Origin of the sequence: Kribbella sp. VKM Ac-2566 (assembly GCF_004366005.1) — a bacterium.
Classification (GTDB): domain Bacteria; phylum Actinomycetota; class Actinomycetes; order Propionibacteriales; family Kribbellaceae; genus Kribbella; species Kribbella pratensis.
This window is the reverse complement of sequence record NZ_SODT01000016.1, coordinates 305,330-361,799: the sequence shown is the minus strand read 5'-3', so window position 1 is coordinate 361,799 and position 56,470 is coordinate 305,330. Positions and strand designations below refer to the sequence as shown.

Genomic DNA, 56,470 nt, shown 5'->3' with positions numbered 1-56,470 from the left:
GCAGCCGCGTGCTGGTGAAGGGACGGTGGTGGCGAACCGCCGTACCACTGGCGATCGTCGTCGGACTCGCGCTGGCGGCCGGGCCCGTCGCGGGGATCGCGATGCTGCTCGGCACGGACTGGCCGGCCACCTTGATCAATGTCGTGTCGTCGATCCTGTTCGCACTGGCGATGCCGGTCGCGTCCGCGGCCGTCGCGTACCTGTACTTCGACCGGGCGGTCGCCGCGCATTCACCCGGATCGGGTGAGCTGCCGCCCGTACCCCGAACCTACGCTCGATAGGATGAAGGGAGTGTCGAGCACGACATGCCACCGGAATCTCAAGCCCCACCCGGTCACAGCCGCCTGCTGTGGATGGTGATCGCGGAGGGCGTGATCGTGGCCGCGCTGGTCATCGCGCTCGTGGTCGTGACCGTCCGGCGCCGCGACAGTGCCGCGGTCGCGTCGTCATCCGTCGACGCGGCGGACCCCGGTACGGCGATGTGCGCCGCGATCCCGGTCGCGAACCAGGTCCTGCCGTCGGTCGTCACCATCTCGGCTCGCCGAGGCGCCCAAGCCGGGACAGGTTCCGGGCAGATCTTCAAAGCAGGCGGGTACATCCTGACCAACGACCACGTCATCTCGGTCGCCGCGGGCGGTGGCACCGTCTCCGTCCAGTACAGCGACGGTCAGAGCTCGGACGCCGCGATCGTGGGTCGTGATCCGAGCACCGACCTGGCCGTGCTCAAGGCCGCCGACGGCGCGAAGGACTACCCGCTGATCTCCATGGGGTCGTCAGGACCGCTGCAGGTCGGCCAGCCGGTGGTGGCGCTCGGCGCTCCGCTCGGGCTGTCCAGCACCGTCACCTCCGGCATCGTCAGCGCGCTGGACCGCTACGTGCCGGTGCCGGGCGACGGGGTGACTCACCATCTCATCGGCGCGATCCAGACGGATGCGGCCATCAACCCCGGCAACAGCGGAGGCGCCCTGGTGGACTGCGCCGGGCGTCTGGTCGGCGTCAACGCCGCCATCGCCACGGTCCCGGATGCGGCCGGTACCAGTGGCGGCGGAAGTGTCGGCCTCGGCTTCGCGATCCCGGTCGACCTGGCGAAACCGATCGCCGACCAGCTGATCCGAACCGGGCAACCCGGCCACCCCACGACCGGCCTCCAGGTCCAGGAGATACCACCCGCGGTGGCCAAGGCCGCGGGATCCCCGACCGGGCTCTTCGTGCTCGCGGTCGACACCGGCGGCCCAGCCGCGAAGGCCGGGCTGAAGGCCGGGGACATCATCACCAGGATCGACGGCGACCCAGCCGTCAGCGCTGAGCAGATCGTCGTCGCGACGTTGACCCGTCAGGCCGGAGACGCCCTCGAGCTCACCTACGAGCGGGCCGGCAAGTCCGCCACCACCACCCTCACGCTCGCCGCTCCGTAGCGCTCAGCCCGCGGGTGGGACCGGCTGCGAGGCGAGCAGGTCCAGGCCGAGTCGACGGGCCAGGAACTGCGCCGCGAGTTGCCCTGTGACACTGTTGCCCGCCTGGTCCAGCCGCGGCCCGAAGGTTCCCATGGCGCCCTTACCGGGTGAGACCGTCACGATGCCGCCGCCGATGCCGCTCTTACCGGGAACCCCGACGTCGAGCAGCCAGTCCCCCGATGTCTCGTACAGTCCGGCGATCGTCATCACCGCCAGCGACACCCGAGCGACATCGGAGTCGACCACGCGTTGCCGGGTCGTCGGGCACACGCCGCCGTCCGCCAGCGTCGCGCCCATCGCTGCGAGGTCCGCCGCGGTGACCGACAGGCAGCTCTGTCTGGTGTACAGCTCGGTCGCCTCGGCGGGATCCCCGGCCAGACCGTCGACACTGCGCAACAGCGCGGCGAGCGCCCGGTTCCGGTGGTTCGTCGCCAGAGCCGACGCCAGTACGTCCTCGTCCATCACGAGCTCGCGCCCTGCGAACCGCGACAGACCGTCGACGAGGAACTGCCAGCGGTCCTCCACGGAGCCACCCGGCGTCAGGCTGGTTGTCGCGATCGCACCGGCGTTCACCATGGGATTCGTGCGGCCGGCCGCGGACTGCTCGACCGCCTTCACCGAGTTGAACGGCAGTCCGGTCGCGTTCACACCGACGAGCTTGCGTACGGCGTCGACACCGACCGCGTCGCAGACCAGCGCGAACACGAACGGCTTGGCGACACTCATGACGGTGAACGGCCGGCGCGACTCACCCGCCTCGAACAGCCGGCCGTCGGTGGCCGCGACACAGACTCCGAACGCGGTCGGATCAACCCGGGCCAAGGCGGGATAGACATCACTCACCGTGCCGTCGCCGACGGTACGGAATCGCTCGTACGCCGATTGGACCAGCTCGGCGATCGTCACAGGCGCGGGCAGGCCGCCCGTCGATATGTACCGACCCGGAGCCGCCATGTCAGAACGACCAGACCAACGGGATCAAGATGATTGCCGTGAGCAACCACCAGGCCATGATCGGCAGTCCCAGCTTCCAGTAGTCGGAGAAGCGATAGCCCGCCGGGCTCATGATCATCATGTTCGCCGGCGTCGAGATCGGCGTCAGCAGCGAGGCCGCACCCGCGACCGCGATCAGCATCAGCACCGGCTTGACCGACGTACCGGTGCCATGGGCCGCCGCCACCGCGATCGGCGCGACGATCAGCACTGTCGCCGTGTTGCTGACCACCTGGCCGAGCACGGCGGTCAGGACGAAGAGCGCGAGCAGCAAGAGATACGGACGACCGGGACCGACCACGTCAATGACCAGGTCGGCGATCCGGTCGGCGCCGCCGCTGGACTGGATCGCCGCCGACAACGGGATCAGGGCCCCGATCAGTACGACGATCTGCCACGAGATCGCGCGATAGGCCTGGGCCGGACGGACGACCCTGGCCAGCACCATCGCCGTAGCGGCAAGCAGACCAGCCATCGCCGGCGGCACGAGGCCCGTCGCGAGCAGCACCACCATCGCGGCCAGGATCGCGACAGCCACCGACGCCTTCGCACCCCACGGCACGGCCTGGCGCCGGACGAGTTCGGGCGAGTCCACCAGCAGCACGTCCCGGTCGCGGGTGAGCTCGTCCAGCGCAGACCACGCCCCGTGCACGAGCAGCGCGTCTCCCGGAGCCAGCTGGGTCGGCTTGTTGCCGCGGTCCTTGCCCATCCGCTGCACTGCGACGATGACCAGGTCCGGTCCGCGGTGCATCCCGGGAAAGACCGTCTCACCGACCAATGACGACCTCGGTGGGATCACCGCCTCGACCACCCCTGCCTCGCGATTCATCAGCTCGTCGAGCGGTGCCGGCGCCATGCTGACTGCGAGCCGGGAGTCGACGGTCAGGTGGCTGACCTGGTCCTTCGGGCCGGCCACGACCAGCACGTCGTCGACCGCGAGCGCGGCGTCGACGCGGTACTGCCCCTCTCCGTTCTGGACGCCGACAATCGCGACCCCGGGGTACGGCGTCAGGTCGAGATCGCGCACGCCGTGGCCGAGGAACGGCGACAGTTCGCGGACACGGAGCCGGTAGAAGCCGTCAGCCCGGGCGTAGTGAAGATCGAGTGTCTCCGCGTGCAGGGCGAGGTCCACCGTCGGATGGGCGGGTCGTGCCGCCGGCAGCAGACGGGGACCGAGCAGGACCGAGATGGCTATCGTCCCGACCACCAGCGGCACTCCGACCACCGCGAACGAGAAGAACGGGAACGCGCCCTCGCCGGCATCGGCGGCCGCCTCCGACACGATGATGTTGACGGGCGTGCCGGTCAGCATCAGGAGTGCGCCCGCGCTCCCTGCGAACGTCAGCGGCATCAGCATCCGCGACGGCGCCTGGCCGATCCGGATCGCGAGCATGACCACGAGTGGCAGCAGCGCGGCGACCGCACCGTTGAGGGTGATCAGGGCCGACAGCACCGCGCACAGAGCGGTCACGGCGATCAACAACCGGGTCCGCGTGGTCCCGGCGTACCTCACGATCGTCTGCCCGGCCCAGGCGGTGACGCCGGTCGAGTCGATGCCTTCGCTCACCACGAACAGCGTCGCGATGAAGATCACCACCGGGTCGCCGAATCCCGCGAGTACCTCGGTGAACCCGAGCACACCGGTCGCCCACAACGCCAGCGCCGTGAGTACTGCGACCACCTCGACGGGCAGCCGGTTCCACACGAACACGGCGACGGTGAGCCCGAGGATGATCAGGCTCAGCGTTCCGTCGTCCATGACCGCTGCCTAACGGTGCACCGGGGCGTCCGGACCCCAGGGAATCCCGATGGCGTACCACGCGACGTAGAACAGCGTCCACGTCACCAGAACGATGCCGGTATAGGGCAGCATCATCGACACCACAGTGCCGATCCCCGCCTTCTTCCGGTACCGCTGGCACACGAGCACGATGAACGGCAGGTAGACCATCAGCGGGGTGATCACGTTGGCCGGCCCGTCGCCGACGCGGTACGCCGCGATCACGGTCTGCGGCGCGATGCCGAGACGGTAGAACAGCGGCACGAAGATCGGCGCCAGGATTGCCCACTTCGGGATCACGCCCGGCATGATCAGGTCGATGACGAAGACGAGCAGGATGAAACCGATCAGCAACGGCAGGGCGCCGATGTCGGCCCGCTCCAGCAGGTCGGCCAGCCCGGTCGCCGCCAGTGTCGAGATGTTCGTGTAGTTGAAGTAGGCAATGAACTGGGCGATCAGCAGCATCAGGAAGATCAGTCCGCCGAGGCCGTTGAAGGTCTTCACGATCGCGTTGATGACGTTCGTGCTGCCGGTCAGTGACTTCGCGCCGCGGCCGTACCCGAGACCGGCCGCGAGGAACAGCATCGAGATGATGAAGAGCAGGCTGCTCATGAACGGCGACGACCCGAAGATCTCACCGGTGTCGGGGTTGCGCAGCGGCGCGCCGGGAATGAACGTCAGCGCCGACACGACGGCGACGGCTCCGAGCAGGTAGTACACCGACCACCGCAGCCCGCGCGACTCCAGCGCCATCTCCTCCTCGCTCGGCTGGTGATCGACCGGTGCGTCGGACGGCGCCTCGGCCGGGTCGTACTTGCCGAGCCTGGGCTCCAGCAACCGCTCGGTGATCACCGTCATCACCAGTGCGCAGAACAGCGTGGCGGCGATGCTGAAGAAGAAGTTGTGGGTGACGTTGAGATGGACGTCGGGCGCGACCAGCGCCACCGTCTCGTTGGTCACCTCGGTGATGATGCCGTCCGCCGGCGTGATCAGGATGTTGACGAAGAACGCCGCGCTCACCCCGGCGTACGCCGCTGCGATGCCGGCCAGCGGATGCCGGCCGAGGGAGGCGAACGCGGCCGCGCCCAACGGGATCAGGACCAGGTAGCCGGCATCGGAGGCGACGCTGGAGATACCGCCCAGCAGAACGATGATGAAGGTGATCAGGCCCTTGGGAGCAACCTTCACCATCTTGCGGATCAGGGCGGCGATCAAGCCGGCCTCCTCCGCGACCCCGACGCCGATCATCGCGACCAGGATGACGGCGACCACACCGAAGTCGTTGAAGTTCTGGACGGCGGTGGTGAAGATGAACCGGATCCCGTCACCGGTCAGCAGACTCTCTGCCGTGATGGTCTCGTGGTGGATCTTGAAGTCCGGTACGGCGGGCGCCGGAGGGGCATCGTTGCCCGGGACACTGCTCCCCTGCGGGTACTCGGGGGCGACCTGGACCGTCGCCGGTTCGGCGACCTCCGTGGTCACGCTGGTCCCGGCCCAGGACAGGATCTGGGACAGCACGATGACGATGAAGATCAGCGCGAGGAAGATCAACGCCGGGTGCGGAACCTTGTTCCCGGCGCGCTCGATTCCGTCGAGGACCCGCTGCATCGCGCTCGGTTTCGCGTGCTTCTCCGCGGCCGCCTTCGCGTTCATGGCAACGACGCCGGACGGTTGAAGGCGAGGGCGAACTCGATCAGCAGCTTCGTGCCGGACCCGGTCGCGCCCTGGTTCCGCCACGTCCGGGGCTGTGGGAGTTGCGCCGTACCGGCGATGTCGACGTGCGCCCACGGACGGCCGTCCACGAACTCCTCGAGGAACAGCGCCGCGGTGATGGAGCCGGCATTGACGCCGCCCATGTTCGTCAGGTCGGCGATCGGTGAGTCGAGCTGGGAGCGGTACGAACGGTGCAGGGGAAGCTCCCAGACCGGTTCGTCGACGGCGTCACCGGCACGCCGCAACTGCTCCACCACGCCTCGGTCGTTGCCCATCACACCGGCGATCTCGACGCCGAACGTCCGCAGGCACGCACCGGTCAGCGTGGCGATGTCGACGATGGCGTCGACCGGTTCCTCGGTCGCCAGCGCCAGGGCGTCGGCCATCACGAGGCGCCCTTCCGCGTCGGTGTTCAGTACCTCGACCGTCGTACCGTTGCGCATCCTGAGCACGTCGCCGAGCTTCAGCGCCGACCCGGACGGCATGTTGTCGGTGCACATCAGGTAGCCGGTGACCGCCGCCGTACAGCCCAGAGCACGCAGCGCTGTCATCGACGCGAGGACCGTCGCGGCGCCGGTCATGTCGTTCTTCATCTGGGCGTGCGACTCGTCGCTCGGCTTCAGGCTGATACCGCCGGAGTCGTACATGATGCCCTTGCCGATCAGGGCGATCCGCCCGGTGGGCTGCTCCGGCTGGTAGCGGAGCCTGACCATCCGCGGCGGTTCGACGCTGCCGCGGTTGACTCCGAGCAGTCCGCCGCAGCCCAGCTCGATCAACTGGTCCTTGTCGAAGACCTCCACCTCCAGCCCGGCCGGCGGACCTACCTCGAGGGCGACCTCGGCCATCCGGACGGCCGACAGCGTGCTGGCCGGGCAGTTCGACAGATCGCGGCCGAGGCAGTACGCCTCCGCGATGACGCGGCCGCGCTGGACCCCCACGGCGACCTCGTCGGCCTGCTCGTCGGAGGCCACCACCAGCAACGACTCGAGCAGCGGGCGATCGGCGTCCCGGCCGACGAAGTACCGCCAGCGTGCCAGCAGCACTCCCTCGGTCGCGGCCTGCGCATAGTCCGAGACGGAGATCCCGACGTCCCGGGAGGGAACCTCGATCGCGAGCCGGCGGTGCCATGGGACGGCCCGGGCGAATTCGGCGGCCAGGTCACGGACGAGCGTGGTGTCGAGCTGATCCGGCGTACCGGTGCCCACGGCGACGCGGACCGGGCCGTCCGTCGTGGGCCGGACGAGCGTCTGGCCGCGTTGCGCGGTGAAGCCTGCCGACGCCAGACCGGCCGCGTCGGTTCCGAGCTCCTCGGCAGGCTCCGCCCCTGCCGACACCGGGACCGCGAGCGCATCCGCCTCTTCCATTGCCTGCTTCAGCGTTCCGACGCCGACCGAGGGGCGGTGCCGTGTCGAGGGAATCGGGTCGAAGTCGCCTGGGATTGTGTTCACGAGATCTCCTCGGGCCGGAGCCTCCGCTGTACCGCGGTCGCGCTGGAACGGTCGCCTTCGACCGCTGGGTCAGCTCTGCAGGGCTTGGACGAGCTCGTCCTCGCGCTCCTTCGTCAGATTCGTCTGGATGACCGTCGGTCCGAACGGTTTGAGCGCGTCGACGACCCGGTCCACGGTCGCCGAGCGGGCCAGCAGGAACACGGCGGCGTGGTCCTCCTGCAATTGCCGGCCGACATCCTTGATCAGCTGGTCGTTGATGCCGACATCCGTGAGCTTGCCGGCCAGCGCACCGCTGGCGGCGCCGACGGCGAACCCCGCGAGGGGATTGAGGAAGATGAGTCCGATCAGGGTGCCCCAGAGCGCACCACTGGTCGCTCCGGCTCCGGTCAGGTTCATCGTCTGCTGGATGCGCACCTTGCCCTTGGCATCCTTGTAGGCGATCGCTGCGTCTTCTCGCTGCAACAGCTCCTGCTTGGCCAGCTCCTCGGTCAGCTGGATGACACGCTCGGCGTCCTCGCGACTGTCGAGGCCGAGTACCACCAGATGGGTCATGCCGGACTCCTCCCTGAGGGCGCCACGACTTTCCGCGCCGGACGCCTATCCCATCAACCGGCGGTACGGTCGTCCTCCTCCGATTAGGGTGAGTCCGCGGGGCGAGCGGCGCGGGCCAGGAAGCCGGACAACGGCGCAGGGAGCTGTGCGGGGCGGTCGCCCCAGTCGTAGACGACCGCGGTGCCCGCGATCAGGTCGTGCAGGGCGCGATGTTCGCGGTGGAACAGGATCGGCAGGAAACCCAGCCCCGCCGGCAGCACGCTGACCGGGAACGCCAGCACCCGGAGCAAGGCCTGGCCGGGTCGGAGCGTGGCGCCGTCGGATCGCACGACGCGCAGTCCGACGAGGCTCTGCCCCGGGGTCCGGGCCACGATCGCGAGAAAGCCGAACGCGTAACAGAACGCGAGGACTCCGAGCCCGATCGTCGACGGCGGCCGCCGTACGGACAGGCCCCAGAAGGCGGTGGTGAGCAGGTCGAGTCCGGCCAGGCCGATCGTGAACGACGAGACGACGACGAGAACGTCGAGCACGGTCGCCACGGCTCTGCTCACGGCGCCTGCGTAGTGACCGGTGACCGTCAGGCGTCGTTCCATGCCTGCTCCGGGTCTGCGAGCAGCCGTGGCGCGATCGGCTGCGGGCCACGTCGGAGCAGCCGCACGACGAGCATGTCCATTACGGCGTCGAGCCCGGCCAACTGCCGGCGGACAACGTCGAGCACCGATCCGGCCAGCCGCGCCTGACTCTCGACCACGATCCCGGGCAGGCCGGAGCGCCGTACCAGCCGCTCGACATCGATGCGCTCCGCCAACGCGTCCAGGTCGACGCGCTCCAGCAACCGCTCGAGATCCACACGGTCGACCAGCCGGTCGATCTCGATGCGGTCGAGCAGCCGATCGAGGTCCACCCGGTCGAGGACGCGGTTGACGTCGATGCGGTCCACCAAGGCGTCGACGTCGATGTGGGACAGGATCAGGTCCGGTTGGACGGTCTCGACGACCCGGCCCGTGACCTTGCCGGCGAGCCGCCCCAGCACAGCGGTCGGGCGGTTCATCGGGCCGTTCCGGTCCCAGAGCTACCGTGATGCATCCTGTCCCCCACCGTCCGGCGCGCCTGCCGACCACCTTCGTTCGCGCCTCACCCGCGGTGGATCACCCGCCCCGGGTGAGCCCCTCACCTGATCCGGGGGATTAGACCAGGCCGACGTCGCGGGCGACTCGGAGGGCTGCGGATCGCTTCTCCACGCCGAGTTTGCGGTAGAGCGCCATCAGGTGGGTCTTGACGGTGTTCTCGGTGATGTACAAGGCCTGGGCAATCTCGCTGTACGAGTTGCCGAGCGCGAGCTGATCGAGCACGTCCGCCTCGCGCGCCGTCAACCGGATCCGCGCACCGTTGACCGTCGCGTCGAGACGACGCGGCGGCGACATGTGCGCATCCGGCCTGGTCCGAGCCAGCAATGTCCGCTGAGCGATGTCACTCCCGGCCGCCAGGTACGCCGAGAGTTGCTCGAGCGCTGCGGCGGCGAAAGGTTGTGGGTTCGGTCCGGCGAGATGACTGCGCAACAGATCGAGGAACACCGGTTCGGCCCCGGCCGGGACGAGCGCATGCAGATTTCGCTGCGGAGTCACCCGGTTCAAGGTGTCGACCAGGGAGGCCTCCGCGGCCGGCCGATCGCCCAGGCGACCCAGCAGGACCGTTCGGAACGACGCCGCCGCGGCCGCGACCGGAGGATGCGGGTTCAGCCCCTCGAGGACCCGATCGATCAGCCTCACGGTGGCTCGCGGATCGCCCTGGCCCAGCGACAGCAAGGCCCGGATCAGCTCGGCCTCGGTGGCGTTCCCGCTCCGGTCGAGCTCCCGGACCTGCAGGTCGACGCCGGCCTGGTCGCCGATCAGAATCGCCAGCCGAAAACGCAACAGCGCGAGATCGCGCGACAGGAACGACGGCAGCGGTCCAGCTGCCGCAGGATCCCTGGTGAGCTCGGTGGACGCGTCGTCGAGACGGCCGGCCTCGATCAGGAGCACCGACCGCAGCATCGAACGCAACGCCGTGACCACGGTGTCGGAGTCGGCCAGGTCGGTCTCGACCACACGCTCGTACCAGGACCACGCACGGGCGAGGTCGAGCTGGTTGAGAGCTGCGAACCCGAGTACGAGCTGGGCTCGCACGGCATAGACCTGCGGTAGCCGGTCGTCGACGACGTCGAGAGCAGCCTGCGCCGATTGAGCCGCGTTCTGCATCTGGCCCCGCACGTGCTGCACGATCGCCCGATGCGCCAGCCCGCCCGCGACCAGGCCCGGATGGCCGGCCATGCGGGCCGTGACGAGCGCCTCGTCCAGATGGGCGAGCGCGGCGTCGAGATCATCCGCCCAGGTCTCCGCGGCAGCGAGCTCGATGAGCAACCACGCCAGCCGCTCCGGCGCCAGCACGGTGTGCCGGCTGTCGCCGTCGGCCGAATCCGGTGCCAGCAGGTTCCGGGCCCGGTCGATCGCGGCATGCACGTCGTACCAGCCGTACCGCGATTCCCACAGTCGCAGCAGTACGGCGTCCGCAGCGAGCGCATCGTCGTCCGGTGTCACCGGATTCATCGCACCGGCAAGATCGTCGGCCGACGCGGTGTCCATGACCGCACCGGCGACATCCCCGGAGACGCGCCGGAGCAGACCGCGGACACCGATCAGGTGTGGGTGGTCGGCCAGATATCCGTCCGGGAGAGCGTCGAAGCCGGCCGTGACGAGATCGAGCTCGCCCGCGGCGAGGATCTCCGGCCCGTGTCCGAGCACGATCCGGGCGACGAACTCCGGATCCGCGGCGCCCAGTGCGCTCCGCAGCGCGGTGGCGCCGTCACCGCGATTCTCGTAGTACAGCGCCGACCGCCGCTGTGCGGCGACAACGAGCCGCGCGTCGTCCGCGCTGGCCGCGGCCCGCCGCCGGAGCAACTCGACGAGCAGCGGGTGGTACCGGTACAGCGGCTCGCCGCCGGGATCGGCGACGTACGCCGTCACCAGCAGCCCGTTGCCGGCGAGCTCCGCGAGCATCGCGCCGGCATCCGGGTCACCGCTGAGCATCACGGCCTGCGGCCCGGTCACAGAGCCGGGCCCGAAGGTGCTCAGCAGCATCGCCTGCACCCGGTCGCCGAGGGTACTGAGGCTCTCGCCGAGGAGGAGATCGAGAACCGGTCGCTGATTCGCGGGCGGCCACACGGCGACCCCGGAGGCGGCGAACGCCCGCGCCGCGAGAACCAGCGCAGCCGCCCAGCCCGCGGTGTGGGTCTGGAACAACTCGATGTCTTCCCCGGTGGCCTCGCTGGCGTGAGCCTGCACCAGCGCGGTGGCCTCGGCGTCGGTGAAGCGCAGGTCCCGCGACCGCAAGGTCAGTGCCATCCCCCGCAGTTCGAGCTCGGACACCGGCAGCGGAAGGTCGTACCGCGTGGCGAGGACGAGCCGGACGGCGTGCGGCGACTTCCGCAGTACCTGCAGGACATCGGCCACCATCGCCGCCGGCAGCAGATGAGCGTCGTCGACGACGATCGGATCCGGCAGGCTCGGCACGTCACCACCGATGACGTGCTGAAGGGATTCGGTCAACGCGCCGGGCGACTGCCCCGACACCCACATCACGGGCTCGCCGGATCGTCGTCGCCGGGCCACCCAGTCCGACAGCAGCACCGTCTTACCGGTACCGGCCGGAGCGACCAGCATCGTCAGCGGTGCCCGTACGCCGAGGTCGAGAGCGGAATGCAAGCGCTCGCGGGTCACGAGCGTCAGCGGCGGCCACGGAATTCCGCCGCTGGCCGCAACCCGGAAGTCGTCGTGCTCCTGCTCGGGCGTCGGGCTGCTGCTCCCCATCGTCGCCCCTCCCCTGGCCGACGTGTCCTGGTCTCCACACACTCCCGCTGATTCGTCCCCAAAGAATCGAGACTAACCGGTTCACGCCAGATTGGGCAGCCTCACCCGCGCTTCAAACCTTCGTTCGGTTACGGCCGATGCGCGGCACTTTCGCGCCGATCCATACCGCGACAACGACCAGGAGGCCGATTCCGACGAGCCAGCCCCAGAGGCCTTCGGACACAGGCCCGAGCCTGCCGAGCGGGAAGCCGCCAGGGTCGTCGGACTGTTGCAGAGCAACCAGGTAGGCGATGATCGCGCGCTTGTCCTCCGGGCGGAGCACCTGGTCCGAGAACACCGGCATCTGCTGCGGCCCGGTCAGCATCGCCTGGTACATGTTTCTCGGCGTGGTCTGCATCAGCGACGGCGCATAGCCTCCGTTCGGCAGTGCGCCACCGCGACCGGCGAAGTTGTGACAGGCCGTGCAGTTCGTCCGGAACAGTTCGCCGCCCCGAACGATCTCGGCCTGCGTCGCGTTGCTGACGTCGTACGCCTCCTGCGCGGGTACCGCGGGTCCTGGTGCGAGGGAGGCGATGTACGCCGCCAGCGCCGCGATCTCGTCGGTGGTGTACACCGGGGGCTTCCGCGGCACCTGGGCGCCGGTCTGTGCGGCCGGCATCCGTCCCGTGCTCACCTGGAAGTCGACCGCGGCCGCCCCGACACCGATCAGGGACGGGCCGGTGACACGACCTTCGCCGTTGGTCCCACCCTCGGCATGCAACCCGTGGCAGCTCGAGCACCCGACCGCGAACAGCCGTCGTCCTTCGTCGATCTGCTGAGACTGCGGACCGTCCGCGCCCTGGGCCCCGTTCGGCATCAGGGCGCCGTACGCCGATCCGACGATCACGAGCGCTGCGCCGACGACCAGGGCCTTGGCGAACCCGCCACGCCGCACCAGTCGCGGGACACCGCGCATCTCCACACCTCCCGGGCCGGGGCTGCCGCTGACCAGCAGACACGACCCGGCGCGCGCCGGCATCATCCGAATCGGGCGATCCGGCGCACCGCCGTACCGGTCAGCAGGTACTGGTCAGCGGGTGTCGCGTTTGGCCTGGCGGCGGGCGCCGGCGGCCCGGGTGGATGCGTCTTTCTTCAGCCCGCCCGTGGTCTTGGTCGCGCGAGGACGCCTGCTGGCTGCGGGCGCGGCCGCCGCATCGGTATCGCGCACCGACGCTGCCCGGCCGGCGGCCCGCACCGGCGCCACCTCAACCCGCGCCCGCGCCGATCGCGCCGCTTCGATCCGCTCGCCGCGCAGCTCCGACGACGCGCGGCTGGCCGCGGTTGCGACCTGCCGGCTCACCCGCGCCAGCACGGACTCGAACAGCTCTGCCTTGTCACGATCCCGCTGGTTCCTCGGATAGGACACGCCCCGGCTACCGACCTCCGCCACAGCCGCGCCGGCCGCCCGCCGGTAGTTCTTCACATACTTCGTCCGAGCCCGCCGCACCCGCTGATGCAACTCCAGCAACTCGTCCTCGTCGAGGCCCTTCAACACGTCCCGCTCGGTCTCGGCCACGAGCAGCCGCTCGGCCTCACTCAACGAATTCAGCAATCCTCTGTCCATCAGAAGCACTCCCGACGCCTGCGGCTACGACTTCCCCTTTCCTAGACCGTGCAGCAAATCCCCGCGAAACAACAGGTCTGACCGCCGCCTGAGCAGGTTGTGCGGCGGAAGGCCCGCTTGCCAGAGCCGCTGGCTTACTGATACACCGTATCTATTAACGGATACCTGCTCACTTGGCGGGGAGACTTATGGCGATACCGTGTATCGGTTTGAGCGGCGTGGAGGTGGCGGGCCCGGGCACCGCCGGGCTGCAGCAGTTCGGGCACGACACCTGGTGGCTGGTGCTGCTGAAGGCAGCGGTGATCTTCGTGATCCTGATGCTGTTGACGCTCTTCAACATCTGGGCCGAGCGCCGCCTGGTCGCCCGGATGCAGCAACGGATCGGCCCCAAGGTCAACGGTCCGTTCGGCCTGCTGCAGTCGCTGGCCGACGGCATGAAGCTGATCCTGAAGGAGGACCTCATCCCGAAGACGGCCGACAAGCTGGTCTTCGTGTGCGCGCCGGCGATCGTGGCCGTTCCCGCGTTCGTCACCTGGTCGGTGATCCCGTTCGGGCCGACGGTGAAGCTGCCGTGGAGCGACACCGTCACGCCGCTGCAGCTGACCGACCTGCCGGTCGCGGTGATCTTCGTGCTCTCGATGGCCTCGGTCGGCATCTACGGCGTGGTGCTGGGCGGCTGGTCGTCCGGGTCGACGTACTCGCTGCTCGGCGGACTCCGGTCGAGCGCCCAGATGATCTCCTACGAGGTCTCGATGGGCCTCTCGTTCGTCGCGGTCTTCCTGTACGCAGGTTCGATGTCGACGTCGCAGATCGTCGAGGCGCAGGACAAGATCTGGTACGGCGTGATCCTCGCACCGTCGTTCGTCATCTACCTCATCTCGATGATCGGCGAGACGAACCGGGCACCGTTCGACCTGCCCGAGGCCGAGGGTGAGCTGGTCGGCGGGTTCCACACCGAGTACTCCTCGGCGAAGTTCATGCTGTTCTTCCTCGCCGAGTACGTGAACATGGCCACCGTGTCGGCTTTGGCGACCACGCTGTTCCTCGGCGGCTGGCACGCCCCCTGGCCGATCAACCTGATCTGGGACGGTGCAAACGACGGCTTCTGGCCCGTCCTGTGGTTCATGGGCAAGGTGATGTTCTTCATCTTCGTCTTCGTCTGGCTGCGCGGGACGCTGCCGCGACTGCGCTACGACCAGTTCATGCACTTCGGCTGGAAGCGGCTGATGCCGTCGGCGTTGCTGTGGATCCTGGTGGTCGCCACGATCCGCGCGGTCGAGCTCAACGGCGGCATCGACCGGCAATGGCTGTTCGGGGCGCTCGGGCTCTGCCTGGTCGCGATCGTTACGCTGTCGTTCGTGGCCGAGAAGAAGCAGTCCGACGCCGCCACGCAGCAGGAGGCGGCCACGTTCGACGCCTTCGCCGGCGGCTACCCCGTACCCCCACCACGTCGCACCGATGGCTGAGGCGAAGGGCCCGGTCTGGGCCCGCAACGACCGCGAGCCTCGTCGCAGGACACTGAGCCGCGAGTCGATCGTCTACGCCGCGATCGCGCTCGCCGACCGCGACGGGCTGGACGCCGTCTCGATCCGGAGCGTCGCGTCGTGGCTCGACGTACGGCCGATGAGCCTGTACGGACACGTGTCGAGCAAGGACGACCTGCTCGACCTGATGTTCGACCAGATCGCCGGACAGAACGTTCTCGGTGACCAACTCCCGCAGCACTGGCGAACCGCACTCGAGGCCATCGCGCGGCGCACCAGAGACCAAGGACTGGCGCACCCGTGGACGATCGAGTTGATGACCGATCGCATCCAGCTGGGACCGAACACGCTCCGGGTCCTCGACGAATGGATGCGGGCCGTCGCGCCGCTGTCCGTTTCCACCGAAGCCGCCTGGACCATCGTGACAGCCGTCAACGACTACACGGTCGGCTACGTCATCCGGGTCGTGGCGCAGCGGCGCGCCGTACCGTCGGACGCACGCGCCGCCGGCGAATGGACGGCGACCGTCAACAGCTACCTCACCGAACGCGCCGACAGCGGCGACCACCCCCACATCGCGCCACTCCTGCGCCACGGCTTCGCCACGCAGCCGGACAGCTTCGAAGCAGGCCTGTCATGGATCCTCGACAGCATCGAGCAGTCGCACGCCGGCCCTACCTCCGCCGGCGCGGCCGGACGGTGAGATATCCCAGTGCCGCGCACAGCGCGACCGTTCGTACGGCGTGTGCGATCTGCCACCGATCGCGTAGGCTCGCCCAGTCCGCCGGTGGATCCTGTGCTGTCCATCCCTGCTGTTCCAGGTTGATCGGACCGTTGACCACCACTGTGACGACGACCGCGACCAGGATCAGGACCAGAGCGATGAGCGTCGGCCGCAGCAGCGCCCTGTCCGTCTTGTACGCCTGAACGACGAGCGTCACAACGGCGATCAGCGTTGCCGCGAAGATCGCGCCGATGAACCAGGTGAAGTACTCGTACTCCGCCTGGCGCACAGCGACGTACTGCGGCCCGTCGAGCGACCGAAGCGCAAGCTCGAGCACGAGCACCGTGGCTGCCACCCCGACAAGGATTCCGCAGCACATCCGGCTTGCGACCCGAGCGATCCTGGTAACCGCTCCTGTCCGCATCGCCGCCCTCCTTCGCCTCGACATCAGTCCTTGACTTGACGTCTGGACCGGTCGATGTGTGACACGCTCAGCGGCAACTCAGTTTGTACTCGTGGGAGGACTCGGTGGAATTCGGGTGCTCGACGACCAGGGTCTCCTTGAAGCTGAACGCACCGGATGTCGCGGCGGGATCGACGGTGGTTTCGACCACTTTCGTGGCAGCTGAGGCGAACTCGACGGTGACCGGCTTCGAGTTCGTCGTCAGCTTGGACTCCCAGTGGTACGTCACGGTCGCGGCGTCGTCGGTCGTGATCCTGGCCTGCACGGTGACGGGTCGAGTGCAATCGACCGCTGTCGACTCGAGCTCGACGAGATCGACTTCGGTCACTGGTCCGCCGCGTCCGCGGAGCAGCAGGGCCCAAACGGCTGCCGAGACAGCGATGGCCACGACGACGACCAGGACAAGGTTCCGGCTGACGATTGGGGATGGTCTGGCGGCCACCGCCACCGGTTCGGGCGCTTCCGTTCCTGGATCGACGAGGTGAGCGGGCGTGGTCGAGAGCACCAGCTCGGGGATCGACCGCAGGACGAACGGCCGGGAGATCTCCCGCTCGAACGCCGACTCGGCGGCCAGGAAGCGCCGGTAGGTCGCGACCGCCTCCGCTCGTGCGGCGGCGAGGTCGGCGTCGTCCACCTCGCCGATCGAGCCGCCTCGCAGCACGAACCCGTACAACAGCTCCAACGGCCGGCCGAACTGGTCGGTCGCCGGCCCGGACAACCATCCGATATCGCCGGCCCCGAGCCGTTCACTTCGAGACACGAGTACGACGTCACCCGCCACCAGCCCTTGGACCGGCGTGATCGCCACGCCGGACTCGCCACCGGTGGCCTGGTCGAGTACGCCGTACTCGTTGCTCTCAGCAAGAAAATCCGGGACGAGCAGCGGCTGGTACCCCTGCTGCCGGCCACGGGCGACCAGGAACGTCCAGCCGTACGGCGGTGAATCGGGCACCGTGGTCACCGTCCACCGAGCCGGGAAGCGGGCAACCGTTCCTCGAGCCGCTGCAAGTCCGCGGCGAACTCGCCCAGCACGCGCGCACGGGCCAGCTCGACAGTCGCCGCCTGGCGCCGGGCGTCGCGTCGTTGCTCACCCACCGCCCTCGCCTCGTCCGTCGGCATACCCGCCATCCAGTCGAGAAACATCCCGACGACCTCACGCCCGGCCGACCCACCGACGACGTCCTGAAGCCTCCGGCCCAGCGTCGCGCCGGCCGGGAGATTCAGGAACGCCGTCATCGAGAACCGTGGCTCGTGCCGGGATCTGGCGTCCGCGGCGAGCTGTTGACGAGTGGCCGGATCGAGAGACTGCTCCACTTGCCGGAACAGGTCCGGAAGGATCGCGGTGAGCGGCACCTCGACGTTGGCCGGGTGGAGTTGGCCGTTCGGAAGCTTCAGGATCCGGCCGTCGGTGTCCATCTGGGCGAAGTCCGGGCCGACCGCGCTGACCGGGATCAGCCGGATGATCCGGCCCTCCCAGCTGTGCGTCTCGACGAGCGCGTTCAGCTGGGCAGTGTTCATCAGGGCATCGCGGACGAGGCTGAGCCGGAGGTTGTCATCGGCATCGACCGGCTCACCGAACCCGCGGATCAGGTCCCACTTGGTGAGAACGAAGTGGATCGGGCAGGTGGCGCCGGCCATCATTCCGGTCATCGGCTGGATCGAGCTGCGGAAGTAGCGTTGTCCGGCAGGTTCGCCGCGGAGGAACTGGAGGACCCGGTAGCCGTCCAGCATGCCGAGCAGCCCGTGGGCATTGCGGATCCGTGCTTCCAGATCGCTGAGGCCGGTCGAACCCGCTGCCTGCTGGGTTTCCAGCAGTTCGCCCGCATAGTCGAGATAGCTGATCGTGAACACCTGATGCTTGGTGCCACGGTCGAACGACATGCAGTCGAAGACGAGCTCCCGGGTCTCGCCCGTGCGCGTTCCCCGCGGCCACGGCTCGGCGGTGTCGCTCACCTCGTCGAACACCTTGCTGAGATAGATCCGCTGCGCGGCGGCCGTCTCCAGGAAGTACGAGCGAGTGGCGGTCGGAACGTTCACGGTGTGGAACATGCTCGACAGATAGACCGTCTTCCCCGACCCGGCGATGCCCAGGGCAACAACCCGGAAGTGCGGCATGGGGACCTGGCGGGCGGTGGCGGGCGGGGCAGCAGGTCGTCCGACCGGGGTTGCCTCGGCCACCGCGAAGACACGCTCCCGGAGCACGAAGGCGTGGATGCTGGCGGCGACGATCAACAGGATCAGGATCGCCGGGACGTTCAGTGCGAGGAATGCGACCAGGAGCGCGGCGTAACCGGCCGCGGCCAGCCACAGGGCGGCGTTCTTCAGTCGTACGGCGGCGTGAACGAAGGGCACGAAGGCCAGCAAACCCAACGACAGCAGGGGAATGAGCGCCCACAGGATCGAGCCGATCTCACGCCCGCCACTCCGCTGCGCGGCGACTGGCTGAGCCGTCGGCGGCGGCGCACCGCTTTCGACAGGACGTGGCTGGACCGGTTCGGTAGGACGAACCCCCGCCGGAGCCGTCCGAGCAGGATCCGGGTGCGGCCGGCCCGGCCTCGGAGCGGCAGCTGACACGCTCGCAGCCGGAGCCACTTGCGGCTCGGTAGGCGCTGGGCCCGGAGCGGGCTCGGTCGTTGCAACAGGTGCGCCACTCACAGCTGGCGCGTCCTGCACAGTCGGCGTCTCCTCCGTGGCCCGCACCTGCTCCCCCACCGATGGCGCCTGCGCGGACGGCAGATCCTCCGCAGCCGGTGGTTCCTCTGCGGACGGCACGTCCGCCGGAGCCGGTGGTTCCTCTGCGGACGGCACGTCCGCCGGAGCCGGTGGTTTCTGAGCGGGCGGCACGTCCTTCGCGGCCGGTGGTTCCTCGGCGGTCGGTGGTTCCTCGGGTGCCGCCAGCTGTTCGGCCGGGAGGACGGTCACGGTTACCGGGAGGTCGACTTCGCCGGTAGGGCCTTTGAGATTAAGGGTTCCGGTCCGGGTGGCACGGGTGTCGACGGAGATATCGAGGCCCTCGGGTGTCTCTTCGACGTGGATCCAGTCGTCCGATGCGTGCGGCGTACAGATCCTCGCGACCGGCGGGCCGAGCAACTGGAGAACGAGGTGCGGCGGCTCCGCGCCCGAAACGACCGGCTCGAACCGCAGCGCCGTCGCACTGGGACGGAGGGTCGCCTCCCGGACGGCCGCTTGCGCGGGCTCAGCGACGTACTGGATATCCGTCCGCGCGATCTCCACCAGCGCTTCGTGCGCCCCGACCGCCGCCGGCAAATTCTCGCTGAGCAGTCGCGACCGCAACTCACTGACCGCGCCAAGACGCGAGAACATGTTCGCGTCGGTCATCGCGGCCTGCAGATCAGCCGGAATGGGCTGTGGTTTGATCCGCCGCCGGCGACTTCTGGCCAGGTACAGCTCGCCCTGCATCTCCACGTCCCGGCTGGGCGTCTGATGCGGCGTCTGCGCACGCACCCGGTCGAACACGTAGTCGTACAACTCGTTCAGCGAAACCCAACCGTCCTCGTCCCGGTCGGCGTCACCGGTCGCGAGCCCCTCCACCAGCGCGGTCGTGAACACGGACGGACGGCTGCTGTGGTCGTCGGCGAGCTCGTCGCCTTCGAACGCGTACTCGATCGAGTTCGACGCGGTGATGACCGCCCGACCCCGACCGCCGCCGACCCGATTGCCCGGAAAACTGTCCAGGACGTTGACATCTCCGGTCGACCGGACCGCGACGCCCTTGCCGAACGCCCCGCCGTAGCAGCAGTCCAGCAGCAGTACGACGCTGCGCGACCGGCTCGCCTGCATGCACCGCCGTACGAAGTCCGCCGAGATCGCGGTGGAACTCAGCCGGTTCGGCCGGGTGTTCCGGGCGGCGAAGAACAGTTCGCCCGACTCGCTCTTCAGGCCGTGGCACGAGAAGTGCAGCAACAGCACGTCGTCCGGCTGACTCTCCGCGAGCAGGTCCTCGATCCGCGTCTGGATGACGTACGACGGTTCGTTGCGAACCGTCTCTACGTCGAAGGCGCCGATCTGCCCGTCGCCGAGAACCCGCCCGAGCGCCTCGGCATCGGCGGCCGGCGACCTCAGATGCCGAAGCCCGTCGTGGTCGTACTCGTCGTTCGCGACGATCAGGGCTCTGCGCCGGCCGTCCACTACTTGCCCCCGGGATCGGCGTGCCTGCTGACGAACAACTCGATCAGTCGCGTCTGCTCCGGGGCACTCACCTCCGAGAGCTCCAGTACGTCGCCGTCGAGCTCCAGCCGAACAGTCCGCTTGACGCCGTCGCCTCGCGCCAGCCAGTTCCTGATGACGGACACCACCTTGCGCACACCCTCGGTGGCTTCGCTGAAGGTGACCAGCAACCCGCCGATCGCGAGGAACTCGAGCGCCCTCGTGCCTGGTGGCGGCTCCCCCGCCGGCAGCGCCGTGACGTTGTCGACGTCCAGCTCCAGCAACTCCCGCCGCAGATAACCGGTCAGCTCGTCCAGACGCTCGGCATCCGCACCTGACTCGGCAAGCTGAACTTTCAGCTCCCCCACCATGGACCCCCTTGACTCCCGGGCGAGGCCCGCGTTGCGAAGCCCCTCCCCACACGCGGTGTCACCTCTGTGTTACTCAGGCTAGACCTCCAGCCACCCGCACCGCTACGTCGAGCCGGCGCTTATCCCTTGACGCCTGAGGCGACGACGCTTCGGACGAAGTGGCGTTGGGCGAACAGGAAGATGAGGAGCGCGGGAAGGACGTAAAGGGCGGCGGCCGCTGCTTGCACCGTGGGGATCGCGTTGCCGTGCGGATCGCGGTACCAGGCGGTGATGGCGACCGACAACGTCGTGTGGTCGACGTCGAGCAGGAGCGCCGGCGCGATGTAGTCGCCCCAGGTCCAGATGAAGGACAGCAGGAACGACGTGATCAGCACCGGTCGCGACAGGGGCAGGAAGATCCGCAGGAAGATCCGCGTCCAGCCGCACCCGTCGATGATCGCGGCGTCTTCCAGTTCGCGCGGGATCGCGGCGAAGAACTGGCGGAACAAGAAGATCAGGTACGGCGACGCCGCGAAGCCCCACAGCACCCACGGCCAGTACGTGTTCACCAACCCGAGCTTCGAGAACAGGACGTACGTCGGCAGCAGCGTCAGGATCTGCGGCAGCATCATCGTCGACAGCAGGACGAGGAACAGCCCACGCTTGCCGCTGCCGCGGAGTCTGGCGAACCCGAATCCGACGGCGGCGCTGGAGGCGGTGACAAGTACGGCGTACATGGTCGACAGGAACAGTGAGTTGACGGCGTACGCCGGGAAGTTGATGTCTGTCAGCGCGTGGACGAAGTTCCCCCACTGCGCCTGCCGGGGCAGGATGTGCGTCGGCACGGCGGCCCACTCGTCCCGGGTCTTCAAGGCCGCCAGCAGCAACCAGACGAAGGGCCCGACGAAGAGCACCGCGAGTGCCATCAGCAGGACGTAGATCGCCCCCGCACTCAGACGGACCTTGACCAGCGGCAGCCGGTGGACAGCGGCGGATGCGGTACGGCGGTCGTGCACAGCACGTTCTCCTAACGGTCCGACTCGGTGTCGACCTCGTAGTGCACCCAGAGGCGACTGGATCGCTGGATGAGTAGCGTGAAGGCCAGGATGACCAGGAAGAACACCCACAGCATCGCCGACCCGTATCCGAACCGGTTGCTGGTGAAGAACTCCTGATACACCTGCACCATGTACAAGTGAGTGCTCCGCGGCACCTGCCCTACCCCGGCGATGCTGTTGGTCTCGGCCAGCAGCAGCGGCTGTACGACGATCTGGAACGTCGCGATCACCCCCGTCACCACCTGGAAGAAGATGACCGGAGAGATCATCGGAACCGTGATGTGCCGAAACACCCGCCACCGGCCCGCGCCGTCGACGACTGCCGCCTCCTCCAGCTCGGCCGGAACGCCCTGCAGCGCGGCCAGCATGATGACCATGCCGCCCCCGAGGCCCCACAGCGTCAGGATGATCAGCGCATAGAAGGCCATGGGATCTATCAGCCACGCGATCGGCTTGATCCCGACGACGTGCAGAAGCGCGTTCGCGATGCCGGCGTCCCGGTTCAGGACGAGCTTCCACATGATCGCCATCGCCACCACCGGAACCACCGACGGCAGGAAGAAGATCGTCCGCCACAGGCCGAGCGCTTTCAGCCGCCGGTTGAGCAGTACGGCGAGTCCGAGTGCGGCTGCGACGCTCAGCGGTACGGCGATTGCCGTGTAGGCGATCGTGCGCAGCAGAGCGTGCCACGCCTCGCTGTCGCCGAAGAGTTCGGTGTAGTTGCGGATCCCGACCCATCGCCAGCGCGGTGAGCTGCCGTCGAAGTTCGTCAAGCTCATCCCGAACGCATAGCCCAGCGGCACCACGGTGAGCAGGAGGAAGCCGAGCACCCAGGGCGAGACGAACAGGTAGAAGGATCGGTTCGAGTACCGCGACCAGCTGGTTCGGGCCATGTCGCGGTCAGCCGATCTGCTCTTTGCCCTGCTTGAGCACCTTGTTGACGTCGTCGGTGATCGCCTTGCAGGCGGCGTCGACCGTCGCCTGCTTCTTGATCGCTCTCTGCAGGTGCTTGTCCAGCGTGAGATTCCAGGTATCCACGGTCGCGTACGGCGAGTCCGGCAGCGGCGCGCTGAACTGCAGCTCGTTCTGCGCCGTCTTGTACGCCTGCTTCTGGTACGGCAGATCCTGCGGCAGCTTCGGCAGCAGCGACTTCAAGGCAGGCAGGCCCCAGCCGCTCTTCGCGCGCTCCTCCGCGGGAGGCCCCGCCATGAAGTACTCCATCAGTTTCCACGCCTCGTCCTTGTGCTTCGACTTGGCGGGAATCCAGGCACCCATACCGGCGTACGTCGGGCTCACCCGGTGATCCCCCATCACGGGCGCCGGCGCCATCCGGATCACCGGATGCAGAGCGGTCTCCTTGACGAAGTTGCCGCCGTACCAGTAGCCGTCCTGGCTGATCGCCATCCGTTTCGCCATGAAGGTGGACAGGTCGGCGCCGTCCGGCAGCGGATCGAGCGAGGACGGCCCGACGCCGGCCTGCGCGAAGTCGACGTACCACGCCACCGCCCGGCGAGCAGCCGCGCTGGTGAAGTCCGTCTCGGTCAGGTCACCGTTGTAGATCTGTCCGCCCTGCTGCAGGATCATCGTCGCGAGCGGGGCGAACAGGTTCCAGGCCCACTCCACTCCCAGGCCGTAAACCTTCGTCTTGCCGCCCTGCCTGCTGGTCAGCTTCTTGCCCACCGCAAGCAAGTCGTCGTAGCCGATCGGCTCGGTCTCGCTCAGGTGCGGGGTCTTCGCCTGGTCGAACAGCTGGGCGTTGTACCACAGCGTCGCGTCCTGACTCCAGTCCTTCACGATCCCGTAGTACGAGCCCTGACCGATCTTGCTGCCGTCCCAGCGGAAGCTGTCGTTGACTCCCAGCAGATCGTCCTTCTTGAGCACCTGACTCTTCTCGAGGTACGGCGTCAGATCGGTCGCCAGCCCGCGCGCGTTGACGTTGGCGCTGCCGACGGCCGCACCGCGGACGAAGTCCGGTGGAGTGCCGGACGCGAGCATCGCGTTCAGCCGCGTGGCGTCGGTCTGCAGGAAGTTGATCCTGATCCCGGGATTCTTCGCCTCGAAGTCCGCGATGTGGTCCTTGGTCAGCTCGTTGTTGTTGTACATCACGGTCAGCGTGACGGTGCTCCCGCCGCCCCCGCCGCCGTTGCCGGCCGAGCTGCCCGACGAGTTGGCGTTGCAGCCGCTCAGCAGTCCCCCGGCGGCCGCGCCGCCGACGACAGCGGATGCCCCGCCGAGCAGTCGCCGCCTGCTGATCCGCGCCGATCCGTTCATCCCGACCTCCTCAGTCCGCGCTCCTGACTGGGAGCGCTCACAGTTTGTTGGCCGTCCATACCGCTGTCAATAGCTCGAAAACCTCGGATCCTCATGTCATGATGAGTGCCGTTTCTGTTCGCGCTCCCAGATCGGACACCTGTCGATGAGCATCGTCGTACCGGTTCATTCGGGATCGGCCGGCCGCGCCGAGCCAGTCCTGCCGCAGCTGACCGGCATCGCTTTCGGCGGCGACTACTACCCCGAGCAGTGGCCCGAGCACGTGTGGTCCGAGGATGTCCGGCTGATGCAGGACGCGGGGGTCAACCTGGTCAACGTGGGGATCTTCGCCTGGGCCCTGCTCGAGCCGTCTCCAGGAACGTACGACTTCGGGTGGCTGGACCGGGTTGTCGACCTGCTCCACGACGGCGGCATCTCGGTCAACCTGGCCACGCCCACCGCGGCCCCGCCGCCCTGGTTCTTCCGGCGCCATCCGCAGGCACGCCTCGTCGACCGTGACGGAAGGTTGCTCGGTGCCGGCGGCCGGCAGGCGTTCTGCCCGCATTCTCCCGAGTACCGGGAAGCCGCGATCGCCATCACCGAGCAGCTCGCGGCACGCTACGCGGGTCATCCCGCATTGACGATGTGGCACGTCCACAACGAGTACGGCGGCGCCAACACACACTGCCACTGCGCAACGTCGGCCGAGGCGTTTCGAGGCTGGCTGCGACGCCGCTATGTCCGCCTGGACAACCTGAACGACGCCTGGGGCACAACGTTCTGGGGGCAGCGCTACGGTGATTGGGCCGAGATCGAGCCTCCGCTCGCCTCCCCGATGGCGGTCAATCCGGCGCAGCAACTGGACTTCTTCCGGTTCAGCTCCGACACGCACCTCGACAACTACATCGCCGAGCGAGACCTCCTCCGCAGGCTCTCCCCCGGGGTTGCCGTGACGACCAACTTCATGATCAACAACTGCAAGTGGATCGACTACCGGCGCTGGGCCGCCGAGGTCGACGTGGTTGCCAACGACCACTACCTCTACGCCGAGCAGGCGGCCAACCACATCGAGCTCGCGATGTCGGCGGACCTGACCCGATCGGTCGCCGGCGGCCGCGGATGGTTGCTGATGGAACACTCGACGAGTGCGGTGAACTGGCAACCCCGCAACGTCGCCAAGCGTCCCGGTGAGCTGCGCCGCAACACCTTGAGTCACCTCGCTCGCGGCGCGGAGTCGGCACTCTTCTTCCAGTGGCGGGCCTCGCGCTTCGGCGGCGAGAAGTTCCACTCCGCGATGGTTCCGCACGGTGGCACCGGGACCCGGGTCTGGCGCGAGGTGCTTGCCCTGGGCACCGATATCTCCCGGCTCGGCGAGCTCCGGGGCACTCGCGTCGTCGCAGATGTCGGGATCGCCTGGGACTGGCCGTCCTGGTGGGCGCTCGAGCTCGAGTGGCGTCCCTCCGTCGACCTCTCGTACCTCGACAGAGTCTCGGCGTTCTACGAGGCGACGTGGCGCTCGCACCTGACCGCCGACTTCGTCGACCCCGAAGGCGACCTCTCGCAGTACCCCGTCGTACTGGTACCGAGCCTCTACCTGACAACCCCGGCAGCTGCGGACAACCTGACGACGTACGTCCGCAACGGCGGCACACTCGTGGTGTCGTACTTCTCCGGCATCGTCGACGGGAACGACGCCGTCCATCCGGGTGGCCACCCCGGGGCGTTCCGCGAGCTGCTCGGCCTGTCCGTCGAGGAGTTCCTGCCGCTGCGAGAAGGCGAGCGGGTCCGTCTCGACGACGGCTCCTGCGGCGACGTCTGGGCCGAGGACCTCGTCCTCGACGGCGCGGAGGCCATTCGGCACTACACCGAGGGACCCGCCGCCGGGCAGGCCGCGATCACCCGTCACCGGCTCGGACGCGGAACGGCGTGGTACATCTCGACCCGCCTCAGCGCCCACGATCTCGCCGCCGTACTGCGCGACGCCGGCCTCCCGCCCCACGCTGACGTGCCTGAAGACCTGGAGGTTGTACGACGTGTCGGGCCGGAGCACGAGTACCTGTTCGCCATCAACCACGGAGAGCGTGACGCCACGCTGGCCGGTGACGGCGACGAACTGCTCACCGGTGCGTCCTGCTCGGGCGATCTCGTCGTACCCGCGGGTGGCGTGCGAGTGGTTCGCACGCCTCGACGCAGAATGTGACCATGAGCTCCTCGAACGCTTCCCGCCGCCCGACCATGGAGGACGTCGCCGAAGTCGCCGGCGTGTCCCGGGGAACGGTCTCCCGCGTGCTCAACGGCGGCCACTACGTGTCCCCCGACGCGTTGACCGCCGTACAGCGCGCGATCCGCAAGACCGGGTACGTCGTGAACCAGCACGCGCGCAGCCTGGTCACCCAACGGTCGAACTCGGTTGCCTTCATCCTCTCCGACCCGCAGGACCGGCTGTTCGAGGACCCCAACTTCAACATCCTCCTGAAAGGCTGCACCCAAGCCCTGGCCGAGCGCGACATCACCTTGCTGCTCACCATCGCCGGCACCCAGGAGGACCGGCGGCGCGTCGGTCGCTGGGTCACCGCCGGGCATGTCGACGGCGTACTGCTGGTGTCCGAGCACGCCGGCAGCCCGCTGACCGACGAACTCCGATCCCGCGGATTGCCGATCGTGGCGGCGGGGCGGCCGATCGGGCACGAGCGCGAGATCTCCTACGTAGCGGCCGACGACCGCGACGGTGCACGGCAGATGGTGAACTACCTGCGGTCCCGCGGCCGCCGGCGCATCGGCATCATCACCGGACCGACCGACACCCCCGGTGGCGTCGACCGGCTGGCCGGCTACCGCGACGTGATCGACGAACCGGACCCGGGACTGATCACCCACGGCGACTACACCCAGGCGTCCGGCGAGCGGGCGATGGCGGACCTGTTGGACCGCGCCCCCGACCTCGACGCCGTCTTCGTCTGCAGTGATCTGATGGCTCTCGGCGCGATCTCGACCCTGCACCGCGCGGGCAAGCGCATCCCACAGGATGTCGCGGTCGGCGGCTTCGACGATTCCAAGGTCGCCGTCAGCGCCGACCCGCCGCTGACCACCATCCGCCAGGATTTCACCCGCGTCAGCACCGAAATGGTCCGCCTCCTGCTCGACAGCATCGGCACCAACACCCGCTCCGCCGTCATCCTCCCCACGGAGCTCGTCATCCGCGAGTCCGCCTGACGGCGACACACTCCGTGCGGTGCTGGACAGGTCCGAGTCATGAGTGAGCATTCACCGCCGGAGCGAGAGGCACGGTTCACCGGGCTGTTCGAGGCGACGTACGCCGACCTGGTCCGGTTCGCGCGGCGACGGGTATCCGACGAGCAGGCCGAGGACATCGTTGCCGAGGCGTTCCTGGTTGCCTGGCGGCGGACTGACGACGTACCGACGAGCCTGCCGGACGCGCGGGCCTGGCTGTTCGGCATCGCGCGGAACGTCATCCTCAATGTTCACCGCGGAGCGCGACGGCGGACGGCACTGGCTGTCCGGCTCAGCGAGACGACGACCGTCACCGCCGACAACTCCGAGCTCGTGGCCCGGCAGATCGATCTCGCGCGAGCGTGGGACAAGCTCTCCGGGGTTCATCAGGAAGCGCTGGCGCTCGCGGTACTCGACGACCTCACCGCACCCCAGGCCGCGGCTGTCCTCGGGATCTCCCCCGTTGCGTTCCGGTTGCGACTCAGCCGCGCCCGCCGAGCGTTGCGTGCATTCCTCGGACATGTACCGGCCCCTTCGCCCGAAAGGCAGCTCTCATGACTCGCATCGACGAACTCCAGGTCCTCAAGAGCCTGGATCCGGCGAGGACCGACGCCGACCCGAACGGCCGGCGCGCGCAGGCCGATCTGCGGCGGATCCTTGCGACCGAACCCACACCGGTGCCTGCGCGCAAGCGGTCGGGTCCGCGGATTGCCGTGGCTCTCGCCTCGGTTGCTGCTGCGACTGCCGCTGTCCTTGTCCTGACATCGGCCCTCGGCGGCGATCGCGCGTTCGCCACGTGGACCGCGACGCCGACGGGTCTGTCGGCAGGCGAGCGGGCCGACGCCGCCGATTCGTGCCGCAAGGAACAGAAGTCAGCCAGCCCCGAATACCGCGATCAGTTGTCCAAGGCGACCATCGCGATCGCGGAACGTCGGGGTGCGTGGACGCTCGTCGTCCTCGCGGACCGAAGTGGGTTCGGCGCGCTGTGCATCACCGACGACTCGCGGCACCTCTTCCGCAGCTACTTCGGTTTCATCGGCACAACGCCGGCGGCTGATCGCCCGGCGCCGCGCGCCCTCACCCCGACGAGCCTCGGCACCGGCTCGATCGACAACCACAGTCTGTCGGTAGCTGCCGGCCTCGCCGGAGCGGACGTCACGGCCGTCACCTACACCAGCCCGACCCGAGGCAAGATCACCGCAACCGTCAACGCCTCCCAGTTCGCCCTCTGGCTCCCCGGCAACGACCTGACAGACGCGAACCGAACCGGAGTCCCGGTCCAGGTGTCCTACCGAGACGGCACCACCGCAACCCTCACCCTGCGCCTCTGAGCAGCGCGAGGATCTGTCGCGCCACGGAACGGGCGAGGGTGTGCCCGTCGCGTCGGCGATGGGCACACCCTCGGGGTCGGATCAGGCGGTGGTCGCGCGCCGCGGCAGCACCCAGTCCGGGCGTACGAAGTGGCACGTGTAACCGGCGGGGTACTTGACCAGGTAGTCCTGGTGCTCCGGCTCGGCCTCCCAGAACGGACCCGCAGGCTCGATCGTCGTCACGGCCTTGCCCGGCCACAGGCCCGACGCGTCGACGTCGGCGATCGTGTCGCGAGCGACCTCCTCCTGCTCCGGCGTGAGCGGAAAGATCGCCGAGCGATAACTGGTGCCGATGTCGTTGCCCTGACGGTTCACCGTCGACGGGTCGTGGATCTGGAAGAAGAACGCCAGGATGTCGCGGTACGTCGTCCGCGCCGGGTCGAAAACGATCTCGACCGCCTCTGCGTGCCCGGGATGATTGCGGTACGTCGCATGGTCGTTCTGCCCGCCCGTGTACCCGACACGCGTCTCGAGTACGCCGGGCTGCCGGCGAATGAGGTCCTCCATACCCCAGAAACACCCGCCGGCGAGGACGGCCGTCTCGGTGCCGGGCTTGCGGGTGACCTGCCCGGTGTCGTCGATTCCACTGGTCATGACGCATGCTCCTCTGTGCTCGTGATGTCGCTGGACGTGTCGGCCGTCTCGAACAGCGACCGATACTCGCCGTACCCCTGACTCTCCAGCTCGGAGACCGGGACGAAGCGCAGTGCGGCGGAGTTCATGCAGTACCGCTGGCCTCCCGCCGCGGCGGGGCCGTCATCGAAAACGTGACCGAGGTGGCTGTCGGCTCCAGTGGACCGCGCCTCTGTGCGGGTCATCCACAGCGATCTGTCCGTGACTGTGCGAACTGCGTCCGACGCGATCGGCTTGGTGAAGCTCGGCCACCCGGTACCGCTGTCGTACTTGTCGGTCGACGAGAACAGCGGCTGTCCGGAAACAACATCCACATAGATCCCGGGCTCGTGGTTGTCCCAGTACTCGTTCCGGAATGCGGGTTCCGTCCCGTCCTTCTGCGTCACGCGGAACTGGCTGTCGGTGAGGCGACTGACCGCCTCTGGAGTCTTCCTGTAGTCGTGTGCCACGGTTCTCCTTTTCTGACGTCGCTGGCTGCGCCGTCACCGGTAACAACATCGCTGGCAGCTGATTTGGTCCCGGCTCCCGCAGAACGCGCTGTGACCGCGATCTCAGTTCAGATCGTGGTCCCCGACGGCGAGGCGACGGAGTCAGGGGGCGATCTCGAGCTTGGTGATGAGGCCGTCGGCGAGGGTGAACCGGTAGATGATGTCGACGACACCGCCGGGGAAGTCACCCTCCAGGTGATTGGTGACGACGTAGTGGGAGTCGTCGAACTTCTCGACGTGGCTGACCTCGACCGTATAGGTGTACTCGCTGGTCTCGGTCTCCCGCCAGCGGTGGATCTCGTCGTGACCGGTGTAGGTGGTGCCGTCGTCGTCGACCACCACGGCGTCCGTGGCGAAGGCGGCCAGCAGGTCGTGAGCGTTCGCCTTGTGCTGGTGATCGGCCTCGCGCAGGTACCTCGTGATCGCCGGCGGCAAATGCTTCGCCATCTCGGCGGCGGTCGGGTCGGGCGGGTGCTGGATAGTCATCAGGCGCCTTTCAACGTGAACGTGGTGCTGCCATGCATTGGCTGTGGTCCCATCCTCGTCACCCTCCTGGCCCGCCGAAGCGTTCGGTCCGCGCGCCGAGCTGTCAGCCGCACGTCAGTCGCCTTGATAGCGCTGCTCTTTCCACGGGTCTCCATAGTTGTGATAGCCGAACATCTCCCAGAAGCCGGGTTGATCTGTGGGGCGCAGGTCCAGACCACGCACGCTCAGCGACGACATCTGCCAGCTCGCGCCACTCCCCCACCAACTCGTCAAGGAACAGGTGCACACCATGGGCGGCCGCTCCGACCACACTCCAGTGCAACTGCTTCCCGACCAGCGACAGATCGATCAGATCCTGCAGCACCAGCTGCAACTCCGAACCAACCGCCGCACGCTCGTTCGGATTCTCCAACGGCGGCAACTGCACAGAATTAGCAACAGCTTCCGTAGACATACCTCATCAGTGTCACGCCCACCGCCATACCTTTCGTCCCCACCCAAACCAACCGCCGGAGCACACACGGCGGCCCGCGCTCGCGGAGGCGGTTGAGTCGGCGCCGGCTGCGCTACCTCGGGCTCAGCTTCTTGGTTGTCATGACCGCAATGTCAAGTTGGGTTTGCCGGCTCCGACCTTGTTGCGAGTGCGCCGAAAGGACGGGTGACCAGCGAGGGCTGACCTCGCTGGGACGACAGAATCACCCGTGATCCTCGGCAGAGACCTAAGGATGACTATGCAGACCATTAGTCCGTTTCGTATCGACGTTCCTCAGCGTGAACTGGACGACCTTCGGCAGCGGCTGGATCGGGCCAGGTTCACCGAGGAGTTGCCGGATTCCGGGTGGGACTACGGCGTACCGGTGGCCTATGTCCGCGAGCTCGTCGCCCACTGGCGCACGGCGTACGACTGGCGCGCCTGGGAGGCCAGGCTCAACGCCTACCCGCAGTTCACGACAACGATCGACGGACAGCGGATCCATTTCCTGCATGTGCGATCACCGGAACCGGACGCGAGGCCGCTGATCCTCACCCACGGCTGGCCGGGCTCGGTCGCCGAGTTCCTCGACGTGATCGGACCGCTGACCGATCCGCGCGCACATGACGGCGATCCCTCGACGGCATTTCATCTGATCGTCCCTTCGCTGCCGGGATTCGGGTTCTCCGGACCGACAACCGAGCGCGGCTGGGGACCACGCCGGATCGCGGCCGCCTGGGCACAGCTGATGACCCAACTCGGCTACGAGCGCTACTGCGTGGCCGGCAACGACTGGGGAACCTTCGTCTCGCTGGACCTCGGCAGGATCGCGCCGGAGCGAGTCGTCGGTGTCCACGTGACGCAGATCTTCACAGGTCCGGCCGGTGTGCCGGGTGAGCTGGACAACCTCACCCATGACGAGCAGGCCGCACTGGACAACGAGCGGCAGTTCGAGCAGACCATGAGTGCGTACGGCGTACTCCAGACCCAGCAACCGCAGTCGCTCGCGCACGCGCTGGCGGATTCGCAGGTAGGTTTGCTCGGCTGGCACTGCCTGATCTACCGCGGCCGTCTGGACCCCGACTTCATTTTGACCAACGTGATGATCCACTGGCTCACCGGCACCGTCGCCTCGGCGATGCGCATCTACTACGAGTTCGCCCAACAGGACGGTCCCGCCGCCCCGACGACCGTACCGGTCGCTCTGGCCCAGTTCAGCGAGGACACCATGCCGATCCGTCGCTTCGTCCATCGCGACCACAAGAATCTCGTGTCGTGGAACGTCTTCGACCGTCCTGGGCACTTCGCCGCGACCCAGTCGCCGGACCTGTTGATCGCCGACATCCAGAACTTCTTCAAGCACCTGCCCGAGCGCTGAAGACGGGAAACGCTGCTCATCGTAGAGCTCTGCCGGTTCACTTCGATGCAATCCGGTCGAGGAGGAACCGCACCATGGTATCGATGACGTCGCCAAAGTATTGGCTGTTGCCAGGGTAGTGGAATCCATGCTCGGCGTCTTCGTACTCGAGTAGCGTGCACTCGTTGCCAGAGCGCACCATCGCGTCCCGGAACCGCCGCACGGACTCGATCGGCTCGACGTCGTCGCGGGTGCCGTGGTGGATCTGCATCGGCGGGTTCCCTGGTCGCACGAACTCGATCAGTGAGTAGTCGAGTAGCCTGCCCTCATCGATGCCTACCTGCTTTTCGAGGCGGCGCTGCGCGTCCGGCTCGAAGGTCCGCAGATCCAAGCCCGCAGGATTGAGGGCGACCACCGCCGCGACGGCGGGCTCCGACGCCGCAGTAGGCACGTCCGCGGCGGTCATCGCGGCAACAAGCGCGAGATGAGCACCTGCCGAACTGCCACCCGAGGCCAACTGCTGTGCTTCGAGCCCGCGCAACGCGGCCAGCCGCGCGAACTGCTCGACCGCGCGTCGAACATCAGCGATGCAATCGTCGATGCCGGCAGCGCCACGAGACAGCAGCCGGTACCCGGCCGAGACTGCGAAGATTCCGCGCGACGCCAGGTTCCGGCGCGCGGCCGTAGGTCTTCGCCCGGATCGAAGACCAGCAAGGGCAGCTCAGTGCCATCGGCGGCTTGATAGAGCACCGAGGACTCGCGACAGGCCGTACTCGGCGGATGCGTTGGATTGGTTCGGTGCTTCTGCGAAGCCTGTGAGGACGAACTCCCCGGCGAGCTGCCCACGGGGTCGCTCGGTGGTACGCAGCGGGTGCGTAGCGCTGGCTGACGGAGTGCACGTCTCCAGGTGTTACCAAGGGTCTCCGGTCCCCAGTTCCGCGAGATGCCGTTCATAGCTGGCGATCTTGCCATTCACCAGTTCGAGACAATCAAGCAACTGCGCGATCTCTGCGGAGATATGTGAGCTGTGCTCGCGCAACACCTCGAGGCGCTCCGCCTCGTTCCCTTCGCCCCTCCGCACAAGTTCCGCCAGCCGCCGGATATTGGCCAGGGACATCCCGGAAGCCCGAAACTTGATGCAGTTCAAGATCCATTCGACGTCCGACGACCTGTACACCCTCCTGCCGGACCGGTCCCGGCTGATGGTGCCGGCGAGCAGGCCCTCGCGTTCATACAGCCGCAGCGCGTGAACACTCAACCCCGTTCGCTTCGCTACCTCGCCGATGCTCAGCACCTGACCGCTCATTCCTTCACCGTAACCGCTTGACCTAGACCAAGGTCTAGTACCTAGCTTGCTCGGCATGGCTGACAAATCTCATCTCCCCGATCACGACGCGCAGAGCACGGCCGTCGAGGTCATGTCAACGGTGGACCTCGCAGGCCGCTTGGCCTTGGTGACCGGGGGATACTCCGGCCTCGGGTTGGTCGCGACACGCGAGCTTGCCCGTGCCGGCGCACGTGTTGTCGTTCCCGCTCGACGCGCTGAGGCGGCAAAGCGGGCGCTGGACGGCCTCGACGGAATCGAGCTCGACGAGGTGGACCTCGCCGATCTCGCGTCCGTTCGCGCGTTCAGCCAACGGTTTCTGGACCGGCACGACCGGCTGGACCTCCTGATCGCGAACGCCGGGATCATGGCGTGCCCCGAGACGCGCGTCGGTCCGGGGTGGGAAGCGCAGTTCGCGACCAACCACCTAGGACATTACGCCCTGACGTGCTTGCTGTGGCCCGCGCTCCGCTCCGCGGCAGGCGCTCGCGTCGTCTCGGTCGCTTCGGGATGGGACCCGGCCTGGTCCATTCGATGGCGCGACGTTCAGTTCGAGCACGGATACGACAAATGGGCTGCGTACACGCAATCGAAGCTCGCCAACATTCTCTTCGCCCGCCACCTCGACCGGCTGGGTGCCCGGGCCGAGGTCCGTGCCTTTTCTGTCAATCCCGGCTACATACTCACTCCGCTGCAACGGCATTTGGACACCGAAGAGATGGTTGCGGCCGGTTGGATCGACAGCAACGGCGTAGCCACACCAGGATTGTTCAAGACACCCGAACAGGGGGCAGCCACGACGTTGTGGGCAGCCACGTCACCGATGCTCACTGCACACGGCGGCGCGTATTGCGCGGACTGCCGCGTGGTCGACGCCCAGGTCGACGAGGACGAAGCCCGGCGCCTGTGGTCGCTCTCAGAATCCATGACGGGCATCGGCCTGCCCGAGTGATCCCCGCCGGACCACGTCCCTGACCCACAGGCCGTCGTAAAGCAACGACGAGCCAGATGCGCACCGCGTAGCGGACCCACCGGCGGGAACCAATGTCAAGTTGTTGCCAGACGCAATAGTTGCGTACGACGACCTGTAGGCGGTGTCGCGGTCACGGGCAGAGGGGCATGCCAGTTAACTTCTCGAGGTGGGGATCGAATTGCGGCAGCGTTGGGGCGCCCAACCGGTTTGGGTTCGGTGTGCGCTGGTTGTGTATGTGATCGGATTCGTTGAGGGAACTCGCGCGCATGTCGCGGACCTTCTGCGTGGCGGGCTCGGCGCTTATGCCTCGTACGGGCCTGTCGTGCTGCAGGTGTTCTTCATCAGCCTGGTGGTCCTGGATCCGATCGTGGTGGTGCTGGTGGCGCTGGCGCGTCCGAACGGTGTTTGGCTCGGATTGGTCGTGATGGCGATGGATGTGCCGGCGAACGTCTTTGCCAACTGGTCGATGCTGAGACAGGACTGGTGGTCACTGGTACGGCCGGCGGGCATGTTGCCCTTGACGCTGTTCAGCGTGTTCGTGCTGGTCTCGGTGGTCCCGCTGTTGCGTCACTTGTCGGCCTCACCATCAGCTGCATGAGCCGATGGTGGCTGCTCGCCGTGGCAGTCGGCTGAAGTGCCGGGAAGGAGCGCCGGAACGTGAAGGCCTCCGGACCTGGGCCGTCGGCTCGCAGCAGGGTAGTCCCGCAGGTGCTCCAGCGACTCCCATACCGAAAGCGTGTGGCGGGCGGAATTCATTTGGGCCAGCTGGAAGGCGAACCTGCGTCGGCGCAACCCGGGCATAGGGCGCTCGTCAGCCGTTCAGGAACTCCATCATTTGTTCGGGCCAGCGGGTCCCGGCCGGCGCGCCAGGCGGAAACGCGATGTCAAGATCAGCCAAATGTTCGTCTTCGAGCTGCACCGCCAGCGCTTCGACGTTCTCGTCGATACGCTCGGGCCGAGTGGTGCCAGGGATCGGGACGGCTCCCGGACACATCCTCATCACCCAAGCCAGCGCGACCTGAGCCGGGGTCGCGTCAACGGTTCGGGCAAGAGTACGCAACGGACGCAAAAGCTGGCGATTGCGGGCGAAATTCTCACCCTGGAACCTCGGACTAACCCTCCTGAAGTCGTCCGTGTCGAGCTGTTCCACCGAAGCGATCGCGCCCGTCAAGAAGCCCCGTCCCAGGGGGCTGTACGGCACGAACCCAACACCGAGATCTCTCAACGTGGGCAGGACCTCATGCTCAACATCGCGGCTCCACAGCGAGTACTCGCTCTGCACTGCGGTGATCGGGTGTACCGCGTGCGCGCGCCGGATTGTCGCCGGCGAAGCCTCACTGAGCCCCAGATGCCGGACCTTGCCCTCCAACACCAGTTGAGCCATTGCGCCGACGGTTTCCTCGATAGGAACCCGGGGGTCTACCCGGTGCAAGTAGTACAAGTCGATGGTGTCCACACCCAGTCGACGCAGTGAACCCTCCACCGCCAGACGCACCTGTTCCGGTCTGCCGTCGGGAACCCGCCCCGACTCGAGAACCGGCATCGACCCGAACTTGGTAGCGATCTGCACCTCGTCCCACCGACCGGCGAGCGCCTCCCCGATCAGCGTCTCGTTGGTTCCCGAGCCGTAGTGGTCGGACGTATCAAAGAACGTCACCCCGCGCTCAAGCGCCCGCTCCACGGTGGCGAGTGCCTGCTCCCGCCCCACCGACCCGTAGCCGAAGGTCATGCCCATACAGCCCAGACCAACCGCGGAAACGACGAGGTCCTTGCCCAACACACTGCGCTGCATACTTCCCGCCTCCTCAACGTTCGGAAGTCGATGTCACGAAGGATTCGAATCAGACACTTCGGTCGCGAACTGGACCTGCGGTTCACCGGTCAACAATTCCGGCACGCGGGCCAGAAAGGCAGACACATACGGAGTAGCGAAGTGCGCATCGCAGGCGGACCGGTCAACGTAATGCTCGAAGACCAAGAAGACTCCGTCGTCCCCACGGAAAACCTCGTAGCCGACCGCGCCCACCTCCTCCCGCGTCAAGCGCTTCAGCTCGAGAAGCTCCTGCTGAACCTGGCCCACGCGCTCTGGACGCGCCTTCAAGATGGCGAATACTGCTGTCATGGCGACCATGGTTGTCACCACCCGGGAGGATCGATAGGAAAAAGCGGCCATCGGCTGGGGCCGCCCTTCGTCCACGGGCTCGTGCGGCTCAGAGGCGAGACTGAGCATGTCCCGGCCATGTACGGCGAACCAGCTAAAATAGGTGCTATGCGCACGACGTTTGTGCCGGTTGGGCCGGCGCTCGCACGGTGCGTTGATCGGATCTGGACCTGGGAGGGCGACCCGAGCGAGCTGCCCGCGCTGTTGCCCGGCACCGGCGCGGAGTTGATCTTCCATCGAGGTTCGCAGCTCACTGCACATGGTGCAGACAGTCCGGTCTCCCTACCTCGGGCTCACCTGCTGTGTATGCGCCGGGAGCGGTGGAGTTTGACGGCTGATGGAATGGTGGCATTTACCGCCATCCGCCTGCGTGCCGGCGCCCTCGCCTACCTGACTGACCACCCGGTGGAGGACCTGATCGACCGAGCAGTCGACATCAGTGACCTTCTGGGTCCGGCCGGCCGGTACCTCGTCTCCGCGTTGAACGGCACGGGTGATCTCACGGTCCGTGCCGCCAGGGCCGAGCAAGTACTCCGTCGACAGCCGACTCATCGCACAGATCCGCGGATCATGGCTGCCGTTCACCAGCTGTACCGGCAACCGGCTTCGACCTCCCTCAAGGACCTGGCACCGGCGTTGGGCGTCAGCACCCGCCACCTACGCCGAGGATTTGCGGCGGCCGCGGGTGTGTCACCCAAGGAGTTCCAGCGGCTCGTTCGATTCCAACGAGTGATCCGGACGATGCTCCTCAAGTCGCCGACGAGCGCAGCCCCTGTCGCGTTGGCCGCCGGCTACTACGACCAGAGTCACTTCATCAAGGAGTTTCACCGTCTGGCCGGCCAGAGTCCCGGGCGAATGCTGAGCCAGCCTCCGCCACACTTCTATTTGCCGAGCTTGCCGCGACCATAAGTCATCTACCACTGCGGTGCACCGGCGTGGGCAACCCTCCGATGATCATGCGTTCGAGGCTGTGTCGGGCACCATGGTGGCGTCGCCGAGATGACGGCGCAGGAACGTCGCGGCCGCGTCGGCGGCCTGCCCGACGTACGGCTGCACATCGTAGAGATCGATGTGTTGCCTGGCGTCGAGCCAGCGCATCTCCTTCGGTCCGGTCGCGTCTCTGTAGAGCAACTCGGCGAGTTCCGGAGCGCAGTAGTCGTCGGTCCGGCCGTGCACAACCAGCAGCGGGGTCTCGCTGAGCATCGGCGCAGTGCCAAGCGCATCGAAGGTCATGAGCGCGTGGAGCGACCCGTAGGTGACCCGGTTCTCCCAGTGCACCGCCGTCGACCGCTGTGTGCCGTAATAGGCGAACGGCTCGTCACCACGCATCGCCGCGATCGCCCCGCCAGGGGCGACAGCAGGCAACTCGTCGTCATAGCGATCGAGGAACGACTTGAGAGCTTGGCGATAACTGTGGGGGTCACCGGAGCTGAAACGGACAGGGCTGTTGTAGGCGCCCGCGATGCCGACGACCGCACCAATTCTGGGGTCGGTAGCCGCCGCGCGAACCGCGTAACCGCCGCCAAGACAGATCCCGGCCACCGCCACACGGGCCGGGTCCACGGCCGGGTGCCCGGCGAGCAAGCTCACTGCCGCGCGCAGGTCGGCGAGCTTGCCTTGGCTGTCCTCGTGCGCCCGCCGCCCGCTGCTCTCGCCGAAGCCGCGGTGATCGAACGCGAGTGTGGTGAAACCGCGCTCGTGCAACTGTGCGGCGTAGGTCCCGACTACCTGTTCCTTTACACCAGTGAACGGGCCGGTCAGTACGACGGCAGGCGCTGCGTCGCCGGCCACGGCCAGGTTACCGACCAGCTCGAGACCGTCGGCAGTAAAGGTGACACGCTCGGCGCTCACGCCACCACCGTCTCGGTCGGCGCCGTGCCGACGCCACTGTCCACGGCGCCGGCCAGCTCCGCCGCCACCGCATCCGCACCGAGGCCGATCATCCAGGTCAGCGGCGCGTCGGGCAGGAAACGCGTCATCACGACAGTCAACTCCTCGCGTTGCGCGTCGGTCAGCCTCGACGCTCCACCGGCGAGGCGGCCAACCGTCTCCCGCAACATCATGAGGTATCGCCGCTGGTCAGCCAGCATGCCGATGCCTCCTGGCGCGCCGTGACCCGGATACAACGTGGCACCGTCGAGCTCTTCGGCGACGGTGTCCAGCGCCATGAGCCAACTGTCGCCGTGCCCGTCCGCGGTGTAAGGGTGGGTGCCGTTGAAGGCCAGGTCGCCGATGAAAGCACGGTCTTCGAGCATCAGGTAGGAGTCCGCATGGCTCTCCGCCGCGCCGACGGAGTGCATCGTGAACCGCAAACTTCCCAGCTCGACGGTATCCCCCGTCGCCAGCCGTCGGTCCGGGACACGGTGCCCGTCCGGCCATTCGTCGCCGTACACCGGCTGCCACTGCGCGCGCTTCGCGTCGGCGATCTGCGCGATCGTGTCGGCCACACCGGCCGCCGCATACACGGGCACCCCGTCGCCGGCGAGCACCGGCAGGCCGTTGAAGTGATCCGGGTGTGCGTGCCTGACGAATACGCCGAGCAGAGGTTTGTGCAGCGCCTCGATACGGGCGGCGAGGGCACGGATATCGGAAAGCAGCAGGTTCGCGTCGACGAGCACGACTCCTTCGGCCGTCTCGATCAGATAGCTGTTGACGAACAGACCCGCTTCGGCAGCGGAATAGGTGTGAATGCGGTACTGGGACGTGCGTTCGGACATGTCGGCCGCGTTCCTCTCGACGTTTATCATTGGCTGAACGTTAGGTCGCGCACTGCTCGTCGGACAGAAGGCACTTGGCGGTGCCCTTCGACGAGAGCCGGCGGTACAAGCAGATTCGCTTGGGGGGTTGTTGATGGCATTCGTCGTTCCGGATGTGCTCGAGGAGGGCTGCGCGACGCGGCAGGCGCTCGAACGGCTCGCCTCGAAGTGGCGAGTGCTGCTTGTCTACGCGTTGCTCGCTGGTCCTCAGCGGCCCGCTGAGCTGCGTCGCCGGGTCGAAGGGATCACACAGAAGGTCCTGACCGAGACGCTGCGCGGCATGGAGCGGGACGGATTGGTGCAGCGACAAGTGCTGAAGGAGTCGCCCCCACAGCATGTTGAGTACGCGCTGACCGATATCGGCAAGACGCTGCAGGAGCCGCTCGCCGCCATCTGCGCCTGGGCGACGCAAACCAACGCCTGATCGATACGTACGCCGCCGAGCCCGGCGAGCCCCGTCAAGTTCCGCCAAGCCGAGTCGAGCGACGTGCGAGCAGGCAACTGGCGAAGAAGAAGTGTGACTCAGGCGGTCAGTGCGACCACCGCGTTCGTCTCCTCGGCGGTGAGCGGACCCCGCGTCTCGGCCGCGAGGCACTCGGCCAGCTCTTCACGGTTCTTGACCCCGAGTACCACCGTCGCCACCCCGGGCACGCTCAATGCGTAGCGGTGCGCCAAGGCCGCGGGCGTCTCGCCGAGCTCGGCCGCCAGCTTGCGGAACGGCTCGGCCCGCGCGAAGTCCACGGCCGCCGGGTGATCGGTCGGCACGTCCCGGTCGAGCGTCGACGTCAGCGAGCCCGCCGCGACCGCGCGGATCCCGATGACCGCCACCCCATTGCTGTTGGCCAGCCGTCGGATCGCGTCGTTCGCCGGCGGCACGCCGTCGAAGACCCAGAGGTCGCCGACCATGTCCATCGGGTTGACGATGACCTGCGCCGCGTCTGGCCTGGGCGCCTCCCGCAAGGCGTCGAGCACGGTGTCCGGGTGCGCGATAGCGGTGATGCCCCACGCACGGATCAACCCCTCGTCGCGCAGCCGCTCGAACTCGGGCAGCACCTGGTCACGGTAGCGCCGCCAGTCGATTGTCCCCGGCTGTGTCCGGTCGCGCGGGCTCAGATGCGTGTGCAGCAGGAACAGGTCCACGTGGTCCCGCCGCAGCCGGGCGAGGCTGTCGTGCAGACTGCGCCGGATGTCGGCATCGCCGTCCTGCGAATGCACCTTCGTAGTGATCATGACGTCGTCCGACGGGCGCAGCGCCTCGCCCGCTGCCCGCTCCGACTCCGCGTCCGTGCCGTATCCCGGCGCCAGGTCGAGCATGGTGATACCGCCGTCGATCGCGGCGCGGATGGTTGCCACCGCCTCTGCACGGCCGGTGCGGCCCCAGACTCCCGCGATGCCGCCCCCGCCGAGCGTGAGCGCGCTGACGCGCCCCAGTCGCCCGAATTCTCTCATGTCCACGATGAATACTCCTCGAATCGGTCCTCCGATCGACCGTAGAACCTAGAGCGCGGTCTATCTCAAGAGTCGTCCCGATCGCCGCGGCGGACCCGGGCGCCAAGTGAGTCTTGTTCCTAGCTGCGGCTCGCAGCCGCCAAGGGCCGTCAGCATGCCGAGGGTGGGTATCTTCATGATCCTGGCAACGATCATGATTCCCACCCAGCTGCTGATGATCCCGACGTACCTCCTGTTCTCGCGGCTGCGGCTGATCGACAGCCTCGGGGCGGCCATCGTGCCCTGGCTCTCGTCAGCGTTCGGGATCTTCCTGATGCGGCAGTTCTTCCTGTCGCTGCCGAAGGAGCTCGAGGAGTCCGGTCTGATCGACGGCGCGAATCGCTGGCAGGTCTTCTCCCGTATCGTGCTCCCGCTGGCGAAGTCCGCCCTCGCGATCCTGGCGATCTTCACGCTGCTCGGCTCGTGGAACGACCTCGTCTGGCCGCTGATCGCGATCAACAACGACCACGCCTTCACCCTTCAACTCGGCCTGGCGAACTTCCAGGGCACCCGCCGGACCGAGTGGTCCTTGCTGATGGCCGGCAACGTCGTAGCCACGTTGCCCCTCATCCTCTTCTTCCTGATCGCCCAGAAGCAGTTCGTAGCCACCATGACCCTCTCCGGCCTCAAGGGCTGACCCGGCTGGGTCTGCCACGTGGACAGACCCAGCAACTCGAGAGCCCCTTCATGGTGTTGCGAGGGCTTCGGTCGGGGCCAGTCTTGCGGCGCGCATGGCGGGGTAGAGGCCGGCCATCGCGCCGATGACGACCGTTGCGGCCATACCTCCGATACTCGCCCAAGCGGGCACAACCGCTGTCCAGCCTTGGGTTATGGCGTAGAACGTCGTGACTGTCACGCCGAGGACCACGCCTCCGATGCCACCGAGGAGCGAGAGCAACAGTGACTCGGCGAGGAATTGCAGTCGGATCTGCCCTCGGGTGGCGCCAAGGGATCGACGGAGTCCGATCTCCGGGCGGCGCTCCAGGACGGAGATGACCATGGTGTTCGCCACTCCGACGCCGCCGACGAGGAGAGCTACCGCGCCCAGGCCGAGCAACAGCCCGGTGAATGCCTTGTTGGTCGCCTGACGTGCTGCCAGCGCATCCGATGGCCGTGACACCTTTACCTCGTTGGGCGCCTGCGGGTTGGCGGTTTCGGCAAGCACCCCCCGCACCGCCTCGACGGCGGAATCATCGCTGCGTGTGTAGACGGTGGTGGGGTGGCCGTCGAAGCCCAGATAAGACTGGGCCGCCGGCCAACCGATGAGCGCCGCGGAGTCCAGCTCTGGTGCGAGCAGCACCTCGTCGAGGATGCCGACAACGGTGAACCAGATGCCGTCGACGTAGACCTGTATCTCGGTTCCGGCCGAGCCGATGCCTAGTCGATCGGCGGTGCCGGATCCCAGCACGATCGCGGGATAGCGAGCGGTGGCCGCATTGAGCCAGGTCCCGTCCGCGAGCGTCGCGCTCACGGTTTTGAGCAGGTCGAGGTGTGCGGCGCGCACCGAGATGCCTCCTGATTCGACGGATGGGATCTTGTCGTTGCGGTAGACGTTCGTGTCGGAGATGGTGCCGACAGCCGCGACCTGTGTCACGGGGCCGATCCGGGAGATCATCTTGACCGCCTCGGGGGGAAGGCTCGCGGTATCGCCGAACAGAGTCTCGCCGGGGGCCACGGTGAGCAGGTTGGTGCCGAGGGCGGCGAGCTGGCGGTCCAGCTCCGCCCTGCTCGATGATGAGATGCCTACGACGGCGATCATCGCGGCGATACCGATGGCGATGCCCAGAGCGGACAGGAACGCCCGCAGGGGCCGGGTGCGGAGCCCGGAAGCACCGACGCGTACGACGTCGGCTGGACGCAGCCGGGCCGGCGCGAGCGTGCTCATACGATCACCTCGCCGTCACGCATGGACACCTGCCGGGGAAGGCTCGCCGCGATGTCCCGGTCGTGGGTGATGACCATCACTGTCGTGCCGGCGGCGTGCAGCTGTCGCAGAAGCGTCATCACCCCGGCGCCAGACCTGGAGTCGAGGTTGCCGGTCGGTTCATCGGCGAGCAGCAGCGCTGGTTCTCCGACGACCGCACGGGCGATCGCTACCCGTTGCTTTTCCCCGCCGGACAGTTGATGCGGGCGGTGGTCGAGCCTGTCACCCAGGCCTACACGCATCAGCGACGCCGTCGCACGTCGCTTGCGCTCGGCCGACCTCATCCCGGCATAGAGCAGTCCATCAGCGACGTTGTCCACAGCCGACAGGCCGGACGCGAGATGGAACTGCTGGAAAACGAAGCCGATCCGCGTTGCCCGCAAGGCCGACAACTGCCCGTCCGACAGCGTCGCCACCTCATGCCCGTCGATTCGGACCCTGCCGGACGACGGTCGGTCAAGCGTCCCGATCAGGTGCAGCATCGTGGACTTTCCTGAACCGGACGGGCCAACGATCGCGACCATCTCGCCGTAGCCGACGCGCAGGTCAACGGCCCGCACCGCGGTCACCCCACCCGGATATGACTTGGTCACATCAACCAGTTCGACGACCGCCGCGTCCTGTACGGCGGTGCTCATCGCGTCGCGTGCAATGCTCGCCGTTGCGCTCATGCCGGAACCCCTACCGTCATGCCGGCAGTCAGGCCGCTGCCGGAGACCTCGACCCGGCCGCCCGCGAACAGGCCGGTGTCGACGGTCACGATTCGGGTGCTCGTCCCGTCGACGACCTGCACGCCGTAGCCGCCTTCAGCGAGCGCCAGCAAGGCGGCGATCGGGACCGTGAGCACGTTCTTTCGCTGGGCGGCGGTGAAGCCGACCTTGACCGATGCCTCGTCGAGCCCCACGACTGCCTTCGCGTCGCTGATGGCGATGGTGACCTCGATCTTTGTTTCAGGGTCACCCCCGCTGGTGTCACTGGTGTCGATCACAGTGCGAGTTCCGATGATCTTCCCGTTCACGACGGTGCCGCTGGGCACGGTCACCTTGACGCCGCTTCCCTTCTTGGCCAGCCGCTGGTCGGCGACTTCCAACTCGACGACGACCACTCGTGACGTTCCCGTGTAGCTGAGGATGGCGCCGCCGGGCTGGATACTCGCGCCGATGTCGGCCTCGTGGGTGTCGATCCGCGCCTGCCCGTTTGCGTAGGTGACTCGTCCGAGGTCGACTGTGCCCGTCTCGTCCAGTCCGAGGTCGTCCTGCCACTCCTCGACAGCCTCGGCGGTATTGTCGGAGAAGGTCTCGTCGACCGTGAACCCGCGATACCCCAAGGCGTACAGGTTCTTCTCGAACTGCTTGACATCGGGCCCTTCAGTTCCCGACGACAGCGCCCGATAGGCCGGCAAAGACCCATACAAAAGCACGGTTGGCTTGTTGTCGATCCGGTAGAGGACTTGACCCTGCTTGACCACGGTCCCTTCGGCCGCCAGCCCGGTTACCGTTCCACCGGCCTTGGCCAGCACTTTGGTCGTGTCCCCATAGCTGAGATCGCCGCTCTCGGTCTGCGTGTCGACCAACGTCTGCCGGGTCACCTTTGCCGTGGCCGGCGGAAGATCGTCGTTTTGGTTGCCTGCGGCCCCGTCCTTCGACAGCCCGACGCCGGCAGCGGCCGCGGCTGCGCCGGCGATCGCCAACCCCACCAGCGCCACGACGATGACGCGCCCCGTGCGCCTGCGGCCCGCGCGGGTCATCCTGCCCTCCCGGACGTACTGGGCCTGACCATGTATTTCTTGCATGCCTCCTGGGCTGTTTTGAATTCGGCCGAGTTCGGGTCGATCTCACGGGGCAATCCCTGGTTGCCTCCGCCGGCGTCCGGGTCGGGGTACTTGGGAAGCCCGTTCTCACGCATGCACTGGGCGAACTTGCGCATCTGCTCGAGCTGCGCCGGATCGTTCTCCGGCGGCTCGCCGCCGTTCGGCAAGTACTGCTTGCACTTCTGCATCGTCTCCTGGACCGTCTTCGGGTCCACACCTTCCGGACCGATGACTTTCGCGGGACCACCGCTCTTGGACCCGGTGCCGTCGTCGCTTTGTGGGTCCGGCCAGTTCTTGATCCCGTTGTCGCGCATGCACTGCGCGAACTTGAACTCGTCGGCCTTACCACCGGTTCCAGCGCTCGCGCCGGCCGTGGCGCTGCCGCCGGCCGTGGCGACCTCCTTGTCGTGGCCCGTCTGCCCGCACGCGGTAATCAGGAAGAGCAACACGGAGACGAGAGCGAAACCCGGCCACGACATCCTGCGGCTGCGGCGTGCTTGCTGTCGGGGGCCAGCCACTCGGTTCGCGCCGGCCAGATGAGTGTGTTTGATCATGGGACGAGCCTGCTGCCCGCGGCCGCCAACACACATCCGCCCGCTGATGCGTGATCGCTCTATCCAGAGATGTACTTGCGCTCGGCCGGAATGCTCCTCGCGGCGCACGCGCGGCCGTATATCCCGGTGATAGTTTGCGTATCGTGCAAGCCTGGCCGGTCCGTATCCGCAATTGGTCGCGCCGACCTGCGTTGAGGGACGCTGGGCTTGCGGCGGCGCTCCTTGTGACCTGTGTGCTGGTCAACGCACCGAACACGGAAATCTCTCAAACCACAGCCCCCGACGTCGATCGTACGTCGGGAGGCAGCTTGGCGCTGTGGTGGTCTGCAACGGCAGTGGCGCTTGCCTGTGTTGCCTTACGACGGCGCTGGCCGCTGGCGATGCTTGCCATCTGCATCCTTTCGGCAGCCGTACATGTCGCGCAGGCCGTGCCGTTCCTGATCGTCGACCTGGCCGTCCCGATCCTGCTCTACACGGTTGCGGTCCGCCACGCACGGTCAGTCTCACTCGGGCTGCTGAGCGGCCTACTTCTACTCGTGACTGGCTGGAGCCTTTACACCGCGGCGAACGCACTGCCCGTTCCCGGGCTGCCCGGCCGCATCAACCCAACGATCCGTCAGCCGATCGGTACGTCGCCGGTACCGTCGAGGCCACCGGTCAGCGTGATCCAACAGACCTGGAGCGGGGTTGTCGTGCTCGGATCAGTCCTCGTGGCTTCATGGGCCATGGGCGCCGGCGCACGAACCCGCAGCGCATATCTCGACGAACTGCATTCCCGTGCCAAAGACCTGGAAAGAGAACGGGATCAGCGAGCGACGCTCGCCGTGACAGCAGAGCGTGGGCGGATCAGCCGCGAACTGCACGACATCGTTGCCCACGGCCTGTCCGTGATGGTCGCTCAGGCGCAGGGCGCCGCGGCAGCTTTGGAGAAGCGTCCCACCGACACACAAGCCGCGCTCAGTGCGATCGTCAAGACCGGACGTGACTCTCTGGCCGACATGCGACGAGTACTGGCCAGAGTCGACGGCGTCGACGGCCTCGACGACACCTGGCACCCGCAGCCGGGACTGGACCGACTCCCCCTCCTGGTGGCTCAAGTAACCGAGGCGGGAACGCCGGTCCGGCTGCATGTCGAGGGGTCACCCGCCGCGTTGCCGCCCGAAGTGGATCTGTCGACCTACCGGATCGTGCAGGAAGCACTCACCAACACGATGAAACACGCCGGCACCGGCGCGACGGCGGACGTCATCCTGCGCTACCGCGATTCCGGTCTCGAAATAGAAATCCGCGACGACGGCCACAGGAGGACCAGCCCCCACACGGCGGGGAACGGCCTGCACGGCATGAGCGAGCGCGCACGGCTGCTTGGCGGAAGTCTCACCGCAGGCCCTCGAACCGCGGGAGGGTTCAGTGTGCGAGCCGAGCTTCCGATCCAGGGACCGAACCGATGATCCGCCTCCTGCTCGCCGACGATCAGGCCCTGGTCCGCACCGGATTCCGCATGATCCTCGAGAATGCGGACGACATGCAGATCATCGGTGAGGCGATCAACGGCGCCGAGGCAACAGAGATATCGCTCGACCGTCAGCCGGACATCGTCTTGATGGACGTCCGGATGCCCGACGTCGACGGCGTCGAAGCAACGCGCCGGATCTGCGCCGAGGACCCACACGCCCACATCCGGGTCCTGATCCTCACCACGTTCGATCTCGACGAGTACGTCTACGCCGCCCTACGCGCCGGCGCGAGCGGATTCTTGCTCAAGGACACGCTTGCACCCGACTTGCTCTCAGCCATCCGCTCAGTCGCCCGCGGCGACTCCGTCGTAGCACCAAGTGTCACCCGCCGACTCCTGGAACGCTACGTCGGCACCGGCCACAGAATCGTCCCCGGCTCCGGCAACTTGGCGTCGACCGATCGCCTGGAGTTGCTCACGGACAGGGAGCGAGAAGTGCTCGGACACGTCGCATACGGTCTGACAAACGCCGAGATCGCCGGCCGCCTGTACCTCTCGGAAGGGACCGTGAAGACCCATGTCCACCGTGTCCTGTCCAAACTCGGCCTGCGCGACCGCGTACAAGCCGTCGTCTACGCCTACGAAAGCGGATTGGTCCGGCCCGGTTCCGGCGATCCTCGCTAACCCGTTGCACAGGTCAACCTGTTCGGCGGCGCTATGCGGTCTGTCCGACTGAGGCGAGCTCCACGATGGCGTCGGCGGCCTCGCCGGCGCCATCGGTGGCGGCGTAGAGCCGGCTGATGCGCCGCGCGGCACTTCGCGCGCGCGGGTCAGCGAGGACAGCGCGAACCGCCTCGGTCACTTCGGTGTCCGCCCGCGACACGGGTACTGCCCGGGCCACACCGTGCCGCTCGGCAATATCAAGGCTGGCAGCCTGCTCGGCCTGGAGGGCGATGCCGACGAACGGTGTCCCGGCGGCCATCGCCGTCTGCACAGATCCCTGGCCGCCGGTGATCACCGCAATCGCCACGCGCGGCATGATCCGGTGACTCGGCAACACCTGTTCGACCAGAACACCGTCGCCCTCGAGACCGGTCAGGTCATGCATCGTGCCCGCGACGAGGACCCTCGGTACGACGTCACGCACCTGGCCGACCACGGCCCGTACCAACTCCGGCGATGTCGAGGTCAGGGCGACGTACGCAACCGGGCCGTCCTGATCGAGAAAGCTGTCCACCCGAGCGGGAACTGGCACGTCGAAGTGCGCGAAGAGAGGTCCGGTGTAGCGCAACCGGGCGCCTGACCGATACGACCTGGCCGGTTTGGGCACCCAGCCGTCGACATCGTGACGTGGTACGCCGAAGACCTCGGGGGTATCGGTGATCAGCGTGAGATCGCCCATCAGCAGAGCGGGGAAGCTCGGGATACCGGCGACACCCAGCTCCGCGGCGACGCGATTGAAGCCGCCGGTGTAGATCTTCTGATACGGCAACCCCTTGTTGAAAAGGAACTTGCGAACCCTCGCCGGCATGAGTCCCTCCAGGGGCAGCCCGAGCCGGCGATCCGGCGGTATCACGCGGCCGCGCTCGAACAACGGCGGAACGAACGCCCCGGAGTGCTCGACCACGACGGGAATCCCGGCCACTTGCGACGACAACAGCGCGGTCAAAGTCCATCCGGTCACGACCGCCGTGACGCTGTGGGTGCGGAAGTACTCGGCTTCGAGGGCGACGTACTTCCGGATCTCGTCATCGGTCCACATGCTCTGCTCCGGTGAACCGATTCCTGGAATCGAGGAAATGAACTGCCCGACGCGCTCGGCGTTCCATCCGCCCCCGAGGACATCGACCTCAACGCCGTGGTCTCGAAGCAGGTCGACATAGGGCCCACCATGGGTCAGGGTTGTGACCTCTACCCCGCGAACCGTCAGGGCGCGGTGAATCTCCAGAATGCGCGACGTCTCCGACAGAAAGCCGCAGTTCGGCAACAGGCAGATCATGGCTCCCCCTCGGTGCCTCGATGATCCGACGTTAAAGGTAATATATTGCGCATGTCAACGATGGGACCCGACCCGCTACGACTCCGTCCGGACCAGGCCGCAGATCTGCCGGAGCACTCACTGCTGGCGATCGAGGCGTTTCGCACGACGCTCGCGCTCGCCGCTCGACTGCGGGCAGCCATGGACAAGCGGCTCCGCGACGACGGTCTGACCACGCAGCAAGCCGCTCTGATCACCGTTGTCGAAGCAGCCGGCTCGCCGTCACTGTCCGACGCGGCAACCGCACTCTCCTGCTCCAGGCAGAATCTCAAGCAGATCGCGTCCGCCCTGCAACGCAAAGGGCTCGTCGAATTGCGGGCGGACCCCGACGACGCGCGAACCACGCGCATCGTCACGACCCGGAAAAGCCGCGCCTACTGGGCCTCACGCGACACCAGCGACGTCGACGCCGTGGCCGGATGGTTCCGCGCCCTCGACGCTCCCGCACTTCGAACCCTGGTAACAACACTCAACCTCGTGATCGCCCAAGTCGACCCTCGCTCGGACAGGCCCGCCTGAGCCGCGTCCCCCCGAGCAGCCCTCTTCGCCCCGCGATCACGAACCACGAGCTCACATGACCGACTGCTTTCAGGTCAGCATGCTCCGCTGCTACTGCGGGGTCGGCTGATGACAGGAAGTGACTGCCGGAACGCTCGCTGCGCTGGCCTGGCGGCTTTTGCTGCCCGGCGTCCCTGGATCGGCTCTCAGCTCCTTGCGGAGGCCTCGCGAGCGGACCAGAGTGAGAGGTTGCGACCACCCGGTCAGTGCTGACGGGCACCCGGGCGCGCCGCGCAGAACGATCCATCTAGCTGAGGAGCGTCATGCGCAGGATCAACGTCGCCGCGACGGTCGCCGCGGCAATCGCAGCACTACTTCTCCCGACGCCGGCACAGGCGGCGCCAATCACGCCCGGCGGGTCGACAGAAGTCACTGTCGGCAGCAATGACCAGCTGTTCTCGCAGAACAAGCAGAACGAGCCGGGGCTGGCTGTGAATCCAGTGAACCCAGCGATTCTCGCGGCGGGAGCCAACGACAACATCGACCTGGAGGCGTGTAACGCCGGCGACGACCGCACGTGCCCGTTCACACCGGGCGTGGGCGTGTCCGGCGTCCAGTTCTCGACCGACTCCGGCCGCACGTGGACGCAACCGACGTACACCGGCTTCTCGGCGCGCGTCACACCGTCCTGCCTCGGCGCACCAGACGTCGCGCCCGGCCAACCCCCGGCCGGCGACACCGGCTGCGTACCCGATCCCAACGGCCCGATCGGCACGCTGCCCAACTACGACGTCAACGGTATGGTCTCCAACGGCGACCCGGAGCTGGTCTTCGGCCCAGTTCCCGACGCTTCGGGGAACTTCGCCTGGTCCAACGGGCAACGGCTGTACTACGCGAACATCGCCACCAACTTCCCGGGCAGTCCCGGCTTTGCCGGCGCCGCGGCCATCGCGGTGTCCCGCACCGACGATCTGGCCGGCGCCATCGCCGGTGACAACGACGCCTGGATGGACCCGGTGGTCGTGACCAGGCAGAACCAGGCTCTCTTCAGCGACAAGGAACAGATCTGGGCCGACAACGCCGAGAGCAGTCCCCACTTCGGCAACGCCTATGTCTGCAACGTCGGGTTCCGCGGGGCCGCTGGAGCCGAACCGGTACTGTTCGCTCGTTCCACCGACGGCGGCGATACGTGGACCACGCGCCAGTTGTCCGCAGCCACGAACAACAACCAGACCGGTGGACGGCAGGGCTGTGCCATCCGAACCGACAGCCATGGCGTGGTCTACGTGGTGTGGGTCGGCACGGACATCCGGACGCGCCAGGGTGTGTTCTTGCAGGCCCGGTCCTTCAACGGTGGCCGGACTTTCGAGCGACCCAGGGCGGTGGTCTCGGGGCTTGGCGGAATCGGGCAGTTCGATCCCGCGCAAGGCCGGTTCACCATCGACGGCATCGCGGGTGCCAGAACCGACACCTTCCCGTCGATCGACATCGCCAACGGTGCACCGAGCGGTTCGGACGCCACCGACCAGATCCTGCTCACCTGGTCCGACGACAGTCAGGGAACCAACCTCGAGAAAGCCTTCCTGGTGAGCTCGACCAATGGAGGCGACACCTACTCGGGCAAGGTCGTAGTCAGTGAGGGCAGCGACCGAGCCAACTTCCCGGCGGTGGCGATCTCGCCCGACGGCACCGACGCATGGCTGGTCTACAACGCCTGGCTCGACCCGTGGCGCAACGACACGACCTCCGCGCGCCGGATGCTGGGCGTGGTCCGGCACGCCGACATCGTCGGTACGGCCCACACCATCGGCGCGTTCACCACAGTGCTGCGGGGTGCGACAGGCGACGGACGCGCGTCCAGTGCCAACAGCCTGACCTCGGAGTTCCTCGGCGACTACAACTACGCCGTCGCCACGCGGGACTACGGCTCCGGTGTCTGGAACGACATGCGCAACGGTGCCGTCTGCCCCGCCATCAACGCCTACCGTCAGGCGTTTGTCGAGGACGTCCTGGCCGGCACCACGGAACCCATCGTGGGAGACGAGAAGGAGGACCCGGCGGCGGCAGCCGAACTGCCGGCCACGCACTCGACGGACCTGCGCCCAGGACCCAACAACGATTGCCCGGCAACCTTCGGAAACTCCGACATCTTCGGTGGAACCTTCAGCGACGATTCGTGACCCTGTTCGAGTTGTAGCCACAACAACCCGACGGCTGCCCACACCGCACGATCGAGTCGTCAGACCTCGCTCGCGCCTGCTCCCGTGGTGCGGATCTCGGCCTGGCCGCCGAAGTAGGTTTCGTGATCAGGTCTCTGATGCCAGACGGGCCGGAGTTGCCCTCGTCCTGAAACAGGGCGGCGGTAGGCGTCGCGGTCCGGTCGGGTGTGGGCGGCAAACCAATCGATCAGCAGGCCGTTGAGCTCGTCGATGGTCTGATAGCAGTACCGGTCGTCGATCCGATTGTGGCGTTCCAGCGGATCCTCGCGGACGTTGTACAGCTCGTCCGGCGCGTCACCGTGCCGCCGGACGAGCTTCCACTCCGCGGTCCGGACCATGCGAGTTCCGCCGTACTCGTCGAAGACCATGATGTGCTCGGCCGCGCCGGTTCGGCCGTCGAGGCGGGACACGAGCGAGGCTCCGGCCGCGAGCGGATCGTCCGCACGCGGCAGATTCGCCAGTTCGAGGATCGTCGGGTGCAGATCGCAGGCACCTGCCAGTCCACGGTCGACCATGCCGCTCGGCGTACGGCCCGGCACGGAGATGATGAAGGGCACTCGGACCGAGTTCTCCCACATATTGAGCGGGGTGGTGGCGTTTCCCTTACCCCAGATTCCGTGCTGGCCGCAGCTGAAGCCGTTGTCGGAGGTGAAAACCACGCAGGTCGACTCGGTCAGTCCTTCGTCGGCGAGTTTCCGGACCAGCGCCGCGACACCGTCGTCGACGGCCGTGATCGAGGCGAAGTAGCCCTGCAGACTGGGCCGCGGATCGCGCATGGCGTCAGAGATCGGACCCGGCTCCCAATTGAACCATGGGTGCGGATCCTCCCGTGGACAGGTGTCGAACGCGCAGTCCGCGTACAGGTCGAGGTACTCGGCTGGATGCTGCCCGAGCCACGGACTGTGCGGAGCCGTGTAGTGGACCTGCAGGTAGAACGGGTCGTCGCGGCGCGCCACGGTCTCTAGGAACGCCAGGGCCTCGCCGGTGATCGCCTCGGTGATGTACCGGTCTTCGGACACCTTCGCGCCGTCCCGCCAGATCGGCGCGCCGAAGTACGGTCCATCGCCGGTGCGATGCGCGTACCAGTACTCGAACCCTGGCGCCGGCTCCCGGGCATCTCCCAAGTGCCACTTCCCCACATGACCACACCGCCAGCCGTTCGCCGCAAGAACCTCCGGCGTCGTCGTCAGCCCGGTCAGATACCTGGCCTCGTCGGCGACCCCATAAGCCTCACCGCGGATCCAGTCGTGCACCCCGTGCGCAGAAGGCATCCGTCCGGTAAGCAACGACGCCCTGGCCGGCGAACACACCGGAGATGCACAGAAGAACGACTCGAACCGTACGCCGTTGTCCGCCAGCGCATCGTCGTTGCCCTGACAACCCAACGCCCACGGCCCCTGGTCATCGGTGACCACCACCAGAAAGTTCGTCATCCCTCAGCAACCCCTCTGCTCGCGCTGAAAGCGGCACCGCGACCAGAGAAGCCCGGAGCCCTTGCGAACAAGGCTATTTGAGTTCGGCGGACGTCTTGCCCAGCAACCGCCGGGCGACGATCAACTGCTGGGTGCGTTCGAAGATGTCGAGGATCTCGGTGGTGCTCACCGGCCCTAGTGGCCAGAGCCCGCCAATATGGGCCCTGACCTGGGAAAACGCTGCTCATCGGCACCCGCCGATGACCAACGTTTGTCAGCGTCCCACGGAGCAGTGACGGAGCAGAATGCGCCGATCTGGACCGCTTCGCTCACCCGCTTGCACGCCCGCTCAGCGAGCCCTGGCGGCTCTTCGGAACGACGGTGAAGCAGTAGCAATCGCTACAAGTATCCGGTCAGGCGCGGAAGTTCGAGGCGCGTGCGTACTTCCGGGATCTGGATGGGCAGACCCGGCCTGTCGCGAAGTGGGAAACACCGCGAACCAGGCCAAGACCCGCTTTGCCAAGCCCTGAAGACGCCAACGGATCGCGGGCGTCGGGCAACTGAAGTCGACCGATCGGGTGTCGACCGCCGCGGAGCTGTTCTTGCAGAGGTCCAGATCGTCGATGCGGACGGTCTGGTCGAAGGGGCGCCGATTCAACCGGTCGCCCGGTCGAGCAGCGTTTCGGCCAGGTCTTGGGCGTCTTGGAGCGGTCGCGTGTCGTTGAGTGAGGTCGCCAGGGCGCGGGCACCCTCGAACAGCACGGCGAGTTGTCGGCCCAAGACCTCCGGCTCGTGGGCGCCGGCCTCGGCGGTGGTCTCGATCACGCGTTCGGCGAACTCCCTCTTGTGACGCTCAACCAATGCCGTGGCCTCGGGCATCGTCCCGGCTGCTTCGACGGCGACGTTGTGCAACGGACAACCCCGCACCGTCGCCGGCGGTGCGGCGGCCGGAAGCTCGGCGAACAGCCCGAGGAGACGCTCACGCGCGCTGAGGTCGCTGCGCTCCAGAACGGTCTCGGCGAGTAGTGCGCCGTCGGACTCGAGACGTTCCAAGTACGCGCTGACCAGCGCCTCCTTGCTCGGGAAGTGTTGATAGAAGGTCCGCGTCGATACATGTGCGGTGTCGGTCAGCTTCGCGATGCCGGTGGCGTGGATCCCGTCGCGTGCGAACAACTCGACCGCTGCGCGCAGGATGCGCTCCCGCGCTCCACGCCCGCCTTTGGGTGCGCTGGTCGTCGTTTCACTCGTTCCCATGCCCAAAGTATAGCGATCGATTTACTTCCCAGAAGTGACCTGCTAGATTGAAGGTACAGCGATCACTGTACTTCGGGAGCAGTGCCCTGGCACTGCACTCGTGCCCCAGAGCCGCACCTCCCATCCGAGAACGAGAAAGGAACGAACAAGCGATGTCCACTCAGAACTTCGTCGCAGTTCCCCACGAGGCCGTCCGGTGGTCGATCGACACCCGCTCGTCCTTCGAGGACTTCCGCGCTCGCTACGAAGCCGCCGTACCGGTACTGGACCTCGAGCGGATGGCACAGATCCGCGCCGAGCGCGCAAGCTGGGACACCGTGCTCGCCGCTGCCGCGGAGAACGCCCCGCACGGATTCCTGCGGTTCTGGAGCACCGATGTCGGCGAGCTCATGCAACTCGCGGGCGATCAGGGCTTCTGCAGTGGCTACCTGATGGGAAATCACACGATCGCCGAGCGCATGTACCGGCACGACCCGGCGGTGATGCTCTACGCCCCGCTGCGAACGGCGATCCATCAGGACCAGCACGGCGTCACGCGGTTCTCCATCGACCAGCCCAGCACCCGATTCGACAGCTTCGGGCTCCCGGACATCGCGTCCGTCGGACTGGAACTGGATCGTAAGGTCGCCAACCTCCTGCGAATCCTCGACGTTCCGGTGCCCCCCGCCTTCACCGCGGCAAGCGACCAGTAGTCGACCCGACCTCCGGGCGCGGCCCGGACATTGAGAAAGGCAACCATGAAGAACGACGAAACGTCCGTCGGTGACGCCGTATCGACAGCAGACGACAACGAGCTGGTCGAGCTCGGCGTCGCGGCAGCGGCCACCGCGATCCGCAACGGCGAGATCACTGCCGAGTCGTACGCCACGGCCCTTCTGCAGCGGGCCCGCAAGTACGCAGATCTGAACTCTTTCATCACGATCGATGAGTGCGCCGTGCTGACCGCGGCCGAAGCTGCCGACAAGGCACGCGCCGCGGGCTCGAGCGCTCCCCTGCTCGGCGTCCCGCTGGGAGTGAAGGACAGCTACCTGACACGCGGTCTTCGCACAACGCTCGGGGTAGAGGTCCTGGACGGTTTCACGCCGGCCGAGGACGCCGAGGTGGTTGGGACGATCAAAGATGCCGGTGGCATCGTGTTCGGAAAGAACAACCTCGTCGAGATGTCCTTCGGACTGACCGGGGACAACAATCGCTATGGCCAGGTCAAGAACCCTTATGGCACCGACCACATGTCAGGCGGGTCTTCCAGCGGTTCCGGAACAGCTGTCGCAGCTCGGATCGTGCCGGGTGCGTTCGGCGGCGACACGGTGGGTTCCATCCGGGTGCCCGCGTCGCTGGTCGGCGTCGTGGGCTTCAAACCGACCACCGGACGTTGGCCAGGCGGCGGCGTGGCGCCGATCTCCCACACGCTCGACACCCCAGGCATCTTCGCGCGCACCGTCGAAGACTGCGCGCTCATCGACCAGATCGTCACCAAGGACGTGACCGCCTCCCCGGCCGCCGGTTCCGATCTGAAGGGGGCGAGATTCGCGTATGCGCCCAAGCAGTACCTCGGGTTGATCGAGTCCGAGACCGAGGCGCACTTCCGTAACACACTCCAGCGCATGCGCGACGCCGGCGCCGAGGTGGTCGAGATCGACCTCGGCGAGGACTTCTCCGTACTCGCAGACCGATTGACGTGGAACCTCTTCTTCCGCGAGACGATGCAAGCCGTCTCCGAGTATCTGCGCCGGCACGACGTCCCGGTTTCGTTTCACGACATCTACGACGGGCTGAAGCCGGAACTCAACGGCGTGTGGAGCGAACTCGTCCTCCCGAGCGGACCGGGCTACATCTCCCAGCAGACCTACGAGACGGCGCTGTCCGTCGATCGTCCAGAACTTCAGCGCCGGTTCGACGAGATGTTCACTCGCGGCGGCATCGATGCGTTGCTCTCCCCAACCACGCCCAGTACCGCACCACTGATCGAACAGCAGGCGACGTTCACGATCTCGGGCGAGGAGGTCAGCCATCTGGTTCTGGCGAAGAACACTGTCCCCGCCAGCGGCGCGGGTTTGCCGGCCATCAGCATTCCGATGGGCATCACTCGACACGGCCTGCCCGTCGGACTCGAGATCGACGGCGCACACAGTGACGACAGGAAGCTACTCGACCTGGCACACCGGGTGGGGACCGTTCTCGACGACCTGCCCGCGCCCGCGTGAGCAACCGAGTGCCCTGCTGCCGGTGCTCGCCGCGGTGGTCGCGCCTCGGTTCGCCGGCTGTTCAATGCCGGGTCAGTCAACCGACCACTGCAGGCAAGCCAGTCTGGCTGTCGGGGCGGACGCAGCCTCCTCGCCACCCTTCTCCCGCGTGCAGGCCCGGGACCGGCGACACCGCGGAAGCCTGCTCGAGTCCGCAGGTGGTGTGCTTGGTTGCCTTTGGCAATCTACTGCCCCTGGATCGACCTGTCGGTTGACCGAGATCAAAGGTGCTGTCGAGGCCTGACGGACGGACTCTCGACGCGGATCGTGAAGCCGCCTTCGGCGGAACGGCGCGACGCATCTACCGGCTCGGCTCAGATCCGTACGCTCGACGGTGCGTGCGGGCTCAACCGGCGCGGTAGAAGGTCTTCGTCGCGCGGGCCACGACCGACTGCAGGCCGACCAGGTCCTGCTCGCGGCCGGCCGCGGTGATCTCCAC

56 protein-coding genes (2 of these 56 cut by a window edge) are annotated in these 56,470 nt (G+C 67.2%); 20 read left to right on the top strand and 36 right to left on the bottom strand.

Going from position 1 to position 56,470, the window contains the following annotated elements; all coding sequences use genetic code 11:
• Both EV647_RS41535 and EV647_RS41530 read left to right on the top strand, forming a co-directional pair.
• A protein-coding gene (locus EV647_RS41535) for a hypothetical protein (RefSeq protein WP_134013161.1) crosses the window boundary here: on the top strand, window positions 1–281 show its 3' end. It extends 1,663 nt beyond the left edge of the window; 281 of the gene's 1,944 nt are visible here — the last part of the coding sequence; its start codon lies off the left edge, out of view; the stop codon is at window positions 279–281.
• A 24-nt stretch (window positions 282–305) separates the two neighbouring features.
• Window positions 306–1,415, top strand: a complete 1,110-nt coding sequence (locus EV647_RS41530; protein ID WP_202876504.1) for a S1C family serine protease — start codon at window positions 306–308, stop codon at window positions 1,413–1,415.
• Between the two features lie 3 nt (window positions 1,416–1,418).
• On the opposite strand, the gene glsA is transcribed toward EV647_RS41530, so the two are convergent.
• The 10 genes from glsA to EV647_RS41480 all read right to left on the bottom strand — a co-directional run bounded on the left by glsA (window position 1,419) and on the right by EV647_RS41480 (window position 13,388).
• On the bottom strand, window positions 1,419–2,360 hold the full coding sequence (glsA, locus tag EV647_RS41525; protein ID WP_238177650.1) for a glutaminase A: 942 nt from the start codon (window positions 2,358–2,360) through the stop codon (window positions 1,419–1,421).
• A gap of 49 nt (window positions 2,361–2,409) precedes the next feature.
• A complete protein-coding gene (locus EV647_RS41520; protein WP_134013158.1) occupies window positions 2,410–4,206 on the bottom strand; it encodes an SLC13 family permease in 1,797 nt (598 codons plus the stop codon).
• Window positions 4,207–4,215: 9 nt separating this feature from the next.
• Complete coding sequence (locus EV647_RS41515; RefSeq protein ID WP_134013155.1) at window positions 4,216–5,880, bottom strand: AbgT family transporter; 1,665 nt, start codon at window positions 5,878–5,880, stop codon at window positions 4,216–4,218.
• Window positions 5,877–7,388, bottom strand: coding sequence for a M17 family metallopeptidase (locus EV647_RS41510; RefSeq protein ID WP_202876503.1), 1,512 nt, complete (start codon window positions 7,386–7,388; stop codon window positions 5,877–5,879). The genes EV647_RS41515 and EV647_RS41510 overlap by 4 nt, the downstream gene beginning before the upstream one ends.
• Window positions 7,389–7,457: 69 nt before the next feature.
• Complete coding sequence (locus tag EV647_RS41505; protein WP_134013153.1) at window positions 7,458–7,940, bottom strand: DUF1269 domain-containing protein; 483 nt, start codon at window positions 7,938–7,940, stop codon at window positions 7,458–7,460.
• An 83-nt stretch (window positions 7,941–8,023) separates the two neighbouring features.
• Window positions 8,024–8,533 (bottom strand): RDD family protein, encoded by a 510-nt coding sequence (locus EV647_RS41500; RefSeq protein WP_134013151.1) that lies wholly within the window; start codon window positions 8,531–8,533, stop codon window positions 8,024–8,026.
• Window positions 8,518–8,991 carry a hypothetical protein gene (locus tag EV647_RS41495; RefSeq protein WP_134013149.1) on the bottom strand — a complete coding sequence of 158 codons (474 nt, stop codon included), beginning with the start codon at window positions 8,989–8,991 and terminating at the stop codon, window positions 8,518–8,520. The genes EV647_RS41500 and EV647_RS41495 overlap by 16 nt, the downstream gene beginning before the upstream one ends.
• Window positions 8,992–9,127: 136 nt before the next feature.
• The gene (locus tag EV647_RS41490; protein WP_134013147.1) at window positions 9,128–11,785 is read right to left on the bottom strand and encodes a LuxR C-terminal-related transcriptional regulator; all 2,658 of its coding nucleotides are present in this window, start codon (window positions 11,783–11,785) and stop codon (window positions 9,128–9,130) included.
• A 112-nt stretch (window positions 11,786–11,897) separates the two neighbouring features.
• Window positions 11,898–12,740 (bottom strand): c-type cytochrome, encoded by an 843-nt coding sequence (locus EV647_RS41485; RefSeq protein WP_134013145.1) that lies wholly within the window; start codon window positions 12,738–12,740, stop codon window positions 11,898–11,900.
• 114 nt (window positions 12,741–12,854) lie between these two features.
• Window positions 12,855–13,388: a hypothetical protein gene (locus EV647_RS41480; protein WP_134013143.1), complete on the bottom strand. Its 534-nt coding sequence runs from the start codon at window positions 13,386–13,388 to the stop codon at window positions 12,855–12,857.
• A 209-nt stretch (window positions 13,389–13,597) separates the two neighbouring features.
• On the opposite strand from EV647_RS41480, the gene nuoH reads away from it, so the two are divergent.
• Both nuoH and EV647_RS41470 read left to right on the top strand, forming a co-directional pair.
• Complete coding sequence (gene nuoH / locus EV647_RS41475; protein ID WP_238177649.1) at window positions 13,598–14,854, top strand: NADH-quinone oxidoreductase subunit NuoH; 1,257 nt, start codon at window positions 13,598–13,600, stop codon at window positions 14,852–14,854.
• Window positions 14,847–15,575 carry a TetR/AcrR family transcriptional regulator gene (locus EV647_RS41470; protein ID WP_134013139.1) on the top strand — a complete coding sequence of 243 codons (729 nt, stop codon included), beginning with the start codon at window positions 14,847–14,849 and terminating at the stop codon, window positions 15,573–15,575. Before nuoH ends, EV647_RS41470 begins: the two co-directional genes overlap by 8 nt.
• Here EV647_RS41470 and EV647_RS41465 read toward each other — a convergent pair.
• The 7 genes from EV647_RS41465 to EV647_RS41435 all read right to left on the bottom strand — a co-directional run bounded on the left by EV647_RS41465 (window position 15,547) and on the right by EV647_RS41435 (window position 23,905).
• A complete protein-coding gene (locus EV647_RS41465) occupies window positions 15,547–15,951 on the bottom strand; it encodes an anthrone oxygenase family protein (RefSeq protein ID WP_202871281.1) in 405 nt (134 codons plus the stop codon). The two genes, EV647_RS41470 and EV647_RS41465, sit on opposite strands and share 29 nt — an antisense overlap.
• Before the next feature lie 136 nt (window positions 15,952–16,087).
• Window positions 16,088–17,011 (bottom strand): hypothetical protein, encoded by a 924-nt coding sequence (locus EV647_RS41460; protein ID WP_134013135.1) that lies wholly within the window; start codon window positions 17,009–17,011, stop codon window positions 16,088–16,090.
• Window positions 17,012–17,016: 5 nt separating this feature from the next.
• Window positions 17,017–20,208: a caspase family protein gene (locus tag EV647_RS41455; protein WP_134013133.1), complete on the bottom strand. Its 3,192-nt coding sequence runs from the start codon at window positions 20,206–20,208 to the stop codon at window positions 17,017–17,019.
• Window positions 20,208–20,597, bottom strand: coding sequence for a hypothetical protein (locus EV647_RS41450; protein ID WP_202871282.1), 390 nt, complete (start codon window positions 20,595–20,597; stop codon window positions 20,208–20,210). The genes EV647_RS41455 and EV647_RS41450 overlap by 1 nt, the downstream gene beginning before the upstream one ends.
• Window positions 20,598–20,716: 119 nt before the next feature.
• On the bottom strand, window positions 20,717–21,592 hold the full coding sequence (locus EV647_RS41445; RefSeq protein WP_202876502.1) for a carbohydrate ABC transporter permease: 876 nt from the start codon (window positions 21,590–21,592) through the stop codon (window positions 20,717–20,719).
• An 11-nt stretch (window positions 21,593–21,603) separates the two neighbouring features.
• Window positions 21,604–22,527, bottom strand: a complete 924-nt coding sequence (locus EV647_RS41440; protein WP_134013131.1) for a carbohydrate ABC transporter permease — start codon at window positions 22,525–22,527, stop codon at window positions 21,604–21,606.
• Between the two features lie 7 nt (window positions 22,528–22,534).
• Window positions 22,535–23,905, bottom strand: a complete 1,371-nt coding sequence (locus EV647_RS41435) for a sugar ABC transporter substrate-binding protein (RefSeq protein ID WP_134013129.1) — start codon at window positions 23,903–23,905, stop codon at window positions 22,535–22,537.
• Between the two features lie 145 nt (window positions 23,906–24,050).
• On the opposite strand from EV647_RS41435, the gene EV647_RS41430 reads away from it, so the two are divergent.
• From EV647_RS41430 to EV647_RS41415, 4 genes are read left to right on the top strand one after another with little or no spacing between them, the layout of a single operon-like run.
• Entirely contained in the window at window positions 24,051–26,084 is a 2,034-nt protein-coding gene (locus EV647_RS41430; RefSeq protein ID WP_134013127.1) for a beta-galactosidase, read from the top strand.
• Window positions 26,085–26,086: 2 nt separating this feature from the next.
• Window positions 26,087–27,097, top strand: a complete 1,011-nt coding sequence (locus EV647_RS41425; RefSeq protein WP_202871284.1) for a LacI family DNA-binding transcriptional regulator — start codon at window positions 26,087–26,089, stop codon at window positions 27,095–27,097.
• A 39-nt stretch (window positions 27,098–27,136) separates the two neighbouring features.
• Window positions 27,137–27,673, top strand: a complete 537-nt coding sequence (locus EV647_RS41420; protein ID WP_134013123.1) for an RNA polymerase sigma factor — start codon at window positions 27,137–27,139, stop codon at window positions 27,671–27,673.
• Window positions 27,670–28,446 (top strand): hypothetical protein, encoded by a 777-nt coding sequence (locus EV647_RS41415; RefSeq protein WP_134013121.1) that lies wholly within the window; start codon window positions 27,670–27,672, stop codon window positions 28,444–28,446. The genes EV647_RS41420 and EV647_RS41415 overlap by 4 nt, the downstream gene beginning before the upstream one ends.
• A gap of 81 nt (window positions 28,447–28,527) precedes the next feature.
• On the opposite strand, the gene msrA is transcribed toward EV647_RS41415, so the two are convergent.
• From msrA to EV647_RS43790, 4 genes are all read right to left on the bottom strand, one after another.
• Window positions 28,528–29,079, bottom strand: a complete 552-nt coding sequence (gene msrA / locus EV647_RS41410) for a peptide-methionine (S)-S-oxide reductase MsrA (RefSeq protein WP_134013119.1) — start codon at window positions 29,077–29,079, stop codon at window positions 28,528–28,530.
• Complete coding sequence (gene msrB / locus EV647_RS41405; protein WP_134013117.1) at window positions 29,076–29,567, bottom strand: peptide-methionine (R)-S-oxide reductase MsrB; 492 nt, start codon at window positions 29,565–29,567, stop codon at window positions 29,076–29,078. Before msrB ends, msrA begins: the two co-directional genes overlap by 4 nt.
• Window positions 29,568–29,708: 141 nt before the next feature.
• A complete protein-coding gene (locus EV647_RS41400) occupies window positions 29,709–30,092 on the bottom strand; it encodes a nuclear transport factor 2 family protein (RefSeq protein ID WP_202876501.1) in 384 nt (127 codons plus the stop codon).
• A gap of 103 nt (window positions 30,093–30,195) precedes the next feature.
• A complete protein-coding gene (locus EV647_RS43790) occupies window positions 30,196–30,546 on the bottom strand; it encodes a ferritin-like domain-containing protein (RefSeq protein WP_134013115.1) in 351 nt (116 codons plus the stop codon).
• A gap of 277 nt (window positions 30,547–30,823) precedes the next feature.
• On the opposite strand from EV647_RS43790, the gene EV647_RS41390 reads away from it, so the two are divergent.
• Window positions 30,824–31,942 carry an epoxide hydrolase family protein gene (locus tag EV647_RS41390; protein WP_202876500.1) on the top strand — a complete coding sequence of 373 codons (1,119 nt, stop codon included), beginning with the start codon at window positions 30,824–30,826 and terminating at the stop codon, window positions 31,940–31,942.
• Between the two features lie 37 nt (window positions 31,943–31,979).
• Here EV647_RS41390 and EV647_RS41385 read toward each other — a convergent pair whose 3' ends face one another.
• Complete coding sequence (locus EV647_RS41385; RefSeq protein ID WP_134013111.1) at window positions 31,980–32,588, bottom strand: alpha/beta hydrolase; 609 nt, start codon at window positions 32,586–32,588, stop codon at window positions 31,980–31,982.
• A gap of 243 nt (window positions 32,589–32,831) precedes the next feature.
• Window positions 32,832–33,227, bottom strand: a complete 396-nt coding sequence (locus EV647_RS41380; RefSeq protein WP_134013109.1) for a MerR family transcriptional regulator — start codon at window positions 33,225–33,227, stop codon at window positions 32,832–32,834.
• A gap of 55 nt (window positions 33,228–33,282) precedes the next feature.
• Between EV647_RS41380 and EV647_RS41375 the strand changes: the two genes are divergently transcribed.
• Complete coding sequence (locus EV647_RS41375; protein ID WP_134013295.1) at window positions 33,283–34,197, top strand: SDR family NAD(P)-dependent oxidoreductase; 915 nt, start codon at window positions 33,283–33,285, stop codon at window positions 34,195–34,197.
• A 187-nt stretch (window positions 34,198–34,384) separates the two neighbouring features.
• A complete protein-coding gene (locus EV647_RS41370) occupies window positions 34,385–34,816 on the top strand; it encodes a hypothetical protein (protein ID WP_202876499.1) in 432 nt (143 codons plus the stop codon).
• A gap of 213 nt (window positions 34,817–35,029) precedes the next feature.
• Here the strand turns inward: EV647_RS41370 and EV647_RS41365 are convergent, their stop codons facing one another.
• Window positions 35,030–36,010: an aldo/keto reductase gene (locus tag EV647_RS41365; RefSeq protein WP_134013107.1), complete on the bottom strand. Its 981-nt coding sequence runs from the start codon at window positions 36,008–36,010 to the stop codon at window positions 35,030–35,032.
• Window positions 36,011–36,043: 33 nt separating this feature from the next.
• A complete protein-coding gene (locus EV647_RS41360) occupies window positions 36,044–36,448 on the bottom strand; it encodes a putative quinol monooxygenase (RefSeq protein ID WP_166680564.1) in 405 nt (134 codons plus the stop codon).
• 39 nt (window positions 36,449–36,487) lie between these two features.
• Here EV647_RS41360 and EV647_RS41355 point away from each other — a divergent pair, with 39 nt between their 5' ends.
• Window positions 36,488–37,288 carry an AraC family transcriptional regulator gene (locus tag EV647_RS41355; protein WP_166680563.1) on the top strand — a complete coding sequence of 267 codons (801 nt, stop codon included), beginning with the start codon at window positions 36,488–36,490 and terminating at the stop codon, window positions 37,286–37,288.
• A 45-nt stretch (window positions 37,289–37,333) separates the two neighbouring features.
• Here the strand turns inward: EV647_RS41355 and EV647_RS41350 are convergent, their stop codons facing one another.
• Entirely contained in the window at window positions 37,334–38,230 is an 897-nt protein-coding gene (locus EV647_RS41350) for an alpha/beta hydrolase (protein ID WP_134013101.1), read from the bottom strand.
• Window positions 38,227–39,126 carry an MBL fold metallo-hydrolase gene (locus tag EV647_RS41345; protein ID WP_134013099.1) on the bottom strand — a complete coding sequence of 300 codons (900 nt, stop codon included), beginning with the start codon at window positions 39,124–39,126 and terminating at the stop codon, window positions 38,227–38,229. The genes EV647_RS41350 and EV647_RS41345 overlap by 4 nt, the downstream gene beginning before the upstream one ends.
• Window positions 39,127–39,229: 103 nt before the next feature.
• Between EV647_RS41345 and EV647_RS41340 the strand changes: the two genes are divergently transcribed.
• A complete protein-coding gene (locus EV647_RS41340) occupies window positions 39,230–39,559 on the top strand; it encodes a helix-turn-helix domain-containing protein (RefSeq protein ID WP_134013097.1) in 330 nt (109 codons plus the stop codon).
• Window positions 39,560–39,657: 98 nt separating this feature from the next.
• Here EV647_RS41340 and EV647_RS41335 read toward each other — a convergent pair whose 3' ends face one another.
• Window positions 39,658–40,584, bottom strand: a complete 927-nt coding sequence (locus EV647_RS41335) for an aldo/keto reductase (RefSeq protein WP_238177655.1) — start codon at window positions 40,582–40,584, stop codon at window positions 39,658–39,660.
• A gap of 163 nt (window positions 40,585–40,747) precedes the next feature.
• Here EV647_RS41335 and EV647_RS41330 point away from each other — a divergent pair, with 163 nt between their 5' ends.
• Window positions 40,748–41,260, top strand: coding sequence for a carbohydrate ABC transporter permease (locus EV647_RS41330; protein WP_202876498.1), 513 nt, complete (start codon window positions 40,748–40,750; stop codon window positions 41,258–41,260).
• Between the two features lie 48 nt (window positions 41,261–41,308).
• Here the strand turns inward: EV647_RS41330 and EV647_RS41325 are convergent, their stop codons facing one another.
• From EV647_RS41325 to EV647_RS41310, 4 genes are read right to left on the bottom strand one after another with little or no spacing between them, the layout of a single operon-like run.
• The gene (locus EV647_RS41325) at window positions 41,309–42,508 is read right to left on the bottom strand and encodes an ABC transporter permease (RefSeq protein ID WP_134013093.1); all 1,200 of its coding nucleotides are present in this window, start codon (window positions 42,506–42,508) and stop codon (window positions 41,309–41,311) included.
• Window positions 42,505–43,218: an ABC transporter ATP-binding protein gene (locus tag EV647_RS41320; protein ID WP_134013091.1), complete on the bottom strand. Its 714-nt coding sequence runs from the start codon at window positions 43,216–43,218 to the stop codon at window positions 42,505–42,507. The genes EV647_RS41325 and EV647_RS41320 overlap by 4 nt, the downstream gene beginning before the upstream one ends.
• Window positions 43,215–44,294, bottom strand: coding sequence for an efflux RND transporter periplasmic adaptor subunit (locus EV647_RS41315; RefSeq protein ID WP_134013089.1), 1,080 nt, complete (start codon window positions 44,292–44,294; stop codon window positions 43,215–43,217). Before EV647_RS41315 ends, EV647_RS41320 begins: the two co-directional genes overlap by 4 nt.
• A complete protein-coding gene (locus tag EV647_RS41310; protein WP_134013087.1) occupies window positions 44,291–44,911 on the bottom strand; it encodes a hypothetical protein in 621 nt (206 codons plus the stop codon). Before EV647_RS41310 ends, EV647_RS41315 begins: the two co-directional genes overlap by 4 nt.
• Window positions 44,912–45,219: 308 nt before the next feature.
• Between EV647_RS41310 and EV647_RS41305 the strand changes: the two genes are divergently transcribed.
• Both EV647_RS41305 and EV647_RS41300 read left to right on the top strand, forming a co-directional pair.
• Window positions 45,220–46,362 (top strand): sensor histidine kinase, encoded by a 1,143-nt coding sequence (locus EV647_RS41305; RefSeq protein WP_238177648.1) that lies wholly within the window; start codon window positions 45,220–45,222, stop codon window positions 46,360–46,362.
• Window positions 46,359–47,051 (top strand): response regulator transcription factor, encoded by a 693-nt coding sequence (locus EV647_RS41300; RefSeq protein WP_134013083.1) that lies wholly within the window; start codon window positions 46,359–46,361, stop codon window positions 47,049–47,051. Before EV647_RS41305 ends, EV647_RS41300 begins: the two co-directional genes overlap by 4 nt.
• Before the next feature lie 31 nt (window positions 47,052–47,082).
• Here EV647_RS41300 and EV647_RS41295 read toward each other — a convergent pair whose 3' ends face one another.
• Window positions 47,083–48,129, bottom strand: a complete 1,047-nt coding sequence (locus tag EV647_RS41295) for a glycosyltransferase (protein WP_134013081.1) — start codon at window positions 48,127–48,129, stop codon at window positions 47,083–47,085.
• Between the two features lie 288 nt (window positions 48,130–48,417).
• On the opposite strand from EV647_RS41295, the gene EV647_RS41290 reads away from it, so the two are divergent.
• Window positions 48,418–48,924 carry a MarR family winged helix-turn-helix transcriptional regulator gene (locus EV647_RS41290; protein WP_134013078.1) on the top strand — a complete coding sequence of 169 codons (507 nt, stop codon included), beginning with the start codon at window positions 48,418–48,420 and terminating at the stop codon, window positions 48,922–48,924.
• Window positions 48,925–49,226: 302 nt separating this feature from the next.
• Window positions 49,227–51,083 (top strand): sialidase family protein, encoded by a 1,857-nt coding sequence (locus tag EV647_RS41285; protein WP_134013076.1) that lies wholly within the window; start codon window positions 49,227–49,229, stop codon window positions 51,081–51,083.
• Between the two features lie 59 nt (window positions 51,084–51,142).
• Here the strand turns inward: EV647_RS41285 and EV647_RS41280 are convergent, their stop codons facing one another.
• On the bottom strand, window positions 51,143–52,555 hold the full coding sequence (locus EV647_RS41280) for a sulfatase-like hydrolase/transferase (protein ID WP_134013074.1): 1,413 nt from the start codon (window positions 52,553–52,555) through the stop codon (window positions 51,143–51,145).
• A gap of 633 nt (window positions 52,556–53,188) precedes the next feature.
• A complete protein-coding gene (locus tag EV647_RS41275) occupies window positions 53,189–53,788 on the bottom strand; it encodes a TetR/AcrR family transcriptional regulator (RefSeq protein WP_134013072.1) in 600 nt (199 codons plus the stop codon).
• Between the two features lie 152 nt (window positions 53,789–53,940).
• Between EV647_RS41275 and EV647_RS41270 the strand changes: the two genes are divergently transcribed.
• The gene (locus tag EV647_RS41270) at window positions 53,941–54,480 is read left to right on the top strand and encodes a DUF302 domain-containing protein (protein ID WP_134013070.1); all 540 of its coding nucleotides are present in this window, start codon (window positions 53,941–53,943) and stop codon (window positions 54,478–54,480) included.
• Between the two features lie 45 nt (window positions 54,481–54,525).
• The gene (locus EV647_RS41265) at window positions 54,526–55,992 is read left to right on the top strand and encodes an amidase family protein (RefSeq protein ID WP_134013068.1); all 1,467 of its coding nucleotides are present in this window, start codon (window positions 54,526–54,528) and stop codon (window positions 55,990–55,992) included.
• 385 nt (window positions 55,993–56,377) lie between these two features.
• Here EV647_RS41265 and EV647_RS41260 read toward each other — a convergent pair whose 3' ends face one another.
• A protein-coding gene (locus EV647_RS41260; RefSeq protein ID WP_134013066.1) for a hypothetical protein crosses the window boundary here: on the bottom strand, window positions 56,378–56,470 show its final stretch. Its footprint extends 573 nt past the window's final position; the window shows 93 of its 666 coding nt (coding positions 574–666); the start codon falls outside the window, past its right edge; its stop codon occupies window positions 56,378–56,380.

Bases quoted from the DNA above. Each gene is read 5' to 3' on its own strand.
- EV647_RS41435 (WP_134013129.1), bottom strand. From the start codon at position 23,905: ATGAACGGATCGGCGCGGATCAGCAGGCGGCGACTGCTCGGCGGGGCA.
- EV647_RS41270 (WP_134013070.1), top strand. From the start codon at position 53,941: ATGTCCACTCAGAACTTCGTCGCAGTTCCCCACGAGGCCGTCCGGTGG.
- EV647_RS41520 (WP_134013158.1), bottom strand. From the start codon at position 4,206: ATGGACGACGGAACGCTGAGCCTGATCATCCTCGGGCTCACCGTCGCC.
- EV647_RS41340 (WP_134013097.1), top strand. From the start codon at position 39,230: ATGGCATTCGTCGTTCCGGATGTGCTCGAGGAGGGCTGCGCGACGCGG.
- EV647_RS41310 (WP_134013087.1), bottom strand. From the start codon at position 44,911: ATGATCAAACACACTCATCTGGCCGGCGCGAACCGAGTGGCTGGCCCC.
- EV647_RS41485 (WP_134013145.1), bottom strand. From the start codon at position 12,740: ATGCGCGGTGTCCCGCGACTGGTGCGGCGTGGCGGGTTCGCCAAGGCC.
- EV647_RS41380 (WP_134013109.1), bottom strand. From the start codon at position 33,227: ATGAGCGGTCAGGTGCTGAGCATCGGCGAGGTAGCGAAGCGAACGGGG.
- EV647_RS41315 (WP_134013089.1), bottom strand. From the start codon at position 44,294: ATGACCCGCGCGGGCCGCAGGCGCACGGGGCGCGTCATCGTCGTGGCG.
- EV647_RS41300 (WP_134013083.1), top strand. From the start codon at position 46,359: ATGATCCGCCTCCTGCTCGCCGACGATCAGGCCCTGGTCCGCACCGGA.
- EV647_RS41500 (WP_134013151.1), bottom strand. From the start codon at position 8,533: ATGGAACGACGCCTGACGGTCACCGGTCACTACGCAGGCGCCGTGAGC.
- EV647_RS41430 (WP_134013127.1), top strand. From the start codon at position 24,051: ATGAGCATCGTCGTACCGGTTCATTCGGGATCGGCCGGCCGCGCCGAG.
- EV647_RS41360 (WP_166680564.1), bottom strand. From the start codon at position 36,448: ATGCTCAGTCTCGCCTCTGAGCCGCACGAGCCCGTGGACGAAGGGCGG.
- EV647_RS41515 (WP_134013155.1), bottom strand. From the start codon at position 5,880: ATGAACGCGAAGGCGGCCGCGGAGAAGCACGCGAAACCGAGCGCGATG.
- EV647_RS41390 (WP_202876500.1), top strand. From the start codon at position 30,824: ATGCAGACCATTAGTCCGTTTCGTATCGACGTTCCTCAGCGTGAACTG.
- EV647_RS41355 (WP_166680563.1), top strand. From the start codon at position 36,488: ATGCGCACGACGTTTGTGCCGGTTGGGCCGGCGCTCGCACGGTGCGTT.
- EV647_RS41420 (WP_134013123.1), top strand. From the start codon at position 27,137: ATGAGTGAGCATTCACCGCCGGAGCGAGAGGCACGGTTCACCGGGCTG.
- EV647_RS41400 (WP_202876501.1), bottom strand. From the start codon at position 30,092: ATGACTATCCAGCACCCGCCCGACCCGACCGCCGCCGAGATGGCGAAG.
- EV647_RS41325 (WP_134013093.1), bottom strand. From the start codon at position 42,508: ATGAGCACGCTCGCGCCGGCCCGGCTGCGTCCAGCCGACGTCGTACGC.
- EV647_RS41450 (WP_202871282.1), bottom strand. From the start codon at position 20,597: ATGGTGGGGGAGCTGAAAGTTCAGCTTGCCGAGTCAGGTGCGGATGCC.
- EV647_RS41495 (WP_134013149.1), bottom strand. From the start codon at position 8,991: ATGAACCGCCCGACCGCTGTGCTGGGGCGGCTCGCCGGCAAGGTCACG.
- EV647_RS41335 (WP_238177655.1), bottom strand. From the start codon at position 40,584: ATGAGAGAATTCGGGCGACTGGGGCGCGTCAGCGCGCTCACGCTCGGC.
- EV647_RS41480 (WP_134013143.1), bottom strand. From the start codon at position 13,388: ATGGACAGAGGATTGCTGAATTCGTTGAGTGAGGCCGAGCGGCTGCTC.
- EV647_RS41345 (WP_134013099.1), bottom strand. From the start codon at position 39,126: ATGATAAACGTCGAGAGGAACGCGGCCGACATGTCCGAACGCACGTCC.
- EV647_RS41265 (WP_134013068.1), top strand. From the start codon at position 54,526: ATGAAGAACGACGAAACGTCCGTCGGTGACGCCGTATCGACAGCAGAC.
- EV647_RS41425 (WP_202871284.1), top strand. From the start codon at position 26,087: ATGAGCTCCTCGAACGCTTCCCGCCGCCCGACCATGGAGGACGTCGCC.
- EV647_RS43790 (WP_134013115.1), bottom strand. From the start codon at position 30,546: ATGTCTACGGAAGCTGTTGCTAATTCTGTGCAGTTGCCGCCGTTGGAG.
- EV647_RS41470 (WP_134013139.1), top strand. From the start codon at position 14,847: ATGGCTGAGGCGAAGGGCCCGGTCTGGGCCCGCAACGACCGCGAGCCT.
- EV647_RS41375 (WP_134013295.1), top strand. From the start codon at position 33,283: ATGGCTGACAAATCTCATCTCCCCGATCACGACGCGCAGAGCACGGCC.
- EV647_RS41490 (WP_134013147.1), bottom strand. From the start codon at position 11,785: ATGGGGAGCAGCAGCCCGACGCCCGAGCAGGAGCACGACGACTTCCGG.
- EV647_RS41285 (WP_134013076.1), top strand. From the start codon at position 49,227: ATGCGCAGGATCAACGTCGCCGCGACGGTCGCCGCGGCAATCGCAGCA.
- EV647_RS41280 (WP_134013074.1), bottom strand. From the start codon at position 52,555: ATGACGAACTTTCTGGTGGTGGTCACCGATGACCAGGGGCCGTGGGCG.
- msrA (WP_134013119.1), bottom strand. From the start codon at position 29,079: ATGACCAGTGGAATCGACGACACCGGGCAGGTCACCCGCAAGCCCGGC.
- EV647_RS41530 (WP_202876504.1), top strand. From the start codon at position 306: ATGCCACCGGAATCTCAAGCCCCACCCGGTCACAGCCGCCTGCTGTGG.
- EV647_RS41290 (WP_134013078.1), top strand. From the start codon at position 48,418: ATGTCAACGATGGGACCCGACCCGCTACGACTCCGTCCGGACCAGGCC.
- EV647_RS41320 (WP_134013091.1), bottom strand. From the start codon at position 43,218: ATGAGCGCAACGGCGAGCATTGCACGCGACGCGATGAGCACCGCCGTA.
- EV647_RS41415 (WP_134013121.1), top strand. From the start codon at position 27,670: ATGACTCGCATCGACGAACTCCAGGTCCTCAAGAGCCTGGATCCGGCG.
- EV647_RS41365 (WP_134013107.1), bottom strand. From the start codon at position 36,010: ATGCAGCGCAGTGTGTTGGGCAAGGACCTCGTCGTTTCCGCGGTTGGT.
- EV647_RS41295 (WP_134013081.1), bottom strand. From the start codon at position 48,129: ATGTGGACCGATGACGAGATCCGGAAGTACGTCGCCCTCGAAGCCGAG.
- EV647_RS41440 (WP_134013131.1), bottom strand. From the start codon at position 22,527: ATGGCCCGAACCAGCTGGTCGCGGTACTCGAACCGATCCTTCTACCTG.
- EV647_RS41505 (WP_134013153.1), bottom strand. From the start codon at position 7,940: ATGACCCATCTGGTGGTACTCGGCCTCGACAGTCGCGAGGACGCCGAG.
- EV647_RS41275 (WP_134013072.1), bottom strand. From the start codon at position 53,788: ATGGGAACGAGTGAAACGACGACCAGCGCACCCAAAGGCGGGCGTGGA.